Origin of the sequence: Amycolatopsis sp. NPDC049868 (assembly GCF_044461365.1) — a bacterium.
Taxonomy (GTDB): Bacteria; Actinomycetota; Actinomycetes; order Mycobacteriales; family Pseudonocardiaceae; genus Amycolatopsis.
The window spans coordinates 502,779-560,449 of the sequence record NZ_JBITKV010000003.1 but is presented as its reverse complement, the minus strand read 5'-3'; the positions used below and the strand labels follow the sequence as shown (position 1 = coordinate 560,449).

The 57,671-nt window shown below is 66.2% G+C and carries 46 protein-coding genes (2 of these 46 cut by a window edge); 16 read left to right on the top strand and 30 right to left on the bottom strand.

The genetic code is table 11. The annotated features are described in order from the left end of the window. Positions 1-1,175, top strand: the 3' portion of a protein-coding gene (locus ACIBTM_RS16200; RefSeq protein ID WP_395877343.1) for a hypothetical protein. Its footprint begins 232 nt before the window's first position; the window shows 1,175 of its 1,407 coding nt (coding positions 233-1,407); its start codon lies off the left edge, out of view; its stop codon occupies positions 1,173-1,175. Between the two features lie 79 nt (positions 1,176-1,254). Here the strand turns inward: ACIBTM_RS16200 and ACIBTM_RS16195 are convergent, their stop codons facing one another. The 3 genes from ACIBTM_RS16195 to ddaH all read right to left on the bottom strand — a co-directional run bounded on the left by ACIBTM_RS16195 (position 1,255) and on the right by ddaH (position 3,634). Continuing rightward, complete coding sequence (locus ACIBTM_RS16195) at positions 1,255-1,923, bottom strand: glycoside hydrolase family 75 protein (RefSeq protein WP_395877341.1); 669 nt, start codon at positions 1,921-1,923, stop codon at positions 1,255-1,257. Positions 1,924-2,040: 117 nt separating this feature from the next. Next, a complete protein-coding gene (locus tag ACIBTM_RS16190; RefSeq protein WP_395877339.1) occupies positions 2,041-2,697 on the bottom strand; it encodes a polysaccharide deacetylase family protein in 657 nt (218 codons plus the stop codon). A gap of 91 nt (positions 2,698-2,788) precedes the next feature. Further along, positions 2,789-3,634 carry a dimethylargininase gene (gene ddaH / locus ACIBTM_RS16185; RefSeq protein ID WP_199754870.1) on the bottom strand — a complete coding sequence of 282 codons (846 nt, stop codon included), beginning with the start codon at positions 3,632-3,634 and terminating at the stop codon, positions 2,789-2,791. Between the two features lie 74 nt (positions 3,635-3,708). On the opposite strand from ddaH, the gene ACIBTM_RS16180 reads away from it, so the two are divergent. From ACIBTM_RS16180 to ACIBTM_RS16165, 4 genes are all read left to right on the top strand, one after another. After that, on the top strand, positions 3,709-4,155 hold the full coding sequence (locus ACIBTM_RS16180; RefSeq protein ID WP_005151923.1) for an Lrp/AsnC family transcriptional regulator: 447 nt from the start codon (positions 3,709-3,711) through the stop codon (positions 4,153-4,155). A 12-nt stretch (positions 4,156-4,167) separates the two neighbouring features. Continuing rightward, complete coding sequence (locus ACIBTM_RS16175) at positions 4,168-4,920, top strand: enoyl-CoA hydratase (RefSeq protein ID WP_395877337.1); 753 nt, start codon at positions 4,168-4,170, stop codon at positions 4,918-4,920. Between the two features lie 290 nt (positions 4,921-5,210). After that, positions 5,211-7,118, top strand: coding sequence for a 2-oxoacid:acceptor oxidoreductase subunit alpha (locus ACIBTM_RS16170; protein ID WP_395877335.1), 1,908 nt, complete (start codon positions 5,211-5,213; stop codon positions 7,116-7,118). Next, on the top strand, positions 7,115-8,179 hold the full coding sequence (locus ACIBTM_RS16165) for a 2-oxoacid:ferredoxin oxidoreductase subunit beta (RefSeq protein WP_395877333.1): 1,065 nt from the start codon (positions 7,115-7,117) through the stop codon (positions 8,177-8,179). Before ACIBTM_RS16170 ends, ACIBTM_RS16165 begins: the two co-directional genes overlap by 4 nt. 68 nt (positions 8,180-8,247) lie before the next feature. Here the strand turns inward: ACIBTM_RS16165 and ACIBTM_RS16160 are convergent, their stop codons facing one another. After that, complete coding sequence (locus tag ACIBTM_RS16160) at positions 8,248-9,567, bottom strand: hypothetical protein (protein WP_395877331.1); 1,320 nt, start codon at positions 9,565-9,567, stop codon at positions 8,248-8,250. A gap of 15 nt (positions 9,568-9,582) precedes the next feature. Next, positions 9,583-10,608: a polyprenyl synthetase family protein gene (locus tag ACIBTM_RS16155; protein WP_038520027.1), complete on the bottom strand. Its 1,026-nt coding sequence runs from the start codon at positions 10,606-10,608 to the stop codon at positions 9,583-9,585. Between the two features lie 886 nt (positions 10,609-11,494). Here ACIBTM_RS16155 and ACIBTM_RS16150 point away from each other — a divergent pair. Continuing rightward, positions 11,495-12,019: a DUF4365 domain-containing protein gene (locus ACIBTM_RS16150; RefSeq protein ID WP_395877329.1), complete on the top strand. Its 525-nt coding sequence runs from the start codon at positions 11,495-11,497 to the stop codon at positions 12,017-12,019. Beyond that, a complete protein-coding gene (locus ACIBTM_RS16145) occupies positions 12,019-13,137 on the top strand; it encodes a hypothetical protein (protein ID WP_395877327.1) in 1,119 nt (372 codons plus the stop codon). The genes ACIBTM_RS16150 and ACIBTM_RS16145 overlap by 1 nt, the downstream gene beginning before the upstream one ends. On the opposite strand, the gene drmB is transcribed toward ACIBTM_RS16145, so the two are convergent. Together drmB and drmA are read right to left on the bottom strand one after the other, a co-directional pair. After that, on the bottom strand, positions 13,134-14,987 hold the full coding sequence (gene drmB, locus ACIBTM_RS16140; RefSeq protein WP_395877325.1) for a DrmB family protein: 1,854 nt from the start codon (positions 14,985-14,987) through the stop codon (positions 13,134-13,136). The two genes, ACIBTM_RS16145 and drmB, sit on opposite strands and share 4 nt — an antisense overlap. Next, positions 14,984-18,541, bottom strand: coding sequence for a DISARM system helicase DrmA (drmA, locus tag ACIBTM_RS16135; RefSeq protein ID WP_395877323.1), 3,558 nt, complete (start codon positions 18,539-18,541; stop codon positions 14,984-14,986). The genes drmB and drmA overlap by 4 nt, the downstream gene beginning before the upstream one ends. 143 nt (positions 18,542-18,684) lie before the next feature. Here drmA and ACIBTM_RS16130 point away from each other — a divergent pair, with 143 nt between their 5' ends. Together ACIBTM_RS16130 and ACIBTM_RS16125 are read left to right on the top strand one after the other, a co-directional pair. Beyond that, positions 18,685-19,320: a type IV toxin-antitoxin system AbiEi family antitoxin domain-containing protein gene (locus ACIBTM_RS16130; protein WP_395877321.1), complete on the top strand. Its 636-nt coding sequence runs from the start codon at positions 18,685-18,687 to the stop codon at positions 19,318-19,320. Beyond that, positions 19,313-20,089, top strand: a complete 777-nt coding sequence (locus tag ACIBTM_RS16125) for a nucleotidyl transferase AbiEii/AbiGii toxin family protein (protein ID WP_395877319.1) — start codon at positions 19,313-19,315, stop codon at positions 20,087-20,089. Before ACIBTM_RS16130 ends, ACIBTM_RS16125 begins: the two co-directional genes overlap by 8 nt. 6 nt (positions 20,090-20,095) lie before the next feature. Here the strand turns inward: ACIBTM_RS16125 and ACIBTM_RS16120 are convergent, their stop codons facing one another. From ACIBTM_RS16120 to drmD, 3 genes are read right to left on the bottom strand one after another with little or no spacing between them, the layout of a single operon-like run. Beyond that, entirely contained in the window at positions 20,096-22,423 is a 2,328-nt protein-coding gene (locus ACIBTM_RS16120; protein ID WP_395877317.1) for a DUF262 domain-containing protein, read from the bottom strand. A 17-nt stretch (positions 22,424-22,440) separates the two neighbouring features. Continuing rightward, positions 22,441-26,415 (bottom strand): Eco57I restriction-modification methylase domain-containing protein, encoded by a 3,975-nt coding sequence (locus ACIBTM_RS16115; protein ID WP_395877315.1) that lies wholly within the window; start codon positions 26,413-26,415, stop codon positions 22,441-22,443. Beyond that, the gene (gene drmD / locus ACIBTM_RS16110; RefSeq protein WP_395877313.1) at positions 26,415-29,600 is read right to left on the bottom strand and encodes a DISARM system SNF2-like helicase DrmD; all 3,186 of its coding nucleotides are present in this window, start codon (positions 29,598-29,600) and stop codon (positions 26,415-26,417) included. The genes ACIBTM_RS16115 and drmD overlap by 1 nt, the downstream gene beginning before the upstream one ends. Positions 29,601-29,711: 111 nt before the next feature. On the opposite strand from drmD, the gene ACIBTM_RS16105 reads away from it, so the two are divergent. Further along, positions 29,712-31,799, top strand: coding sequence for a UvrD-helicase domain-containing protein (locus tag ACIBTM_RS16105; protein ID WP_395877311.1), 2,088 nt, complete (start codon positions 29,712-29,714; stop codon positions 31,797-31,799). Here ACIBTM_RS16105 and ACIBTM_RS16100 read toward each other — a convergent pair. Continuing rightward, positions 31,780-32,085 (bottom strand): DUF6204 family protein, encoded by a 306-nt coding sequence (locus tag ACIBTM_RS16100; protein WP_395877309.1) that lies wholly within the window; start codon positions 32,083-32,085, stop codon positions 31,780-31,782. The genes ACIBTM_RS16105 and ACIBTM_RS16100 overlap by 20 nt on opposite strands. A gap of 180 nt (positions 32,086-32,265) precedes the next feature. On the opposite strand from ACIBTM_RS16100, the gene ACIBTM_RS16095 reads away from it, so the two are divergent. Both ACIBTM_RS16095 and ACIBTM_RS16090 read left to right on the top strand, forming a co-directional pair. Next, complete coding sequence (locus ACIBTM_RS16095) at positions 32,266-32,925, top strand: hypothetical protein (RefSeq protein WP_395877307.1); 660 nt, start codon at positions 32,266-32,268, stop codon at positions 32,923-32,925. Positions 32,926-33,037: 112 nt separating this feature from the next. Next, on the top strand, positions 33,038-33,673 hold the full coding sequence (locus ACIBTM_RS16090; RefSeq protein WP_395877305.1) for an SRPBCC family protein: 636 nt from the start codon (positions 33,038-33,040) through the stop codon (positions 33,671-33,673). On the opposite strand, the gene ACIBTM_RS16085 is transcribed toward ACIBTM_RS16090, so the two are convergent. From ACIBTM_RS16085 to ACIBTM_RS16075, 3 genes are all read right to left on the bottom strand, one after another. Next, complete coding sequence (locus ACIBTM_RS16085; protein WP_395877303.1) at positions 33,649-34,389, bottom strand: HNH endonuclease; 741 nt, start codon at positions 34,387-34,389, stop codon at positions 33,649-33,651. The two genes, ACIBTM_RS16090 and ACIBTM_RS16085, sit on opposite strands and share 25 nt — an antisense overlap. Beyond that, positions 34,386-35,573 carry an AAA family ATPase gene (locus ACIBTM_RS16080; RefSeq protein WP_395877301.1) on the bottom strand — a complete coding sequence of 396 codons (1,188 nt, stop codon included), beginning with the start codon at positions 35,571-35,573 and terminating at the stop codon, positions 34,386-34,388. Before ACIBTM_RS16080 ends, ACIBTM_RS16085 begins: the two co-directional genes overlap by 4 nt. Before the next feature lie 200 nt (positions 35,574-35,773). Beyond that, entirely contained in the window at positions 35,774-36,922 is a 1,149-nt protein-coding gene (locus ACIBTM_RS16075; RefSeq protein WP_395877299.1) for a hypothetical protein, read from the bottom strand. A 299-nt stretch (positions 36,923-37,221) separates the two neighbouring features. Between ACIBTM_RS16075 and ACIBTM_RS16070 the strand changes: the two genes are divergently transcribed. Genes ACIBTM_RS16070 through ACIBTM_RS16055 form a run of 4 tightly spaced genes read left to right on the top strand, consistent with a single transcriptional unit; the run spans position 37,222 to position 40,321 of the window. Then, a complete protein-coding gene (locus ACIBTM_RS16070; RefSeq protein WP_395877297.1) occupies positions 37,222-37,644 on the top strand; it encodes a hypothetical protein in 423 nt (140 codons plus the stop codon). After that, a complete protein-coding gene (locus ACIBTM_RS16065; protein ID WP_395877295.1) occupies positions 37,644-38,258 on the top strand; it encodes a DUF3558 domain-containing protein in 615 nt (204 codons plus the stop codon). The genes ACIBTM_RS16070 and ACIBTM_RS16065 overlap by 1 nt, the downstream gene beginning before the upstream one ends. Next, positions 38,258-39,541 carry a PPE domain-containing protein gene (locus ACIBTM_RS16060; RefSeq protein ID WP_395877293.1) on the top strand — a complete coding sequence of 428 codons (1,284 nt, stop codon included), beginning with the start codon at positions 38,258-38,260 and terminating at the stop codon, positions 39,539-39,541. Before ACIBTM_RS16065 ends, ACIBTM_RS16060 begins: the two co-directional genes overlap by 1 nt. Before the next feature lie 27 nt (positions 39,542-39,568). Beyond that, entirely contained in the window at positions 39,569-40,321 is a 753-nt protein-coding gene (locus ACIBTM_RS16055) for an ESX secretion-associated protein EspG (protein ID WP_395877291.1), read from the top strand. Here the strand turns inward: ACIBTM_RS16055 and ACIBTM_RS16050 are convergent. The 16 genes from ACIBTM_RS16050 to ACIBTM_RS15975 form a co-directional block, all read right to left on the bottom strand. Further along, complete coding sequence (locus ACIBTM_RS16050; protein ID WP_395877289.1) at positions 40,274-41,050, bottom strand: helix-turn-helix domain-containing protein; 777 nt, start codon at positions 41,048-41,050, stop codon at positions 40,274-40,276. The two genes, ACIBTM_RS16055 and ACIBTM_RS16050, sit on opposite strands and share 48 nt — an antisense overlap. Positions 41,051-41,082: 32 nt before the next feature. After that, complete coding sequence (locus ACIBTM_RS16045; RefSeq protein WP_395877287.1) at positions 41,083-41,868, bottom strand: alpha/beta fold hydrolase; 786 nt, start codon at positions 41,866-41,868, stop codon at positions 41,083-41,085. Positions 41,869-41,965: 97 nt separating this feature from the next. Continuing rightward, positions 41,966-43,531 (bottom strand): NADH-quinone oxidoreductase subunit NuoN, encoded by a 1,566-nt coding sequence (nuoN, locus tag ACIBTM_RS16040; RefSeq protein WP_037332903.1) that lies wholly within the window; start codon positions 43,529-43,531, stop codon positions 41,966-41,968. Between the two features lie 3 nt (positions 43,532-43,534). Next, a complete protein-coding gene (locus ACIBTM_RS16035) occupies positions 43,535-45,085 on the bottom strand; it encodes an NADH-quinone oxidoreductase subunit M (protein WP_395877285.1) in 1,551 nt (516 codons plus the stop codon). A gap of 175 nt (positions 45,086-45,260) precedes the next feature. Further along, the gene (gene nuoL, locus ACIBTM_RS16030) at positions 45,261-47,159 is read right to left on the bottom strand and encodes an NADH-quinone oxidoreductase subunit L (RefSeq protein WP_395877283.1); all 1,899 of its coding nucleotides are present in this window, start codon (positions 47,157-47,159) and stop codon (positions 45,261-45,263) included. A gap of 12 nt (positions 47,160-47,171) precedes the next feature. Continuing rightward, entirely contained in the window at positions 47,172-47,471 is a 300-nt protein-coding gene (nuoK, locus tag ACIBTM_RS16025) for an NADH-quinone oxidoreductase subunit NuoK (protein ID WP_005151882.1), read from the bottom strand. Further along, on the bottom strand, positions 47,468-48,313 hold the full coding sequence (locus tag ACIBTM_RS16020) for an NADH-quinone oxidoreductase subunit J (protein ID WP_350576156.1): 846 nt from the start codon (positions 48,311-48,313) through the stop codon (positions 47,468-47,470). Before ACIBTM_RS16020 ends, nuoK begins: the two co-directional genes overlap by 4 nt. Next, entirely contained in the window at positions 48,310-48,855 is a 546-nt protein-coding gene (gene nuoI, locus ACIBTM_RS16015; protein WP_038520061.1) for an NADH-quinone oxidoreductase subunit NuoI, read from the bottom strand. The genes ACIBTM_RS16020 and nuoI overlap by 4 nt, the downstream gene beginning before the upstream one ends. Continuing rightward, positions 48,842-50,179 (bottom strand): NADH-quinone oxidoreductase subunit NuoH, encoded by a 1,338-nt coding sequence (gene nuoH / locus ACIBTM_RS16010; RefSeq protein ID WP_395877281.1) that lies wholly within the window; start codon positions 50,177-50,179, stop codon positions 48,842-48,844. Before nuoH ends, nuoI begins: the two co-directional genes overlap by 14 nt. After that, positions 50,176-52,656: an NADH-quinone oxidoreductase subunit G gene (locus ACIBTM_RS16005; RefSeq protein ID WP_395877279.1), complete on the bottom strand. Its 2,481-nt coding sequence runs from the start codon at positions 52,654-52,656 to the stop codon at positions 50,176-50,178. Before ACIBTM_RS16005 ends, nuoH begins: the two co-directional genes overlap by 4 nt. After that, positions 52,653-53,933, bottom strand: a complete 1,281-nt coding sequence (nuoF, locus tag ACIBTM_RS16000; RefSeq protein ID WP_016330964.1) for an NADH-quinone oxidoreductase subunit NuoF — start codon at positions 53,931-53,933, stop codon at positions 52,653-52,655. Before nuoF ends, ACIBTM_RS16005 begins: the two co-directional genes overlap by 4 nt. After that, entirely contained in the window at positions 53,933-54,805 is an 873-nt protein-coding gene (nuoE, locus tag ACIBTM_RS15995; RefSeq protein ID WP_395877277.1) for an NADH-quinone oxidoreductase subunit NuoE, read from the bottom strand. Before nuoE ends, nuoF begins: the two co-directional genes overlap by 1 nt. Beyond that, positions 54,802-56,133: an NADH-quinone oxidoreductase subunit D gene (locus ACIBTM_RS15990; RefSeq protein WP_395877275.1), complete on the bottom strand. Its 1,332-nt coding sequence runs from the start codon at positions 56,131-56,133 to the stop codon at positions 54,802-54,804. The genes nuoE and ACIBTM_RS15990 overlap by 4 nt, the downstream gene beginning before the upstream one ends. Next, entirely contained in the window at positions 56,130-56,894 is a 765-nt protein-coding gene (locus ACIBTM_RS15985) for an NADH-quinone oxidoreductase subunit C (RefSeq protein WP_395877273.1), read from the bottom strand. Before ACIBTM_RS15985 ends, ACIBTM_RS15990 begins: the two co-directional genes overlap by 4 nt. 5 nt (positions 56,895-56,899) lie before the next feature. Continuing rightward, on the bottom strand, positions 56,900-57,448 hold the full coding sequence (locus ACIBTM_RS15980; protein WP_005151847.1) for an NADH-quinone oxidoreductase subunit B family protein: 549 nt from the start codon (positions 57,446-57,448) through the stop codon (positions 56,900-56,902). 6 nt (positions 57,449-57,454) lie between these two features. Further along, positions 57,455-57,671: the 3' portion of an NADH-quinone oxidoreductase subunit A gene (locus ACIBTM_RS15975; protein WP_039922573.1), read on the bottom strand. It continues 191 nt past the right edge of the window; the window shows 217 of its 408 coding nt (coding positions 192-408); its start codon lies beyond the right edge, outside the window — the gene reads right to left on this strand; the stop codon is at positions 57,455-57,457.

Below are 57,671 nucleotides of genomic sequence, written 5' to 3'. Positions count from 1 at the left end.
GCACCTACTCCGGCCCGTATTACGGCTTCGACCTGGACACCTGGGGAGAACTGAGCCACAACGGTCCGGGCGTGTCCTTCCAGCCGGGTGAAAGCCGGGCCTATCGCGTGACCGGCCGGATCTGGGGCGCCGAAGCGGGCAATCCCGTGGTGAGACTCGACGTGAGGACCCCGGTCGACACCGACCGCACGGACAACACCGTCGATGTCCCGGTGAACGTGATCCCGCCGGAGACCACCGAACGGGTCGCCGGCCAGGTTTACGGAGACAAGAACCGCGACGGTGTCTTCTCCGCGGGAGAGGAGCTGGCGGGGATCAAGACCCTGGTGGGCGGCCCTGGACTGCCGAACGAACTGTCGGTGCTCACGGACTCCGCCGGCCGGTTCTCCTTCGACGCCGTCCCGGTCGGCGCCACCCGGATCGTGTACTTCCACAACGTCCCCGACGGCTGGCTGCTCCCGGAAAGCACCATGATGCGCCTGGACGGCAGTGGTAAGTACGAAGCGCTGAGCATCCGGGGCCGGCAGCCGCTCAGCCAGGCGCTTCAAGCGACGATCACGCTCGACAAGCCGAGTTACGCACCCGGCGAGACGGCCAAAGCGACTGTCACGCTCACGAACAGCGGCGCGCACCCGCTCTCCGGCCTCTTCGTGACCTGCAGTGACGATGGCACCGGAACGGACCTGAAGATCCCGCTGGAACAGTGGGGTGCGTTCGGCTCCCCGCAGGCGGGCTCGCTGGCCCCGGGCCAGCGACTGGTGCTCCCCCTGACCGCCCAGGTACCCGAGAAGGCCGCCTACTTCGGCAAGACCTTCCTGTACTGCGGCTTCGACGGCAAGGCCTACGTGCGGGGTCCGCGGGTCTCCGTCGAAGCCAAGGTGCCCGGCAAGCGCGCCGACAGCCGCGGCCTGGCCTGGGTCGACAAGAACAACAACTACCGGCCGGACGACGGTGAAGGCCTCGCCGGCCTCACCGCCACTTTGTCCACAAAGGACAACAAACTGGTTTCGTTCGCCAGGACCGACGCCAAGGGCTACGTGACCTTCCCCGGGGTCGCCGTCGGTGAATACGTCTTCCGCGTGGCAGGTCCCTGGAAGGCGGTCCACGACTCGACCGTCCAGCACATCGCTCCGCCCTACGGCGGGGACTGGTGGGTACAGATGGAACCGCGCTGACCCCGTCCGGTCATGAGAAGTACATGAAGGCCCCCTTCCTTGCGCCAGGCGCAAGGAAGGGGGCCTTCATGTACTTGAGCTATCCCTGAACGAACTTCGCCGCCAGGCCCTCCCCCACGGACGTCGCCTTACCGTGGTTCTCGATGGGCGAAACCTTCGAGTTCTTGAAGCAGATGTACGTGACGCCCGAGTCGACGCCGCCGTTCTTCGGGTCCGGGTTGATGCCCAGCGCCTTCGCGGTCGCGTAGGACGCCTCGCCGATGATGTTCTTCGGGCCGGTGTCACCGATGACGGTGTAGAGCACCTTGTTGTTGTAGATCACCGCGCACGAACCGGCGCCCTTGAGGCCGGCCTTCTCGAAGTTCCACGTGCTGCTGATGCTCGGCACGACGATGTAGGGCGTCTCGTCGGCGACCAGCGCCTTGCCGTCGGAGCGCGGGTACGCGGTGCCGTCCTGGAACCACGGGTCGGTGTTCTTGTTGCACCGCGCGGTCGGCTGCCCGTCGCAGTCGACGTCCATGTCGGCCTTCCAGAACACGGCGCTTCCCGCGTCGCAGACCGCGATGGTCCTGCCGGTTTCCTCGTCGGTCTTGTACTTGCCGTTCGAGACCTGCTTGCAGCTGGTGGTCTTCGCCAGCAGCTGCTGCGCGGTCGGGCCCGCCTGTATCGAAGGGGCGGCCGCGGCCGTCGCCGCGGGCGCCAGCCCTGCGGCCACCACCATCACCGAGAACAGGAGCAGTTTCCGCATACCGAGCACCCCTTAGTTAATAAAGCTTCTTTATCTAGGGTGCTCAGGATGCCTTCGCCGATGGTTCGGCTCAAGGGCCGACAGGTGGTTGTTTTCCCACTGCACAAAGAAAACCGGTCAAAAGCGGGCAAGCCTGGCGACCCGCGCCATCACCCGTCCCGCTCGGCGGTACAGGCCCTCCCGCTCACCGAGCACACCGTCGATCCATTCCTGGTCGACGTCGTGCCGGACCTCCGTACGCGGCCGCAGCCAGCCGTCACGCGAAGCCTGGCCGCCTTCTGTCGTGTAGACCCTGGTCGCCCCGGAACGCCGGAGCCTGCTGAGCACTCGCCGGTCGTAGGCGCCGAACGGCGGGGCATACGCGCGCACCGGCTTCCCGCTCAAATCCGCGAGCAGTCTGGGTGCGATTTCGAGTTCACGCCGGGCATGCCTGCCGTCGAGCCGCCGCCAGTCGCGATGCTCCCAGCCGTGCGAACCGATCGACATACCCGCCTCGACCAGCTCGCGAAGGCCGTCGGCGTCGACGAAACCCCGCTGCCCGATCCGGCCCGCGAGAGGGAAGAACTCGGCCGTGAGATCGCGCTCCACCAGTCTGGGGAGCGCGATCTCGACGTCCGAGACGTTGCCGTCGTCGAAGGTGAGCCCGACGTCCTCGCGTCCGGCCACCGAGTCCAGCACCCGCTCGAACTGCTCGACGGTCACCCATGTCTCGTTTTCACCTGGATCCAGCGCGCGCACGGGTTTGCCCACGCCGCCAATCGCCAGGATCACCATCCGCGCCTCATTCGGGACCGAGTATGTTTCCCGATTAATCGGTTTGGCGAATGGAGTAGTTACATGATCTCGCAAGATGTCCACTAATGGATTACTTGCGGATCTCCAGGGTGCAGCACTTCGGGCCGCCGCCTGCCTTCCGCAGTTCGGAGATGTCCAGGAAAACGACCTCATAGCCGCGTTCGGTCAGCCGCGCCGCCAAACCGGTCGCCTCGACCGGCAGGACGACGTTGCGGCCGTCGGACACCCCGTTCAGGCCGAAACACTCCGCGTCGGCCCGGTCCGCGATTACCGCGTCGGGGAACATCCGCTCCAGTACCTTCCGGGACCCGGCCGAGAAGGCCTCCGGGTAGTAGGCGATCTGGGCGGACGTCGTGTCGGTCGCCTCGGCGAGCACGAACAGCGCGGTGTCGAGGTGGTAGTAGCTCGGGTCGATCAGCCGCAGCGAGACGACCGGGACGCCGAGGACCTCCTGCGCTTCGGCGTGCGCGGCCGGGTCGGTACGGAAGCCGGTACCGGCGAGGAGGATCTTGCCGGTCCAGGCGAAGTCGCCTTCGGCCTCGTTGATCTTCTCGGGCATGGTGATGTCGCGGTAGCCGTGCTCGACGAACCAGCGGCGGAAGTGCTCGGCCTCGGCGGTGCGCTGCGGGGCGCGGAACCGCGAGCCGAGGACCCGCCCGTCGACGACGGTGCCGGAGTTCGCGGCGAACACCATGTCGGGCAGGCCGGGCTGGGCGTCGATCTCCTCGACGGTGTGGCCGAGGCGTCGGTAGGTGTCGCGGAGTTCGGTCCATTGCGCCATCGCGGCGTCGACACTGACCGGGACCGACGGGTCCATCCACGGGTTGATGACGTAATCCACCGCGAAGTACCGCGGCGGGCACATGAGGTAGCGGCGCGTCGTGGGTACACGGGGCTGCTGCTCCAGTTCCGGCATACCCGAAGGGTAAGGCTCACCTAATTCCGCAATCAATCGCTGTTCGCTGCGCATATACCTGCTAAACATTGCGTGTGAACACCATCGACCAGCGAATCGTTTCATGCCTGATGGCCAACGCGAGGTCCAGCTACGCCGACATCGGCAAGGTCGTCGGCCTGTCCGCGCCCGCGGTGAAACGGCGGGTCGACCGGCTGCTCGAAACCGGGGTCCTGCGCGGGTTCACCGCGGTCGTGGACCCCGAGGCGCTGGGCTGGGGCACCGAGGCGTTCGTCGAGATGACCTGCAACGGCAACATCACCCCGGCCCGGATCCGAGCCCGGCTGGAACCGTTGCCCGAGGTCGTCGCGGCCTACACGGTGTCCGGCGCCGCCGACGCGATCGTCCATCTGCGCGCTTCGGACATCCACCACCTGGAGACGGCGCTGGAACGGCTGCGCGGGCTGGAGATCGTCGACCGCACTGTCTCCACCGTCGTCTTGTCCCGGTTACTGGAACGCCCGCCGACGCCCGAAGCGTGACACCCTCGACGCGTGACCGATCAGATCCGCTCCAGCCATGACGGCGGCGTCGCCGTGCTCACCATCGACGCGCCCGCGACCCGCAACGCACTGACCCTCGACCTGTCCGCGCAGCTGGCCGAGGCCGTCTCGCGCGCCGAAGCCGACGAGAGCGTCCACGCCTTGGTCGTCACGGGCGCGCCGCCGGCGTTCTGCGCGGGCGCCGATCTGGACACGCTCGCCGGCGCCCGGGAGGACGGGCTCCGCGCGATCTATGACGGCTTCCTCTCGGTGGCGCGGTGTTCCCTGCCCACGATCGCCGCCGTCGGCGGGGCCGCCGTGGGCGCCGGATTGAACCTCGCGCTCGCCGCGGACGTCCGCATCGTGGGACCGAGGGCGAAGTTCGTGGCCAGATTTCTCGATCTCGGCATCCATCCCGGCGGCGGGATGACGTGGATGATCCAGCGGCTCGTCGGACCGCAGAAGGCCGCGGCGATGACACTCTTCGGTGAGGTCGTCGGCGCCGAAGCCGCTGTCGAAAGCGGGCTCGCGCTCCGGCTCGTCGAGGGCGATCTGGTCGAGGCCGCCCGTGAACTGGCGAAACCCGCCGTCGACGCTCCGCGAGACGTCCTTTTGGCGACGAAGCGCACGCTTCGGCACACCGCGGCACTGACCGACCATTCGGCCGCCGTCGACGCCGAAATCGAGCCTCAGGTGGCGTCACTCACCGCACCCGCGTTCACCGAACGGCTCGCCAGGCTGCGAGCGTCGATGACCGGCCGCTGACCGTTCCTCAACCGGACTTCACTACGCTGGAAGGAGATACGGCTCACAATCGAGCCGCATCGCCGACCGTTACCATCGGTAACAGATAAACCGGATAATCCCCGCTCAGCGACGAGCTCAGGACACTCGAGAAGTAGGTCCGGCCCGTTTTTACGGCAACCTGGGAAGTGTGCCGAGGACTAACCTCGGGACATGGCACCTGTGACCTGGCCGACATCGCCGGGCGAGGCACGCCGATCTCCGGCACGGCCGGGGACGACGCACGTCGGGAGAGAGGGAATCCCTGACCTATGAGCACGAGTGCGAACGGCAACGGCTCCTTGTCGGCCGTCAGGCCCACCGAGGTCGCCAAGCTGGACCGGGTGGTCATCCGGTTCGCCGGCGACTCCGGTGACGGCATGCAGCTGACGGGCGACAGGTTCACCTCGGAGGCGGCCGCCTTCGGCAACGACTTGTCGACCATGCCGAACTTCCCCGCCGAGATCCGCGCGCCACAGGGCACCATCCCGGGCGTCTCGAGCTTCCAGGTGCACTTCGCCGATTACGACATCCTGACGCCGGGCGACCGGCCGGACGTCCTGGTCGCCATGAACCCCGCCGCACTGAAGGCGAACCTCGCCGATGTCCCGTCAGGCGGGACGATCATCCTCAACACCGACGAGTTCTCGAAGCGGAACCTGGTCAAGGTCGGCTTCGAGAACGACCCGCTCGACGACGACACCCTTTCGGCCTATCAAGTCCACCGGGTGGCCATGTCGACGCTGACCAGGGGCGCACTCGAAGAGACCGGACTGTCCAAAAAGGACGCCGAACGCGCGAAGAACATGTTCGCTCTCGGCCTGCTCTCGTGGATGTACCACCGGCCGACCGAAGGTACGGAACGCTTCCTGCGCGAGAAGTTCGCGAAGAAGGCCGACATCGCCGAGGCCAACATCCTGGCCTTCCGCGCCGGCTGGAACTACGGCGAGACGACGGAGTCGTTCGCGACGACGTACGAGGTCGCGCCCGCGAAGCTGAACCAGGGCACGTACCGCCAGATCACCGGGAACACCGCGCTGGCGTACGGGCTGGTCGCCGCCGGGCAGCAGTCGGGCCTGCGGATCCTGCTCGGCACGTACCCGATCACCCCGGCGTCGGACATCCTCCACGAGCTGTCCAAGCACAAGAACTACGGCATCCTCACCTTCCAGGCCGAGGACGAGATCGCCGGCATCGGCGCGGCGCTCGGCGCCTCCTACGGCGGTGCCCTGGGCGTCACCTCGACGTCCGGGCCCGGTGTCGCGCTGAAATCCGAGGCCATCGGCCTCGCGGTGATGACCGAACTGCCGCTGGTCGTCGTCGACGTCCAGCGCGGCGGGCCGTCGACCGGCCTACCGACCAAAACCGAGCAGGCCGACCTGCTGCAGGCGATGTTCGGCCGCAACGGCGAATCCCCGGTGCCGATCGTCGCGCCGCTGTCCCCCGCGGACTGCTTCGACGCGGCGCTGGAGGCCACCCGGATCGCGCTCAAGTACCGCACGCCGGTGTTCCTGCTGTCGGACGGCGCGATCGCGAACGGCTCCGAGCCCTGGCTGATCCCGAACGTCGAGGATCTGCCGGATCTGCGCGTGGAATTCGCCACCGAGCCGAATGCCGAGGACGATTCCGGGGAATTCTGGCCGTATGTACGCGACCCGGAGACCCTCGCCCGCGAGTGGGCGCTGCCGGGCACCGCCGGTCTGCAGCATCGCATCGGCGGGCTGGAGAAGGCCGACAAGACCGGCCACATCTCCTACGACCCGGACAACCACGACAAGATGGTGCGGCTGCGCCAGGCCAAGATCGACGGCGTCGATGTCCCGGACCTCGTCGTCGACGATCCGAGCGGCGGCAAGGCGCGGGTGCTGGCGCTCGGCTGGGGCTCGTCCTACGGGCCGATCGGCGCCGCGTGCCGCCGCGTGCGCAAGGACGGCATGCCGATCGCGCAGGCGCATCTGCGCCATCTCAACCCGTTCCCCGGCAACCTCGGTGACGTACTCCGTTCGTACGACACCGTCGTCGTCCCGGAAATGAACCTCGGCCAGCTTTCGATGCTCTTGAGGGCCAAGTATCTCGTCGACGTGAAGTCGTACACGAAGGTCGCCGGGCTGCCCTTCAAGGCCGAAGAGCTGCAAGGCGTCTTCACGGAGATCATCACCAGTACGGAGGGGGCGAAGTGACCGCGATCGACCTGGGGATCCCCACCCTCGGCGGCTTGGACCTTGTGCCGACCGAGACCGAACCGCAGAAGGCGAAGGACTACAAGTCGGACCAGGAGGTCCGCTGGTGTCCCGGCTGCGGTGACTACGTCGTGCTCAACGCCGTGCAGTCGTTCCTGCCGACGCTCGGCCTCAAGCGCGAGAACATCGTGTTCATCTCGGGTATCGGATGCTCGTCCCGGTTCCCGTACTACCTGAACACCTACGGCATGCACTCGATCCACGGCCGGGCGCCGTCGATCGCGACCGGGCTCGCCACCGCGCGGCCGGATCTGTCGGTGTGGGTCGTCACCGGTGACGGCGACGCGCTGTCCATCGGCGGCAACCACCTGATCCACGCGCTGCGGCGCAACGTGAACATCAAGATCCTGCTGTTCAACAACCGGATCTACGGTCTCACCAAGGGCCAGTACTCGCCGACGTCCGGGCCGGGCATGGTCACGAAGTCCACCCCGATGGGCTCGGTCGACACCCCGTTCAACCCGCTCTCGCTGGCGATCGGCGCCGAAGCGTCGTTCGTGGGCCGCGCGCTCGACTCGGACCGCAAGGGCCTGACCGAGGTGCTGGAAGCCGCCGCGAAGCACCGCGGGTCGGCGCTGGTGGAGATCTACCAGAACTGCCCGATCTTCAACGACGGCGCCTTCGACGTCCTCAAGGACAAGGACGAGGCCGCCACCCGGCTCATCCCGCTGAAGGCAGGCGAGCCGATCAAGTTCGGGCCGCAGGGCGAATACGGTGTCACGCGCGGCGGCTGGGCCGGGCTGGAGGTCGGGAAGGTCGCGAACATCGGCGACGAGAACCTCGTCGTGCACGACCCGACGATCGAGGACACGTCGTACGCGTTCGCCCTTTCGCGGATCGGTGACCAGAACCTGAACCACGTGCCGACCGGCATCCTGCGGCAGGTCGAGCGGCCTACCTACGACGACCAGGCGCGTGCCCAGGTCGAAGAGGCCCAGGCCGCCCGCAAGCCCGATCTGCAGGGGCTGCTGCGCGGCAAGGACACCTGGACCGTGGTGTAGCTCGCCCCCGAACGCTATGAACGGGCCGTTCCTTGCAAATTTCGCAAGGAACGGCCCGTTCATTGCACTCAGGTGAGGGGACGGAAGCCCACGCGCTCCGCGTCGGCGGCGGTCCGGAACCAGACCTCCGCGACCATCTTCGGGAACTGCTGCGAGTCCTCCGTGCAGTACCGCAGAGCGGTCACGCTGGCCTTGACCGCGAAATCGTCGGCGGGACGGCCGCCACCCGGCCGCGGCATCGCCGAACCGGGACCGAACGGGCCGGGCGGAACGGATTCGGGCACCGGAGCGGCGACCTGCCGCGCGGGCGGGGGCTCCGGCGCCGGCATCGCGTCGCCCGGCTGGACGGCGGGCTCGAACAGCGAACCGCTCTGCCCACCGGACAGTTCCGGCTCACGGCGTTCGATCGCCCGCATCGACGGCTGGATCGGCTGAGGCGGCTCGAAACCGCCACGGACCGCGCCCCGCGGCGTGCGCTTGGGCAGCACCTGGGTGGCTTCGGCGGGCGTCTCGGGCTCCGAGTCGAGGAGACCGGCCTGCGCTTCTTCGTCCGACCCGAAGGCGTAGGCGGGCGGATCGTGCAGCTCCTCTTCCCGCTCGAACCAGTTGGTCTCGACGGGCGCCTGTTCCGTCTCCACGCGCGACGCGGGGCTGAACAGGGACACCGGCTCCGGCTGCGTCTCGGCACCCTCGGGGTCCAGCTGCATCTCCAGACGGGACCGGTACGGCCCTTCGCCCGGCAACGGCGGCTGGGGCTCGGGCTCCGGCTCGGGTTCCGGCTCCAGGTCCAGCTTCGACGCGGGCTGGAGATAGTCGGTCGCCGCGGCGACGTACGGGTTCTCGGGCTCGGGCTCCGGCTCGGGTTCCGGCAAGGCCGCCGGGATGAACTGTGTCCGCTCGGCGGCGGGCTCCGGGTCGGGCTCAGGCTCCGGGTCCGGCTGGGACGCGGTGCGGTACTCGGCCTCGTACTCTTCCTCGGGCTCGAAGATCTGCGTCGCGGACGCGGCGTGCTTCGGCTCCTCGTGGACGTTCTCGTGGACGTCCTTGACGGGCTCCTCGGCAGGCTCGGTCCACTGCTGAGCGGGCTCCTGCTCGGTGAGCGTCTCGGGATACGCGGGCTTCGGCTCCTCGGCCGCCGCGAACTCCTCGTCCAGATCGTCGTGCGACGGCGTCGTGAGATACGCGGTCCCGCCGGCGACGGCCGCGGCACCCGCGCCGAGGCTCACCCCGGCTGGCAGCCGGGACGTCTCGGCGTGCGCGGTGGCCAGCGAGCTTTCGAGCTCACGGATGCGCTTGCGCGCCGGTAGCACCAGCACCAGCCAGGTGAGCAGCGCGCCGACGACGAACGCCAGCAGACTCCACAGCCAAACCTGTCCGAAAATGGACATCTAACCTGCCCTTTGTCAATGCGTTCGCGCGACCAGGTAGTCGGCGACCGATTCGCAGGCGTCCCGGGCGGGCGACGCGGGCAGCGCCGCGAGCTCGGCACGCGCCCGACGAGCGTAGTCGGAAAGAGTTTCGCGTGCGCGTTCGAGTCCGGACGAGGCCCGCAGCAGGCCAAGGGCCTCGGCGACGAGCTTGTCGTCGGAGATGGGGCCGGACAGCAGCTCGACCAGGCGCGGGTCGGTGGCCGGGTCGGCCAGCGCGTACAGCATCGGAAGCGTGCGGACACCTTCGCGCAGGTCTGTGCCCTGCGCCTTGCCGAGCTCGTCGGAAGCGGACGCGATGTCGATGACGTCGTCGGAGATCTGGAACGCCGTCCCGATGATGTCGCCGAAGCGGCGAAGCGCGTCGATGTAGTCGTCGGGCGCGCCGGACATCATCCCGCCGAACCGGCCGGAGGTGGCGATCAGCGAGCCGGTCTTCTGCGCGATGACCGTGAGGTAGTGCTCGACCGCGTCGTCGCCGTCGGCCGGGCCGACCGTCTCGCGCATCTGACCGGTGACCAGCTCGCCGAAGGTCTCGGCGATGATCCGGGCCGCGTCGGTGCCGAGGTCGGCGACCAGCCGCGAGGCGTGCGCGAACAGGAAGTCGCCGGTGAGGATGGCGATGGTGTTGTCCCAGCGGGCGTTGACGCTTTCCGCGCCGCGGCGCATCGTCGCCTCGTCCATCACGTCGTCGTGGTACAGCGTCGCGAGGTGCACGAGCTCGACGGCCGCGGCGGCGGTGACCACCTGGTCGCCCTGCTTCGGCCCGAACTGCGAAGCCAGCAGCGTGAACAGCGGACGGAAACGTTTGCCACCCGCCTCGACCAGGTGCGAAGCGGCGTCCTCGACGGCCTTGACATCACTGCGGACGACCTCGCGGAGCAGGGTCTCGACGTCGGCGAGGCCGGTCGCGAGGGTGCGCAGGAGCTGCTCGTCGGCGATCTGGAGCCCCACGGACGCGCGCAGGTCCTCGATGGCACCACCTGGGGCAGGTGAAGACACAGACACGTCGGCTCCGCTCTCTTTGACACCGTTCGGGGTTGGTCCCAGCGTAGTGGCTACCCGCTGAGGCCTGTTGACCTGCTGTCCAGGGGAAACGGTGACGAAGATGACAGTGCCTGGTCCGACGAGGCAGCGAAGCGCCCTGCGCATCGTCACCATGCGACCAACGATCGCCTCGAGGCGGTCTGGAAGGTGCGACAGCAGGGCACTGCCACCCAAACCACAGGGCATCGACTCAGCCGGAACTGCTCGGGCTCGTCCGCGGTGTGGCGGCGCTCGCGAAGGCCCCAACCGGCCCTTGTCGGCTGATGATGATCGGCCCGACGGCGAGCGCGGGCCATTTCATCCAGAGGCATCTCGATTGGCCTCATGACAAAGATCCGACTTCCGACTTCGGCGGACTTGCCCAACTGCTGGTCGCACGAAGGCGCAGATGCGGCGAGGTCTCCGACTGCGGCTATCTCATCGGTCTCTGTTGATCGGCCCGAAGGAACGTCTACAGCACGGACGTCAAGGACGTGGAGCTACGCGTCCTTCGGACGTATTCCGCCTCCACGGAGCGCGGCTAGAGGCGGCTCCGGAGGTCGCGTCCGGATCGATCGAGTACTCGTGCGGCTTAGAGGTTCGAACCGCATCAAGGTCTCGCCAGAGAGAGCCATCTCGGCACATAGATCGAACTGGGTGGATCAACTCCAGCAAGGAAGGCCAACCGTTCTACGTCAGCGGTCCCTAGACGCCTCCGCGCCGGACCCCACCTTGGAGCGATCGGTCGCGCGTGGGCACATCGACATGCGAATCGGCGGCCAACTCTGACGTACCTTGTTGTCGTCCACAACGGCGAAAGATCGACTACTCTGGGCTTCAATTCGAAATCTAGACGGTGGGCATGGAACTGGTGCTGAGCAAACCAGAACATCAAGGGGCCTTCGGCCAGTCGTTCGTTCATGTCCTCGCGTCGGCGGCCGGGCTGACCGTCGCGCGAGAAGACATCGACAGCCGAGGTTTCGATCTGACGATCGGCCACAAGGGCAAACTCGGTCAGCTCCGTCACCCGAACATCGAGGTGCAGGTCAAGAGCTGGTCGAAACGCATCGCTGTCGAGCAACAGGGTTACTGGAAGTACGAACTTCGGACCCGTCACTACAACGAGCTCGCCGGCACCGACTTCATGGTCCCCAGGTTCCTGATACTCGTGATAGTCCCCGATGACTGGCACGACTACGTGGATCACGCCCCCTCCGGCACCGAACTCAGACATGCCGCTTATTGGATGTCGCTGCGCGACCAACCGACATCGAATCTCAAACCGGACAGCAAGGTGCGAGTGGACGTCCCTGTTCGGAATCTCCTAACGGTCAACTCACTCCACGCGGTGATGAAGTCGGCCGCGACACTGCCGGTGGGGGCCTGATGTCCTACGAGAGCCCCAACGATGAACGCCGTACTGTTGACCTCACCGCCATCGCCACTTACCTGCGCTCAACAGGCTGGCGTGAATCAGGCACGTACAGCCGCGCGATCGTTTGGACGACCATCGTCGACGAATCCGAAGTCGAGCTCCTCGTGCCCGCCACCTCGGAGTTACGGGACTACGCCGAGCGCGTCGCCGACATCGTCAGGACGCTGTCTTTTGTTGAAGGACGACCGGAACCTGAAGTTATTCGAGATCTCCGCTCAACTCAGGTTGACGTGTACCAGGTCAGGACCGTCCCTGACACACCCAGCGGCACGATTCCGCTGAGCGAGGGCTTGCGTGCGGTCAGAGGAGTTCATGACCTCCTCTTGGCAGCCGCGACGGCCGCCGCATCTCCAGAACGCCCCAGCGTTCTGCCCAGCCAGAAGCCTTTAGCAGCGAAGGCAGTCATCGACCAGCTCCGACTGGGACAAACCAGTGTCGGCAGCTACGTGCTACGAGTAGAAAGCCCGCTTCCCGACGTGAGCCTGAAACCTACGGTGTCCACGCGTGACGTGCTCCTTCTGCTCCACCAGGCAGCGTCAGCAGCCCGTGACGCTGTGGCGGAAACGTACGGAGACAACTTCATCGAGTTCGAAGAGCGGATCGGAGACGGGGTCTCGGCCAACCTCTGTGACGCGCTGGTGTACATCGGCGGGCAGCGGCAGAGTATGTTCGAGCTTTCCTTTTCCTGGGCCGTGGCCTCGCCGACCGAAGCGGACACCCCGCTCATCCGCTTCGACTCTCGCGCAATCTCGACCCTCAAGCGCGCGGCGAAGCACCTGCGGATGTTGCCGGTTGCCGAAGCAGTCGTGGTGATCGGACGCGTCACTCATCTGGAACGCCCTCGTCCAACAGACAAACTCGGCAAGGTTCAATTGGCCGGCACAATCCAGGCCAAAGACCAGCACCGGGAAGAAGACCGGATCGTCATGCGACTGAATCCACAGCAGTACGCCTTGGCGGTAGCTACCCATGGTGACGGACGCAATGTCCGGGTCACCGGTGCGCTCCGACACACCGGACGTCAGTACGAAATCAGTCGAATCGACCAGTTCGAGGTCCTTGACGACTAATCGGAGAAGAAGCCACACCCTGTGGTACCAAGAGTATCGACCAGCAACGCTCGGTCCAGGTACTGGTTTCCTCGTTCACATGACGTTTCCGCGGCGAACAAACAGGCATGGCAGGCGGCGCCATAGAGCCTTCCGTGCACCCGCGGGTCGTGCTCCGAACAGAGCGGATCGGAACTGCAGAGTTCCGCCGCCTCGAGCGCCTGATCGACTAGCTGTCCAAGCCTTTCGGTCTTACCCAATGACACGAGTCCACCCAGCGTTCCTTCGCTGTCCGGCGCCGCCGTGTACAACAAGATCCCAGCCATAGGCGTCTGCCCACCCTCCGTGGCTGAACGCGCGTAGATCCGCTCGCCGATTCCTGCCGCGCTGTACCCCGAATCCAGGGCGAGCTCACGGATGAGCGTGTGCGCGAAGGTGTGCAGGAGGACATACCGCATCCCTGGCCAGCCCCCGGCGTCGACGTCTCGCTGACGACACCATGACCGATGCGCGGGCAACAGCACGTCCCGCTCACGCTGACACACCTCCGGCCGGGCTTCCCAGCGGGCGACACGATCCTCATCGAACCGCAAAAAGAACCCTTCGCCCCGGGTTTCCGCACAGGGAACCCATGTTGGCTCCGACAGCGACAGTGGCGCGCGTCGCTGGTCCGGGGTGTCTTGCGCCTCCCATTCCGGCGCGTCGATCCGGGTGAATCCGTAGAGCGCAGCCACCTCCCGCAACCGTGGCACCAAGACCAACCTGTTCAACCACGAGCCGGCGTTCTCTGGAACCGACTCTCGCACTGTGGTGAAGTTGGGCTGATTCGCCGCCCGGTCGCTGGTAAGGGCATCCCACTCCGGCTGGTAAAGGTCGACGCTGTCTCCACGTCGCTCATCGCACGGCCTGTGCCGGGCACGCTCGACGACTGCGCGCCACACCTTGTCAATGCCGTAGCGTTCGAGGTCAGGCCAGCAGTTTTGATTCGGAATGATCTGCTTGGCCACCTCCTCGGGCAATTTGGCGAGAATCTCCAGTTCCTTCCAGAACTCCGCGACCACGTGCATGAGTGGGTCACGATCCCTGGGTACGGTGAAGGCTCTCAGCTGAGTCGGGAACCAGCTGTTGGTAGCACCGAGGACGAGAGTGCGGACAGGCCGCCCACACTCGTCGAACTTGCCCGGAAGATGAGGATGACGGCCCCGGCAACCCGGCAGACTGAATTCAGCCGCCTCACCAAAAGCCTCGGACATCGACCTGCGAGCGTTGCACTCGCAGGTGACGAACACGTTGGCGGCCTCACCGGTACTGCCGGATTCAGTCATCCTGAGGGAGTGCCCGGACTCGGGCTGGACACCCCGATGTGAATAGAAGTGCCACGGAAAGTCGTCGAGGTGACCGTTCTCGCACGCCAGTACGAAGCGAGCAGGCAGAGCGGCAGGGCGTTTCTTCCCGCTTCCCCAGCACTTATGCGCATATCGAACATGATCGGGCCGCACCGGGTCAGGTTCCAGATCGAACAGGCCGCTGGTGGCTTCACCCAGCCGATTGCAGCGAGAGCATCGAAGCCAGCCTGGGAACAAGCCTACCGGAACCCCGACCTTGGTCCACTGCCCGAAGGGGTCAGGCGTCTCCGGCAAATACGGCGGCAACCGCAAGGCTGTGACCTGACGGCCTAGCTTCGCCCGTACCGCGCTCAGCAAGCGCTCTTCTTGCACAACGTGAGATCGCTCGAGGTTCCAGAAATCGAGACCCAGCATAACCACGGACAGATTGGGAAGGTCCGCCATCGCGCCGGCGCCGTAGGTGTGCAGTAGCTGATTCGGCCGCATCGCCCCGACTCGGTGCGCCTGAGGTTCCGCGGTGGTCACGAATCTCCGCCTTCCGGTTCGGTCTCGGCCGCTGGTATTCGTGCGGCGAACGGCGGTGGGGTATCCGCGACCACACCGCCAGGAGGTTGTAACAACAGTTGAACACCTGGCTCGACATCGCGCAGTGACCTGGGGCATGTGGCGAGCCTCCAGCTCCCGCCTGTCGGGGGGTGCAAGAGGCCGACGATGTCGTCGGAACGGCCAGGCTGTTCGTACGCCAGCCGGCGCCCAGGGGTAAGACGCTCCCGGTTCCAGTAGGCCAGTCTTTCGTCCAACGCCTTTTCCACCCGGCGTTCGGCATCGTCATCAGTCGTGCTCCGAGACCGCTGACGGAGATACCGGGCGACGTACGCGGCGAGTTTGGATGTGCTGTCGAAGTCTTCCGCACGCCGATTGCCGTTGTAGGCGAGTTCGGACTCCCTGATCAGCGAAACCAGTACACCGGTCAAGCCGCGGTCCACCGCACGGTCTGCGAACGGCGTCACCGATAGTGCTTCGACATGACGATAGACCGTCGCATGGAAGTGCTCGAAGCTTTCGTAGTGCGAAAGATCGCGAGGCCGGGCCCAGTTGTAGACGGTGAAAATGAGCCCTGGTGAACTTCGGCCGACCCGGCTGGTGGCCTGGATGTATTCGGCCGCCGATTTCGGTTGTCCGCAGACCACCATCATGCCAAGCCTGGAGACGTCGACACCCACCGCGATCATGTTCGTGGCGAGCAGGACGTCGATCGGCGTGGGGGCGCCCTTGTCCTTGCTTCGAGGGAATTCGACCTCCAGTCGGTCGAGCAGTGGGCGGATTTCGTCCGAGGACAGCCGGGAGGTGAGCTCCCGGATCCCGTCGTCGGATACGTATCTGGTGGCCAACCCACGCTCAGCCGCACGCTTCAGCCTGCTGCGCACGTCGTCTTCGGCGATCCTCCGCATGCCACCGAGGTCACGAAGACTGTTGAAGTAGCCGACCAAGGTCATGTACGGGTCGGTGATCTCGTTGCGGCCGTATCGCTCATGCAGCTTCTGCGCCGCTCCGAGCACCGAGACATAGACCCGGATCAATGTCGACTTGATCCGGGTTCCTTGAGCACAAATTCCGACGTAGCGACGGCCAGGTTGGCCGGACACATCACGCTGCCTGGCGAAGAAGTTGTCATCGACGGAGAGTCCCGGTGGCGGGAAGATCTCCGTTTTGCGATCGAACAGCGAACCTATTTGCCGGTCCGCACGTCGTACAGTCGCGGTCGAGGCGATCACCTTTGGTCTGACCTTGCGTCGAGTGTCCGGGTTTTCCCAAGTCGCGAGCTCATCGACGGCACATTCGTAGAGTCCGACCAGTGAGCCGAGCGGCCCGGAGATCAGGTGTAGCTCGTCCTGGATGATCAGGTCGGGTGGGCGCAACGCCGCAATACCCACGATCTGCGAAGCCGGCGCCTCCGGCAGCGGCCCGTGCCGATCCTTTTCCTCCCAGCCATCATTGTTTCGAAGGTCCTCGGTCACGAGGCCATGGCGTTCACACCTTTGACTGACCCGCCCGAACAGGGTCGTCGTCTCGCCCCGCCACGGCAGCTGAGCGAACTTGTCCACTGTTCCGATCAGCAACGCCGGCGGATGCCGATAGATCTCCTCGTCCACCACCAGGACCGGCAACCCCCGACGTTCCTCTCGGCCAGGCCCGTCGTTGGCAGCAGCGAGTGCGCCAAAAGGACAGCTGAGACCAGGGCAGGTCACGAGGGTGCGTCGATAGACGTTGTTGACCTCGATGTCGCGGCCGGGTTCAATCCGGCTGCCGCACCAAGGGCAGCTGGACAGCTGGTGTGGAGAGCCTTGGGCCCGGGTCACCGTACCGCGGATGTTCCGACGTTGCTTCAGCCAGTCCTCGGCCTTCTTCGTGCTGTTCGGCGTGACTCTCGCGCCGACCCACATGCCGATCCGGAACGGAGTATGGCCCCATGTTCGTTCGTCTTCCCGACGGAGGATTTCGGCCGCGCAGATCAGTGTCGTCGCGCGCTCGAACTGCTGAATGGTGAGTAGCCGAAGCGTGTATCTCATCAGCACGGCAACTCCGGCCATCGCGTTGAGCGTGCCGTACTGCGGCTGTAGGCGACGTATGGCAATGGTGAACGCGGTCAGCCCCAGGTAGGCCTCGGTCTTGCCACCGCCTGTCGGGAACCACAGCAGATCCGCGACCGCGGTATCTTCGGTCGACCGCTCAGGATGCGCGGGATCCGCCAGCGATGCCAGATTGAGCAGAATGAACGCCAGCTGGAAAGGCCGCCATTCCTGTGTCGTATTTTGGTCCACGAGGGACACTGTCCGGTCGAAATCGGCGGCCTGATCCTTACGTCGCCTGGCAGCGACCTGGGTGTGCAACCGCTGGAGGTACATCGCACGGTTCGCGAACCCGAATGCGCGGCGTGCACGATCATCGGAGGCAAGGACATCGATGCCGGCTTCGATGCGATCGGCCGCACGGCTCGCAGCGACCAAGCTTTCGCGAGCCTCTTCGAAGTATTCGCCCAAGTACTGGTCCGAGTCTCCGATCGCCGTCGCTTTGCGGTCTATCCAGGCGCGATAGCCAACGACCAACGGACGCAAGACGGCGACCAGCGATTCGGCTGACTGGCCGGCGAGCTCACTCAGCCGTTTCATCCCGAGTTCGACATCTCCGAGCTCGGGGAGATCGGGATCATCGTCAACGGTCGGCACACCAGTGTGCGGAACCTCGTACTCGGGCACGGTGCTGGTGCTGATCTTTGTCGCACGCATGGGATCGCCGGGATCGACGACGGCATGGACCGCTGTTCCGCTGCCGAAGGCGAACTCGGGATGGAATCGGTATGCCATGGCCAGGCGCCGACGCTCGGCCTGATCCGCGGAGTCGATGTTTCTCGGCCGTTCATGCCGTGGCAGGAACACCGGTCGCGCGTCCTCGCCGACCGCGGACAACTCAACCTGGAACAGCCACGAAGGAACATGTCGTCGTCGCTCGGGCTGGCTCTGTTCGTTGTCCAGGAACAGCGAAACCAGCCAGTTTCCATCTTGCTTCCGAACTCGGCCACGAACGACCACATCCGGTTGATCCGAACTCGGCGACGAGCGGGGCAGCAGACCTGGGGTCAGCGGGACGACGACCGAACCCCCCATTTGCTCTCGCCGCCAGACCTGCTTGCCCGCTGTGTCCTCGCGCTCGGACGTGCCGCGCTCATACCGCCCCCATTTCGCGGTGACCAGCAGCTTCGTCGCTTTTCCGTCGACATGAGCGGTGAAGCCCAGCGCAGCGGGGGTGAGGCTGACGACGTTCGGCGCCGTCGGCTGAGGGTCCGGCTCCGCGGCGTCGCCGGCGTCAGCCCGGGAAAAGTCGTCCTGTTGCTCGGGCTCGATCGCCACATCCTTCGGCGCCAGCCTGCCAAGGAGGTATCGGTCGATCGGGTTCTCGCCGCCGCCTAGCTCTTCCTCCGGCCCGTCAAGCGGGCCTAACAGGTCATTCAGCACCAGCTGTTGCAGCTCGTCACGGATCTCCCTCGCCGAGGGGACACCGAGTACCGGCTGTTCAGTCATGCGACCTACCGTAGCGACGATCAGTGACAATCCAAGCGCGACTCTCCTAATACACTGCGTGAGCGAGCCAGATACGCAGCGCATCGACTACGATGAACGTAGGCTTGAACCCTACGGAGGTCGTACTGATGGCTAGGACACGGGTGAGTCTTCCCACCGAGCTGGCGCAGCGATCCCAGCGGGTCTTCCGGCCACGAGACCTCTCCGATCTCTACGCACACCCACGCGCCGAGATCGCACGCTTGACCCGTTCCGGAGTCCTTCGTCGCGTCGCCAACGGCTACTACGCGCTCCCGCCGTTGAACCGGCTTGGCGATTCACGCTGGGTCCCTGATCTCAACGCAGTGGCTTTGGGCGTCGGGCAGGTCGACTACGGGGTCTCGTCGGCCGCCCTGATGGGGATCAGCGCCGCCTACATCCACGGCGCTGCCTCGCGACGGCTCGCGGTCGCGGTTCTCGCCATCCCCAAGCAACGTCCGCCGTTGCCGACAGCGGACGCACGGATAGTCTTCGTGAAACGCGACGTAAGCAAGCTCGACGTCGAGCGAACAGAGACCGAGCTTGGCACCGGCTGGGCGACCACCATCGAGCAGACAGCTCTGGACCTGGCCACGCGCCCCACTCTCGGCGGCATCGGCGAGCCGAACGCACATGAAGCGATCCAAGCCTTGATGCTGCGTGCCGACTGGCCACTTCTCGAGGAACTGGCCACGACGCAGCACCGCCCAAGATCGCTCGCCACGATCGTCGCGTTGACAGGGAGAAAGTCAGATGCTTGATCCTGCTGAACTCATCGCCACAGCGGACGCTTTCGGCGTCGCCGAGAGCCAGGTCAGAAGAGATCACCTGATCAGTCACGTACTGGTGGCCCTCGCCCAGCTCGATCAGCCGATCGTGTTCTTCGGAGGCACCGCACTTGCCCGCACATGGCTCCCCGACCCGTCGACCGGTGGCAGATTGTCGGAAGACATCGATCTGTATACCGCCGAGCGCAAGAATGTCGCCGACGCGCTACGGGAGCTCCCACGGCTGCTGCGCCGGGAGTTCCCAGGCGCACGCTGGGACCCATCGCCCGGCGACGTACGGGCGATCGACCCTGCTCGCCTGGTTACCCGCGACGGCCTCCAGGTGCGGATCCAGCTGCTGAACACCGCTGAACATCGAGAACTCGCGCAATGGCCGGCCGAGGTCAAAGCGCTGCAGATGCGCTACACCGACGTCGCCCCATCGTCGCTACGCGTGCCGACGCTGACATCGTTCGCCGCGATGAAGACCGTGGCCTGGCTTGATCGCACGGCTGCTCGAGACCTCTACGATCTCGCGGCATTGGCCCGTATCGAAGCCCTCACCTCAGCGGCGGCGGACCTTGTTCACAAAGTGACCGGCTGGAGAGTCGCGCGGCACGGGTTCGCCCGCCTTCCCACGTTCGATTGGACAGTCCAGCTTGGCCACCAGACCGGAACGCTGCCACCGGCCCAGAGCTGCCTTGACCTGGTGCGAGCCAGCTACGGGGCTGCTCTGGGCTGGGCTGACGGCGAACCGGAATAAGAACAGTCAGTCGGTCCAGCGAGACCGTTGGTAATTCACCAGGTCATCTCCGAAGAGCTCCTGTGTCGAGTTGTTGATCCGGACGAGAAAGACGGGCTTCTTGTCCCCTTTTGCCTGTGTGGCGAACTGCGGCTTGGCACCTGGCGGGACGTCGATCCGAGCGACCGTACGACCGTCGAGTTTGCCCATCCGGAGATCAAGACCGGCGGCCGCCACCTTGCCCATCCGTGCACCGATGAGTTCGGTGAGCCAGAGCTCCCACCCGTCAGGGTTCTTCTTTCCAAGCACTGTGAAGTCCTCTTCGATACCGACGATCGCACCATCGTCGGCCACTCCGATGAGCAGCGTTCCGCCATAGGCGTTCATGAAGCCGGCGATCGACTTGACAACGCCCCACTCCATGGCGTCGTCCTTTGCACCGGTCCGCATGTTCTTCCGCCCGGTGGACTTGAACTCGACGACCTTACTCTCCCCAGCGGCGATCACCGTCCGAATGTCCTCACGAATCCGCCCCGGGTCAGTGCGCGCGTCCACAAACGGACTTTCCGCACGGTCCGCCGATCGGTTCACCGGCTTACCCATCGCTTCCTCGATCTGCTTGAGCAGGCGCTCGAATCGAGCGTTGAAGAACGCCGGAAAGTCGTCACCACGCAACGCAAGAGTGTCGATGTCGTGCGAACGGAGAATCGCGTCGAGGTCCGTGGCACTGACCTTGTCGCCGCTCTGGATCCGGGCCAGATACTTACTGGGAGGGTTGCTTCCGATCCGGTGGTTGGTCCGGGCGTCGATCGCGGTCTTGTTCACGATGCTGTTCGCGATGGCGTCCGCGATACCGTTCGCAGAGCACCAGCGTTGGGGGAAGATATGGTGCACGTCAATCGCATCATCAAGGTAAGCCTGAACGTCGATGGTCTCCCCTGTGCGGAAGTCCCGGCCACCTCGTTTCATCAGCATCGCATAAATGCCCTTGTAAGCAGCACTGTTGCGAGTGCGCAAGGTCAGGAGCCGTTCGGCTTGGAACTGGGCCTCACGAACGGTTCTCGGCTCAGGCCCACCGTCCGTAACCCAGCTGACAACGTCCGGCAGGTCGTTGGCGAACCTGGTCTCGGTCGACCCGCCATACATCTCGCCGAATACACCGCACCAGTACCACTGCTGCAGTTTCTGCCGGACACCAAGCCCTTCGGCAGCGTCGCCGAGCACAACCAGAATCGCCGTCAGCGGTACGAGCTGGGTCGCATAGGGCAGATCATTCGCCCGGTAGACGTGCTCGCCATGCAGAAACCGGACAACGCGTTGAAGCGCCTTTGTGGCGTCGTCAGCCCACTTCCGGTAGTCGGCCAGTTCAAGGCGAAGCATGTCCCGGCGCTTGCACGACACCGCGGGCGCCTTGTCATCCGCAAGACCGTCGGCGAGGTGCTTCTTCCGCCGATCGAACGTCGAGAGTAGTGTCAGGATCTGCAAGAAGTCAGTCGCCTCGAAGCCGCTGAGCAACCGATGAGCGGACAGCTCCTTCTTGCGTGCGTCCCAATCGGCACGCACGTTGAAGTCGTCGGCCGCGTAAGTCGCAGTCAGTAGCTCGAACACGGTCAGCGACACACCGCCGGTGTTGACCTTCTCAAAGACCTGACAGACCGCTTCCTTCGGCGTGGAACGGATCAACGCGATGGTCGGCACCTGGTAATGCACGAACGCATTGATCACGGCCCCGTTGAAAGCAGTCCAGATCTTCAGACGTTCTTCCGGCAGGCCAGGCCCTTGGCCGAGGTAGGCGAGCTGCCACTCCATGGTCGCGGCGTAGTCCATGATGCTGCCGAGCGGGAACATTTCGGCGGCGATTTGCGCCTCCGGCGTCGACACGTCCAAGATCGTCTCGCCTCGGAATGTTCGGATAACACCGTCTTCCGGAACGCTGACAATAGCCTCGTCCCGGTCCTTCGCCGGGTCGATGCAGGCCTTGATATCCGCGAAGTAGCTACGTGACACATTGTTACGCGCGTCCTTGGTCTGCACTGGAGCGCCTGAGCGGAGCGCGAGGTACAGCGACGTCATGCGCTGCTGGCCGTCCAGGAGCAAGAACTCCGGCTCGACTGGCGAGGCCAGCTCGACACCCTCTAGGGGCCGCGGCCGGAACCGAACGTCAGGGTTGCCGGTCTGCAAGGTCATCACGGCGCCGATCGGATAGGACAGCGACACCGACGCCAGCAAGCTGGAAATGTGGTTGTCGTCCCACACCCAACCTCGCTGGAAGTCAGGGAGCTGGAGAGCTCCTGCCTTGGCCTGGTCGAGCAGCTGCGCCAGCGGAACCTCGTCGCTGGTGAACTTCTTTTCCATGGAGTTCCTCCTGCTGCTCAGAAGAGCGTGCCGTCGGGCTGGAACAGACCATCCAGCGACGGCTGTTGCTCGACAGCCTTATTAGCGCGCTTCGGTTTGGCCTTCTTCTTGTCGTGCAAGCCCTGTCGTACTTCTTCGGCGTAGCGCTCGTGGTTGAGTTCGAGGAGCCGATCGAGGACTTCGACCTGAGCATCGGGCGCGATCGTGAACCGCGTTCCCTGCCGGGTCTGGTGGAAGCCGTGGCCTAGGTCGAGGTCGTCCCAGCCGTAGGCTTCGGCGGTGGCCAGGTCGATCTCGGTGTGGATGTCTCGCAGGCGTTGGATGTCCTCGTCGGTGACAGACTCGTTGTGCACCAGGTTGTACAGCTTGGTGAGCCCAAGCTGACGGCCCAGCATCACCGACCGCCGGAACTCGTCCAGCTCCTTGCCGACCCGATCCATCCGCTCCGTCAACTCGGGCTGCGGAAACGTCTCGAACCCATCGGAAGGCGTGTACCGCGCGTCGGTCCGCATAGTCGACTCACCCTTGGTGGTCCACCACACAAAATGCAAATTACTCGACAGCAACGTAAGACTTGCATCGCGACTTGTAATAAAAATAGCTAACTGATGAGAAAAAACCTGATCCGCCCTCACCCAGACCGGCAGCCCAGTCTTGCTTACCAATGCAATCACTAGGACCCGGTCAAGGTTGGCGATCGACTCATACAGTACCGCGGACCTCTCGGCGAACTGCCACCACCTCTCACGTCGCGACTTCCTATTATTCTTATCTCGCTCGGGCTTCACCTTTCTCTCCACAATAGAGAAGCATTCCCCATACTGTCGGGCCGCCTCAATCGGCCAGCCCTTAAAGTTGATAACCCATCTAGCCGCGGAGAAATCTGGCCTTGAATTCAGATTCTCGCCATTCAGAAACGGAAAGATGACTTCAGCGTTTCGATGGTCTCTGCCCAGCAAGATGCGGGCTTCTTCCGGAGACATTGTGAAGCCCATTCCAAGAATATTGGATCCCTGATACGAACACTCAGAGTTAACAGCAAGCCGGTAGGGGTTTCCCGAGACTCGCGATCGCGCGTTCAACGACGGAGTGATGGCATGCACCTGACGACCGTCGAGCTCAATCGACTCCCCTAACACAGTTTCCCCCAACCACACCAGGGAAACTTCGAGCGAAGCCGTACCCGGCCACCGCTGCGACTTAACTGCACGGTAAACATTTCGACCGCGCGCAACCACCTGGTCGAGTCCGACCGCGCGAGTAGCACCTTGAGCAATGGTGTTCGTCGCGATAATTCCGACCCGTCCTCCGACAGCGATATCTATATTGCGCAGCAAGAAGTACGAACAGATATCGGAGCTACCCCGCTTCCCCTGCCCTATGTGGTCGACCAGATACTCCCGCACATCGTCACCCACGGCACCGGACACAAACTGTCCACCAATAAAAGGTGGGTTGCCGACGACGGCGTCGAAGCCGCCTCTGCTCATCACTTCAGGGAACTCCAATGGCCAGTGCAGCGGCCTGATCGGCACGGCCCGGTTGCCCTTCAGCCACGAATCGACCTGCTCGCGAAGCTGCAGCTCGACAGGAGAATGCGGGTCCTCATCTTGCAGCAGCAGATCGACATCGGTGGCAACCACGTCCAACCGGCTATCGTAGGAGGCCGTCTGCCCCAGGGGCTCCGCAACCGCCGTTGACAAAGCCGCGCCGACTACCGCATCGGCGGCGACCCGAAGCTTGCGAGTCATCCACTCGGCGTTGGCGAGCTGCTCCGCCTTCTCCGCGGCGTCGCGAGCATCCTGAACAACACTCGACTCGATCTGCCTTCGCAAATCAGCCGCGTCACTGAGCACCAGATCGAGGTGCTCGTTGAGGTAGCGAAACAGGTTCGTGCTGTGCTCTGTCCCAGCCGAAGGATCCAGATGGAACGCGGCCACCTGACGATCCGACACCAGGCCGACCAGCGAGTCTCCACACCGCAACGAGTGGTTGAGGAAACCGAACGGCTTGTCCTTGGCCAGGGTCACCAACCACAGCGACAGTTTCGCCAACTCAACAGCCATGTCGTCGCGATCGACGCCGTAGAGGCAGCGAGAAGCCACCACTCGCCGTGCGGCCAGCAGCAGCCCATCGCGCTCGTCACCGGAACCGAGCAGCGAGGAGATCTCAGCAGGCACGCCGTCTCGTTCCCATGCCTGGACCACGCGTTCCGCCAGATAGCGACAGGCCGAGACAAGGAACGCGCCAGAGCCCATCGCCGGGTCGACGACGTTCAGCCGAAGCAGCTCTTCGGCAGGCTTGACTCGCCAGTCAGTCGGAGCAACGCCCTGCGCCGGACCGGGGTCATGACACAGCGGCGCTAGGGTGTGTTCGACGACTTCTTCTGCCAACTTGCGCGGCGTGTAGTGCGTGCCCGTCGAACGCCGGTCACCGACCTGCGTGAACAGCACCGAGCCGGCGGGGAAGACCGTTGGCTTGCCACGCAGGTCCGGGCGCAGCAGTCCCCAGAACGGCCGCGCCCGCTCGGCGAGTTCGTCGTTGTTGTCAAACGCAGCTCGCAGGTCGGCGAGCTGTTCGAGTGTCGGCTCCGCAGCCTGCCACTTACCGAACTGGTTCGGCGTCGCATCGCACAACGCACGGAGCGCCTCGTCATCCATTTCTCCGACTTCACGCAAGGGCAGCTCAGGCTCCGCCTTGCCGCGAAGCCCGACGTAAGGTTCCGTCACCTTCAGACAGGAGAACTCCAGGAGACCTTCGTAAACGTGACCGATCTGCTCGACACCCAACCGCGCGTAGCTGAGCGGCTCGGGAGCCTTGCCCTTGTGCTTCAACACCAGCAAGGCATCCAGGATCTCGTGGATCACCTGATCGCTGATCTCGGCCACGGACAGCCACGGATACGCGCGCGGGTTGAACAGAGATCCGCCGTATGCCGGGATTCGAAGATCCGGATGCTCACAGCCGTCGTGGATCGCAGAGAACAATGCCAGCAGCCTTGGCCAAGCCGCTCGTCGGCGATCCGCGACCTCATCGCCGTACATACTGCGTTCGATCGTCAACTGCTCATGCAACGTCGAGACGGCGTAACCCTGTGCGTAGATCGGATCGGTCACGGGAAGCAACCGTTGTTCCTCTGCCGAAAGCACGAAGACCAGCCGCATCAACACGGTCAGCGCGCCGCGATAGATATCCCGCTCAGGCACATCGGTGAGGACGGCACCGCCACTTTCCCGGTCCCGTAACGCCAGCTCAGCGACGAACAGCTCAACAGCCTGCCGAACCTGGAGCCCCAACGTGGTGGTGACATGCGTGTGCTCGTCCGTGCTGCGCGCGAAGATCCCGGCCAAGCTGGTGGAAGGCGTCCCGTCCGCCAGAGTCGGCGCCGGCAGCACACGGGTAGCCGCGCAAAGAGACGCGAACGCCCGCAGCAGCGCGGGTTCTTCCGACCACAGGTCGGCATCGAACACCGCAGTACTGGTGGTCTCGCCCGGCAGGGCATGCACCAGTACCCAGAACTGCCCGTTGGTCAGGAGCGCCAAGGGGATTCGCGTATCGCGACAGACCTGCGCGGCACGTTCGGACAACGCGGGTACTCCGCGAACTGACGCGGTCAGCGGCTCGCCGAAGGGCCTGCGATAGACGTGCATCCGGGTCGCTCCGCCGACACCCAGAGCGGCGTCCGGGCGCGTCGACCCGAACTCCGTCGCGCCGAAGCTCTCACTGAGCATCGCTGCAGGAAAACCGAGCACCTCGGTCAAGACCAGGTCCTGCCAGGCCGGTCCACGAAGATCAGGAAGCTCGGACACTTCGGTCCACGCCTGGCGGACACGGCGCAGAGTTTCCTTGGGAATGACGTCGAGCCCCTGTGGAAACACCGTCGTGAGCACCGGCAACGCCAAGAATGGCCCTTCAGGACGGACCAGCGAAAGCCACTCCGAATGCTGCTCGGCGATGGTGGGCGGGCGGGGCATCTTGGGCTTGGCCGTCATCACATGCCTCCCTTGATGAGCGACGCCGGCACAAGGAACTCGACGGCGGCCGGGAACCAACGGGCAACCGGATCGGCGTAGCGCCGGCGTAGCGCAGCACTCTCGTCCTCGCGCTGGTCCGGGATCATCTCCAACCTGTTGATCAACGAATCATGATCAGTATGCAGCTGATCACGTTCGGCCTGGTCGAGGAGACTGAACAGGCTGCCCTGCTGCCACTGATCGGTCGCGTCGAGGGCATCCCGGATCGACTGTGCCAGCTCATCGAGCACAGCGCCGATCCCAGCGACCTCCTCGTCACAACGTTTACGTAGCAACGCTTCCATACTCCGCGTCCGGTCCGCGGCCCGTCGGGAAAGCAGTTTGGCGAGTGGATCGGACAGCCCCGGCCAGAGCTCGGCCAACCGGGAACGGAATTGCTCGGGCACCGGCGTACTCGACGCGGCCGCAAGCCACGACGCTATATCCTCGGCGTTGGCCCGGCGAAGTTTGCCCTCGTCGATCAGCCCTCCGGCGGCCATGACTTCTTCATGCAACCGTGTCCCTTCCGCACCGGTCACGACCACCCGACCGTGGGCGACCACAGCAGGCATGAGCAACACGTCGCCGGGCACGACCCTCGCGGTGACCCTGCTGAGCTTGCTCGCGCCACTGCCCCTCGCCTGCGCCCACAGTTCCGCACGAAGGAGCCGCAGACACATCTGTACCAGTTGATGCCCGAGATGGAGCAGAACAACGTCGTCGTGTCCGGTGACGGCGTCCTGGTCGAAGGTCACCGGCCTTTCTTTGCCGGTAAGCGGGTGGTACAGCCCGGTATTGCGCGCGGCCGCCCACGCGCCGGGCAACTCCGGCAGCCGGAACACTGGTGCCGCGAACCCCTTTGGAGCCGTACCCGGTTGTAGGTCACGCCGGTGTGCCAGCCGGAGACCGGTCCGGACAACCTGCTCGACAGTGTCCGGCGTGAGGTCCAACTCGGTGCGGCTACCGGCAAGTGTCTCGGTCAGCCGCTGGAGGTCACGGGCCAGGTCGCGTTCCACTTTCAATCGCGCACGTGAAGCTCGTTTCGCGATCTCGTCGTCAACCGCCACCCATGCCGGCTCTCCCCCGAGCATTTTGCGCTCCACCTGCGCGGAGATCACGTCACCCGCACTGCCAAGGTCCTCCCGGATGCGATCGACCTTTTCCACCGCGATCCGCAAGAAGTCCAGCTCGTCCTCAAGTGATCCCTCGCTGAACGTGGTGTCCTGCCAGCCCGCGGGCACGAAATGCCGGATCTCGACCTCCGCGGCCCGCTGCCCGTGCCTATCGACGCGGCCGTTTCGCTGCTCTAGGCGATTGGGGTTCCATGGGATCTCCCAGTGCAGGACACGATGGCAGTGTCGCTGGAGGTTGATACCTTCGCTCGCCGCGTCCGTCGCGATCAAGACCCGGACCGGATCCAAATCCGGCTCGGCGGTGAACCGGTTCTTGATCTCTTCACGCTTCTGCTCGTCCTGTCCGCCGTAAAGGAGCTCCAGCTGCTCAGCCGGATAGCCAGCTGAGATCAGCCTGTCCTCCAGCCATCGCTGGGTATCGCGGTACTCGGTGAACACGATGACCCGTTCACCGTCACGTCGGACGATCGGGTCCAGCCAACCGAGTAGCTCTCGGAACTTGGTGTCGGGCCGGTCTTGCGCACCGAATGCCCAGCTCTTGAGCTCGACCAGCATGGCACGCTCGTCCGACGTCAGCGGAGGCGCACAGTTCCGCGCGGCCGTAAGTGCCGCAGCCTCGGCCTCGGTGTATGCCGCATCGTCCTCCGCGGTCTCGTCGAGTCGTTCGATCGTGGTCTGGAGAATCTGCTGGCCGCCTGCCTTCTGCTGGTCTCGCTCGCGGCCAGCCATGGTCTCCAAATGCGTCTCGACGGTCTCCGCCAGCGCCTTGGGCGACGAGAACATGCGCCGCTTCAAGAGTGTGGTGACAAAGTCAGCTGCCGACTTGGAAGCATTGTGGCCCGCCACCGTGTCCCGTCGGCTTTCCGAGTAACGCCTAAGCAAGGCATGTGCGTGGCGTTCATCCGCGGAATAGTCAAGCTCGAGGTAGTGGATCTTCCGGCCACTGAAACGGTCACTGCCGTCCCATTTCTTCGGCAGGGACCGCTTGAGCCGGCGTACCATGATCTTCGCCAGTTGTTCTTCAGCCGGTTTGACGCCTCTGGCGAATCGTTGGTCGTCGAGCATCTCCAGCAACGCGGTGAAAGACTCGAGGTATCCGTTGTGCGGAGTGGCCGACAGGAAGAGCCGATGCTCGCAATGCGGTGCGAGCGCGCGAATAGCCTTGGTCCGCAGGGAGTCGACGGCGTACTTGCCCCTCCCTGACGGCGCGCAGCTGTGCACCTCGTCGACCACGAGCAGGTCGAAAGCCCGAGGATAACGCGGCGTCACGGGTAGCACCTCGCGCAGCAAACGCATAGGACGGTCCCGCTTCAGCCAATCGACACTGACGATCAGCCGCGGATAATGCGTCCACGGGTTCACGTAGAGCCCCCGCTGCCGCCGGAGCTTCTTCAACAGATCCGCGTCGACGATCCGGAAGTCGAGGCCGAACTTCTCCCGCATCTCGTCGCGCCACTGGAACGTCAGACCGGCCGGGCAGACGATCATCATGGTGCGAGCGCGATGCCGCAGGAAGAGTTCCTGCATGACCAGCCCGGCTTCGATCGTCTTTCCCAAGCCGACATCGTCGGCGATCAGCAGATTGGTTCTCGGCATGGAAAGCGCTCGAACAACCGGGTCGAGCTGGTAGTCCTCGATCTGGATCCCGGACCTGAAGGGCGCCTGCAACGCGGTCTTGTCCGCCGAAGCGATCGCTCCCCAACGCACAGCGTGCAGAAAAGCCGCCAGCTCGGCCGGCTCGTCGAAGCCTTGGTCAGGGCTGGGCAGCACCGCCGGGTCGTGCACCGCGGCGCTGGGTTCCAGCTCCCAGACGATCCGCAGCTCCTCGTCCCGCGTGTCGTCCTCGATGCTGGCCAGCGTGACCAGGTGCGTCGCATGATCGGCGAATACGTGTGGATCGCCGCTGGTGACCTCGCTACGGACGATCTCCGCCGCGATCCACTGCCGGTTTCTCACCGTGACCAGCTGCCCGGGCGCTGGAACAGCGGTGACGGTTTCTCTACCCTGCGCCGCTTGAGCAGCCGACCCCACGTTGCCTCCCCTGAATTCGCTACAAGATCTCACACCTGGATACCATGCGTGACCGAACAGTCGTAGCCTGCGCTGGGAGCGTTACCGAGCCGAGGGGGCCAGGTGCCAAGTTTGTCGATCGCCACGGACTTTCTGAAGAACTACGCCACCTTGGAGAGGTCCGTCCAAACCGGTGTACGGAAGGCCCTGTCGACCTTCGGCGAGCACACTCACGCCGGAATCCATCTCGAGAAGCTCGAAGGTGCGCGGGATCCGCGGATCCGCACGATCAGGATCAATAGTTTCTGGCGCGGCGTGGTCCTCGCGCCCGACTCCGGCGACACCTATGTCCTCCTCGCCGTATTGCGACACGACGAGGCGATTCGATATGCGGTCGGCAAAGTGTTCACGGTGAACGAAGCGTTCGGCGTACTCGAAACCAGGGATCAGACCGCGCTCGAGCATTTCGAGCCAGTCCTTCGCGCTGACGCCTCCGCAGCCGACGAGCGCTTGTTCGGACATGTCAAGGACAAGGAGCTGATCAAGCTTGGTATCGACGCCCAGATCCTGCCTCTGGTCAGGGTAATGGTGTCGGACGCACACCTCGCTCCACTGGCCAACCTGTTGCCCGAGGCGCAGTACGAAGCGCTTGAAACGTTGGCAATGGGGTACACCGCAGACGAGGCTTGGCAACTGTTGTGTGACCGTCGATTCAACGACAAGCCCGCCGCCGAGATCGATCCAACGGATCTCAGCGCGGCTATCGAACGAATGCCTGACAAGTTCACGACCGTCTCCGGGCCGGAAGAACTCGCGGACATGCTGGCCAATCCCTTCGCACTGTGGCGCACCTACCTGCATTTTCGCCAGGAGAACGTGGCCTACCGCGCGATGTTTACTGGTCCGGCCCTGGTAACAGGTGGCGCCGGTACCGGCAAGACTGTGACCCTCGTGCACCGGGCCGCGTTTCTGGCCCGACGGCTGCATGCCGGCAAATCGACCGACATTTTGGTCACCACCTACACGAACAACCTCGCAGACGCGCTGCGGGAGCAGCTCGGGCTCCTGGTCAAGGACCAGAAGCTCCTGTCTCGAATCCGCGTGTCAACCGTCAACAGCGAGGCATATCAGATCGTTCGTCAACACGAACGCGCACATCCCAATATCATAGACGGCCGGGAGAAGAATCGACTCTGGCAAGCCGCATCCCGGCACATAGCTGGCGCGGTGTCGGCTAAGTTCCTCGAGAGCGAGTGGGAACAAGTTGTTCTCGCCCAGGGCCTGCCCGATCATGAAGCGTACCTCGCCTGCGAGCGTCGCGGACGTGGCAGACTACGTGTTCCGCGCGAGACGGTATGGACGGGCATCTCCTACTTCCTGGACCACCTAAAGGAGCAGAACCAGCGGACACATACCCAGATCGTCGCCGACGCGACTCGAATCCTGGTGTCCCAGCGGCGCACTCACTATCGGCATGTCCTGGTTGACGAGGGGCAGGATCTCCACCCGAGCCAGTGGCGGCTCCTGCGCCAACTGGTCCCAAGCCAGCCCGACGACCTGTTCATCGTCAGTGATCCCAACCAGCGGATCTATGACAACCGCGTCTCACTGAACAGCCTCGGTATCAAGGTCCGTGGACGCAGCAAACGGCTCGTCGTCAGCTACCGGACAACTCAGGAAATCCTGGACTGGGCACGGCAGCTTCTCGACAAGACCCCGGCGACCGGCCTGGACGATGAGCCTGACGGCTTGACCGGCTACCGCTCACAGCTGCATGGGCGCCGACCAGTCCCCCGCCGATTCCCCGACCGGAGGTCGGAGCTCACCGGACTCGTGGAACAAGTCCAGCAATGGCTGCAAGACGGCATCGAGCCGAATTCCATCGGAGTAGCCACCAGAACCCACGCCGGGGTACAAGAGGTACGTGAGACCCTCAAGGACGCTGGCATCGATCAAGTACGCGTCGAAACCATGCACGGGATGAAGGGGCTCGAGTTCAGGTGCGGTGCCGTTGTCGGTGTCGATTACGACACTGTGCCGCTACCAGCGGCCGTTACTTCGGCAGACGACGACCCAGTGACACACGAGCAGGATACCCAGCGTGAGCGCTGCCTACTTTTTGTAGCGACAACTAGGCAACGGGACACTCTCTATGTCTCACACGTCGGTGAGCCAAGCCCCTTCATTCCGGACACTTGGTCTAGCGGCGGCGGATCTTGATGTCGTCCATGCAGGTCGCCTTGCCCGCGACGTCGCGGTACGGATACCCCTTGGCGTCCAGCAGCTCCATGACCTTCAGTTCGGCCTCGTCGAGCACGTCGCGTTCCTCTTCGCCCCGCAGCGTGATGCGGAATGTGAACGCGCCGAGGTGTGCGCTGTAGGTGAGCAGGCCGTCCTCGGTGAACCCGATCGCCTGGTGGTCGTTCAACTCCGCAAGGAGCCGGGAGCGGGTATCGGCGTCGGGATGGTCGAACTTGCCGTTGACGAGGACGCGGTAGGTCGGCATACGCCCGAATATACAGACCTGTATCCGGATACGAATCCGAATATCCAACGGGTGCCCATGATCCACGGTCGAGTGAAACGACCGTCACGCGCGCAACGGGCGAATCCGACACGCAGATAGTGATGACAAAGGAAGAACGGCCAACCGGCTCGCTCTCCGTCACGTGAGGAGGACGTGGAAATGCGCATCACCATCGCAGGCCGGGCAGGCCTGGTCGGCGCGCTCCTGCTGGCGGGCCTCGGCGCCGGAGTGGCTCCTGCCGCCGCGTCGAACCCGGCCGGAGTGGCTTCACTCGGCTCCGCCGCCTTCACCAAGGGGACCTCGGCACCGATCTCGATCGCCTCACTCGCCGACTGCGCGGTCGAGGGACCGACGAGCAACTCTTCCGGGGTCGTGAGCAGGACCGGGATCACGTTCGGTGGCGGCACGACGACGTGCACGACCACGGTCGTCGACCCCGAGAACGACGTGACCACGACGAAGTCGGAGGCCAAGGGGCAGAACTTCGAGCTGTCGGCGCTGGTCTCGTCGAGCGGGCCGCGGATCAAGATCAGGTCCTACTCGGTCAGCTGCACGGCGACCCAGACCAGCACGAACGCGAGCTGGACCTACGGCGGCGCGACCGGGCTCGGCACCCTGCCGTCGCCGGTGCCGGTCGGCTACGTCAAGCCGATCACCAAGTCCAACGGCACGCTGCTCGCCGAAGCGATCTTCAACGAACAGACCTTGCCGGGCAACGGCAGCATCGGGCTGACCATGCTGCGGATCAAGTTCGCCCCGGCCTCGAACATCACCGGCGAAGTGGTCATCGGGCGCACCGCCTGCTCCCCCACTCCGTAAGCCATCCCGCCGGGAAAGGGGCGTCCGGAACCTGCCGGGCGTCCCTTTTCCATTCTGGCTTATATAAGCCTCTGCTGATATCTTGGCGGCAGCCGAGCAGGGGAGGGCACCGATGGTCGACGTGACCAGCCAGATCGACTCCGTCCAGCGCAAACTGGGCAAACGCGTGATCGAAGCGGGCGAGGCGGTGACGGCGACCGTCAGCCAGGTCTACGACACCGGCCTCGACGACCTCTGGGACGCCTGCACCAATCCCGACCGCATCCCGCGCTGGTTCCTGCCGGTCAGCGGCGACCTGCGCGTCGGCGGCAAGTACCAGCTCGAAGGCAACGCGGGCGGGACGGTCGAACGCTGCGACCCGCCGAAGAGCTTCGCCGCGACCTGGGAGTACGGCGGAGACGTCAGCTGGATCGAACTCCGGCTGACGCCCGAAGCCGACGGGCGTACCCGGTTCGAACTCGACCACACCGCCGTCCCCAACGAGCACTGGACCCAGTTCGGGCCGGGCGCCGTGGGCATCGGCTGGGACATGATGCTGAACGGGCTCGCGCTCCACCTCGAATCCGGCGAAGCCGCCGATCCCGAGGCGGCCATGGCCTGGATGACCAGCGAAGAAGGCGTGCGGTTCATGACGCTGAGCAACGAGGCCTGGTACGAGGCCGACGTCGCCAATGGGACGGACGCGCCCACCGCCCGCACCCGCGCCGACGCCACCTTGGCCGCCTACACCGCGCCGCCGGAGAGCTGAAGATCTTCGGCGAGTTCCGGGGCGCGAAGCAGGTCGATGAGTTCGTCGTCCGCCCGGAACACGGCGCGGGCTCCCGGCATCCCCGCCTGGCGGAGCATCGCGTGAAGGACGTCGGCGTGCGGCTGGTCGAGCAGGGTCCAGACCATCGCGCGCCGCTTCGCCTCGTCCCCCAGTTCGCGCGCGGTCCACCAGCCCAGGACGAGCGCGCTCACCTGGTTGACCGCGGTTTCCCGCCCTCGCGCCAATTGCGCGCGGTTCAGCCCGCACACCTTGATGGTCTGTTCGCCTTTTTCGGTCAGTGCGCGGTAGGTCCCGATCGACAGCACCAGGAACAGGTGCTCCAGCGGATCTTCGGCGGTCGGATCGACGAGCAGGCTGTTGCCGTCTTCGTCCACCGGGAACAGGTCGCGTTTGTGGTGGCTGTTGCAGTACTCGCAGGCGAGCACGTGATTGAGCCAGTCGAAAGCGCGTCCCGGGTTCCTCGCGATCGGCTCGAAATGGTCCACAGTGGACCCGAGGCCGTCTCCGCAGTACATGCAGTAGCCGCGGCCGGCGGCCATGACGTCCAGCCCGGCCCGCAAAGAACGCCGTACGGCACGGGAAATCCGCCAGAGTCGCCGGGCTTCTTTCGTGTCACCAGGAGGGATCCGCGCGGTCAGCTCTTCGAGATCGGCCACCACCTGGCCCGGCAGCGCGATCCGGCGGATCCCGATCACCGATCGTCGGCCTCGAACCGCCTGGCCACCTCGTCGACCCGGCTCGGTGGTGAACTGCTCAGCATGCCGCGCAGGCGTTCCCATTCCCGGACGCCGTTCGCGTCCGCCCGGCCGGAGGCCACCTGGAATTCGAGCTCGGCGAGATGCTCCCGCAGTTCGACCGCTTGCGGCGAGTAAGGCGTGTCCAAGCCGAAAAGATCGGACAGCACCGCGTCGTCCCCGGAGCCGAACACGACCCGCTCGTACAGTTCCGCGGAAACCACGCGCGGCGGGACCTCCTCGTCGGGCCCGGAAAGCCGGATGAGCCCGCCGGGGTCGGCCGCCTGGCAGACGTAGGGGCTGTGCGTGGTGACGATGAACTGGATCCGCGGGAAATGCGCCTTGAACCACGGCCCCATGCGTTTCTGCCACGACACGTGGAGATGCGCGTCGACCTCGTCGATGATCACGACGCCGGGGCTCTCGTGGTCGAGACCCGCGCTGTCGAGCTGCTTGAGCAGGTCGACCACGAGCGCCGTCACCGTTCGGTAGCCGTCGCTCATCTCGCGCAGCGGGAACCGGTCGCCCCGGTACTCGACCCAGAGCCCGTCCGAATCGACGTCCCGGATCCGGTAACCGCCCGGCAGGAGACCGTCCCCGAGGATCTCCAACGCCTTGTCCTTCAGTTCACGCGCACCCGCTTTTCCTTCCAGGGCACGGAGATGCTGGTTGATCAGCCAGGTGACGCCCTCGGCGAGCGAGGCGTCTTCGTGGAACAGGCTGGCCATCCGCGCCAGCGAACCCGCGCCGCGCATCCACGACTCGGCCTCGCCGCTGCCGCCCGCGAGCCGCCGGAACGGCCCGTACGCCGCGCAGAACGGCTGGCCCGGGGGAAGTCCGGAGATCGGCAGCAGCCCGGAGTCGAGCCAGCGGACCTCGACCGGCGCCGGGCCCTCCTCGCGCATGACCGAAAGCTCGATCGACCCGGACGTCTGGTCCGTCGAGATCCAGCTGCCGGCGTCCGACAGCAGGCCCCACGCGACGTCCGGCGCCGCCGCGACCGCGATGGCGCGCAGCAACGAGGTCTTGCCGGAGCCGTTGCGCCCGGCGAGGACCACCCAGCCGGGGCCGGGCAGCCGAAGGTCGACGGCGCGGGCGCCGCTGAAGCCGCGGATGTTCTCCAGCCGGACCCGCTCGATGTACATGAAGAGAGCTTAGTGCCTATTGGCGGAGCTGAGATGTGTCCGGAAGGGGACCATACGCGTGAACCCGCACGGCCGAAGGCCCCGCTATCGCGGTGGCAGGGCGCCCTGGCCGCGTCGGTGAGGTGGACGACCAGGCAGCGTCCTGCCGACGTCGATCGCGGTCGCGGGTTCACCAGCAGACACCTACGACGGTGTGGACGTCACCTGGGCCCCCGAAAGTGGGTCGCCATCACGAAATCCATCACAGCGTGCGCCTTGCCGACGTCCACGTCCGAAACGGCCTTCGAGCGGTCCCAGTCTTCGATCCCCCTCTCTTGCTCGGGCGATATCCGCAGCCGGACATGCCCGCGGACGTCGAGGTTCCCGATCGGCGAGGCGTAAATGGCGAACTCGCGGTCGTCCCGCGAACGGAACGTGACCCCAGGGCTCTCGCCGAACGTGATCAGCTGATGGTCTTTGTAGGTCTTGTTCGGGTCCGCGTGCCACTCCCCCGGCGCGCCGCCGTTCGCGGTGGCACCGGCCTCGATCTGCAGACGGTGTTTCGGCTCGACGAAGTAGCATGACCCCGGCGTGGCGATCGGCGCGAAGTCCGGGCCGAACGCCATCCGGACCGCGTCGCGGAAGACCGCGCATTCGACGTTCGGATCGGCGGCGCCGGCGGCGATGATCCGCTCGGCGCCGGTCGGCACTTCTACCTCGACCGCCGGATCGCAGGTCTCCCCCTTGGCGGTGGCAACCCAGTCCGCGCAGGCCCCGACCCGGGCGCTGTCCTGACCATCCGGTGGGTAGACGAGGTCGCGACGCAGTTTCGCGGCGCCCGCGGTGGCGAAGTCGCGGAGGAGATCGCAGTTCTTGCTGCGGGTCATCCCGAGTTCGAATCTGACCGCGCGCTGGAAACTCACCGGCACCGTGATCGCACAGCTGTCGATCCTGCCCTCGCGCCGGGTCTCTTCCTGATAGCCCTTCACCCCGCCCAAGTCGACGACGGCTCCGTCGACCCGGTGGAGAACCAGGTGATCCGGGTCCACGTCCTCGGCGTAGATGAGGGGTTCGTAACCATCACGGACGAGGGTGCACATCTTCCTGCCGTACTTCACCTTGGGCTCGCGTGTGACGGGGCGGGTGTCACCTCCTTTCCTGCGGTCGTAGGCGGCCAGGTCGATCAACTCGCAGAAATCCAGCGCCGCGAGCGCCGCACCGACGGCCCCTTCGTCGCGATCCGCAGGACGCGGTTGCTTCGGCTGCCATTTCGGAAACTGCGGTGGCGGAGGGGGCGTATCCACGGTTTCCGCACAAGCCGTCAGCAGGCCGAGGAGTACTGCGCCGAGAATCACTCTTCGAAACTTCATTACGCAGAGTATGCGAATTCGGCACGTGTTCTACCAGGTCGAACCCCATTTCCTGGAGCACGTTCACACGATCGGTTTTCACGGATAGTCACCGGGTTCGCCTCGGCTATTCAGCCGGGAACGTGGCTTTATGCAGTCGGGTTCACCGGCCCGGGAACCCTGGTAATCTTCCCGGCGTCGGATTACGCAGGGTGCATCGGGGAGACGCGCCTTGTAGCCACGGGAGGGGCACATGACGACGGTGACTTCGGGGCGGCTTCGGCCATTCAGCGAGGAACGGTTCGGCGCTGCGGGGGTGCATGGCCGTGCCTGAGGGGTCTCCGGTCTACCAACCTGGCTTCGACCCGGGCTCGGTCTGCAAGGCTCCGCCCACTGGGGGCTCCTACGGGACGCCTGTCGCGGAAGGCGCGGGGTTCAAGTACGACGAGGCGACGCTGCATGAGCTGGTGAAGGAGTGGCGCGACCTGGCAGTGGAGTACAAGAACGATCTGATCGATGCGAACAGGATCGCCCTTGCCCAGCCTCCTGGCCTGGAGTACGCAAGCGGGGACAACGCCTCGATAACCCGCCAGTCAGGCGCAGCGCTCGTTGCAGCGCTCAACCAGCGCATCGCCTACTGCGAGAACATGGCGAACAAGTACGTGACCGCGCTCGGCAAGTACGCCACAGCGGAAGAGCACGCCACCACAGTCCTCAACCAACAGCCGAAAGGCATCGCCTGATGCGTCGAACAGCTCTCGTAATCGGCGCCGTCGCGCTTACAGTCTGCGCTTGCTCGTCCCCTCGTACAGGTGGCACGCCTACACCCACCGGCAATGGAACGAGCCCTAGCCACTCGAACTCGGCTAGCGCGCCCCCAGACGTGCCCAAGGTCGAAAGCCCGATCGACCTGGCGAGGTTCAAGCAGGCCCCCTGCAGCGCCCTCACCAAACCTCAGGTCGGGGAACTGCTAGGCGCGACGCCGGATGGCGAGGCACGGGAGGGCACAGCAGGGCCTGCCTGCACATGGGTCGTCCCTTCGACGACCCGGCCGTTGATCAGCGTGGTTTTCAGCAACACACAGGACAGCGGAACAGCGAAGATCTACGCGGCCAAGGGCAAGTCCTATCAACTCGTGGAGCCGCTCAAACCCGTTGACGGCTATCCGTTGACCGCATACGGCATCACAGACGAGCGATCCGTGGGCCGATGCTCGGCGGCTTTGGGAACTAGCGAGACGGAAACGATCGGTATCGCTGCCGAGCAGTCTGAAGCCAACGTCGGCAAGAAAGACCCCTGCGACGTCGCACGTGAAGCCGCGATCAGGGTGCTGGCCACCATCCGAGGGGGCAACTGATGCCAGCAGGACCGCTCACGGCCACCCAGATCTACGAACAGATCACGGGTGGCGAAGGTCCCGGATCGCTGTCCGATGCGCAGCGAAGTGGCCACAACCTGACCCAGCGGCACCACGACCGGGCGCAGCGGCTCGCCGCGCTTGCCCAGAAGACCCTGGCGGGTTGGCAGGGCGGGGCCAGCATGGCGGCGGCCGACGCGACGGTGCCGGTCGTCGAGGCGGCGGCGGACGACGTGACGCACCTGACGCGGGCTCAGACCGCCATCAGCTCCCAGATGGACGCGTTCGGCACGGCCAAGAACTCGGTCAAGCCGGTTCCGCCCGAACAGCCCGCCCCGACCGCCGAGGACGTCAAGGCTGTCATGGGTGGTGGACTGGTCGGTTACTGGAGCAGGGTCCAGGGGTACCAGGCCGACAGCCAGCACAACATCGACACCTTCGCGTCTTACCATTCCGCCAGCACCGCCAACGGTGACGAGCTGCCCGCTCAGTACGCGCAGCTCACCGATCCCGGCGGCAGCGTCACCTTGGACGAGGGCGGCGCCGGGAAGCCCGCGGCGAAGGGATTCGGCGACGGCTCCGACGGACGCGAGCACGGTACTGGCGAGCCCTACCGAGGACCGAGCGGACCCAGTGGGCCCAGTGGGCCCAGCGGCCCCAGCACGCCGAGTGGACCCGGCGGGCCGAACACCCCAGCGCCCGACAGCGGCCCCCAACCGGGACAAGGCCTCCAGCCGGGTCAGTACCCGGGCCCGCACCAGCCAGGCGCGCAGCAGCCGGACGACGGGACCCGCGCGAATTCGTACACGCCGCCCCAGACCACGCCGGTCGTACCGCCGGCGGCGAACCTCGACTTCGGGCCGACCGGCAAGCCGAACCCCGTGTACAACACGCCTGGCGCCTTCCCGCCCGGGTACGGACCCGGGACGAGCGGCCCCGGCGTCTACGGCCCCGGAGGCAGGCCGCCGGGGGCGACAGGCGGGCCCGGCGGGGCAGGCAGGCCCGGCGGGGCAGGGCAGCAGCCCGGTATGGGTGGCCGAAGCGGCGCCGGGATGCCGGGCGAGGCCGTGGGTGGCCGCGGTACGGCGGGAGCGGCAGGCGCCGCCGGTCGTGGCGGAGCGAACGGCATGCCGATGGGAGCGGGCACGGGTCGCGGCGGGAAGGGCGAGGAGGACAAGGAGAAGAAGGCTCCGGCGTACCTCCAGAACCCGGATCCCGACGAGACCTTCGGCGGCTACATCGAAAAGCCGACGCCGCCGGTGATCGGCGAGAAGAAGAAGTAGCACCACAGTCCCAGGGGAGGGAGACACGTGGTGCTCGGGCGCCCGGTCGAGATCACGCTCGACACACTGTTGACCGCGTTCCGTCACGCCGGTTGCGGAGATCCGCATCTGATCTTCGCGGGCGGGCTGCGGTACATCCCGCCGTCGTCGCGGAACGGCGAAGACCGGGCGGCGTTCGAGGAGCTCGGTGGGCTCGGGTTCACCGAGGGCAAGCGGCTGACCAGCGACTTCGAGGACGTCCTGCACATACTCGACCGGCCGAACACCGAGTACTACGCGACGGTTCGCACGGAGGCGGAGCAGTACAGCGTGCTCGTCGCCGTGCGCGGGCGCGCCGCGGTGACGGCGATCTGCGAAGGAAACCGGGTGTGGCTGAAAGGCGTGCGGACCGCCGACCGCGCGGCCGCGCTCGTGATGAACCTGCCCGAGTATCCGCCGGCGCGGTTCGCCCCGTTCTCCTTGCCCCAGGACGATTTCAACGGTGACGGCGGGGGCGGCCTCTACGACGAGCCCGCGTCTCGAAGCCGGGAAGCCCGGCAACTGGACGAGGTGTTCGAGCAGCCCTATTTCGGCGTCGGGTTCTTCGCCGCGGCCATACGTCCCGACGGGGGAAGACGCACGGAGGCCACGGACGACCTGACGTACCTTGACCTCGACGCCGGACGGGTGGCCATGCACGTAAGCGGTTCTCCCCGGAACCGGTACATCACCGTCCTCCCCGGAGAACCCGCGTTACTGGCGCAAAAGGTCGCCGCGCTGCGGGCGAGCCTGGACCACTGACTCGATCAGGCGCACCGACCGCACCGGATCGAGCGCGACAGCGTCCACAGTGGACTGGACATAGGGTGCGACATCGCCGGGCCGGTGCAAGAACAACCCGGTTCCCCGATGTTTCAAGTAGACCAACGGCCGCGCAGGACCGAATTCCAGCAGAACGTAGTCGCCGCCGGGATACGCTCCGGCGGCGAAGGGGATGACCCGGAGTTCGACGGTGGGCCGTTCGGCCATCGCGACGAGATGCTGGAGCTGATTCGTCATCACTCGTGGCCCACCCACCTGGCGACGCAGCACCGCTTCGTCGATGTAGGCGACAAGCCTCTTCTGGCCCAGCACCGCGACGGAGGAGTTCGTAGCCCTCGCGTAGGCAGGTGTCCGGAGCAGATCAGGGACCAGCGTGGTCCCGAACGCGACGATCTTGCTGGCCTCCTTTTGGTACTGCGCAAGCGTTTCCCGTTGAAGGGCCACGTCAGCGAACCATCGGGTCCCGCTGTCGCGAGCCAACGAGAGCAGCGCCTCTCGACGCTCCCCCGTAACCTGATAGACGGCGAGCAGCGCCGACACGTCTTCGACCGACGCCGTGCGCAGGCCGGTTTCGATCCGGCTGATCGTCGACTGGGACCACGCCAGTTTGCCTGCCACTTCGGTCGCGGCCAGTCTGGCGGCCTTCCGGGCGACTCGAAGTGCCTCGGCGAGCGCTCTCGTCTGGGGTGTGGGCTTCGGCTTCGGCATCGCGAGCAACCTGCCCGGTGCGGCCCGGCAAGTCATTCCCCGAGGCGGGCGACCTCGCGAACGGCCTCGGAGATAGCGGGGAAGTCCTTCTTCAGCAGCGCCCCGTGGTTGCTCTCGACCTTCGCGCTCACCTTGATGTCCGGGTTGCGGGTGGTCACCGCGTCGAGCCCCGCTCGGATCTTCTCCTGCTCATCCCCCTTGCTGCCGAAGGACGTTCCCGAGGCGACCACGTACCGCGTCGGCACGGTGATGCCGTCGAGCACCGGGCCCAGCTCGGCCGCCCGCGAGAGCTTGCCGAGTTCGATGTTGCTTTCCGCCTGCTGTGCGGCGGTCATCCGCGGTGCCAGGCCGGTCGGGCGCAGCAGCGGCATGACCAGGTTCAGCCGCTTGAACAGCTTCCGGATCCGCTGTTCCATGGCGTCGTCCAGCCAGTCGTACGGGAACGCGCCGTCGACGAGCACCGCGCCGATGGTCCGCTCCGGGTTCCGGGCGGCCCAGTGCGCCGCGACGACCGCGCCGTAGGACCAGCCCACGACGATGGCCCGATCCACGCCGCGGGCCGCGAGGACGGCGTCGACGTCGCGGACGGCGGCCTCGAAGGAGTAGTCCGCGGAACGGCGGGACTTGCCGCGGGCCCGCTCGTCGTAGGTGATGTGGCGGAAGTCCGAGCCCAGGTCGGCGAGGATCCGCCGCCAGTAGCCCTGTGTCGCGAACTGGCCGTTGAGGTAGATGACCGGGATGCCGGGGCCACCGGTGTCGGTGACGGCCAGCGCGGTGTCTTCGACGGGGAGCATTCCGGTCCAGGAAGAGGAAGTCATGAGGGAACTATCGAGGTCCGGCCTGACACCACCCTGACTTCGCCCTGACACGGAAAGGCCCCCTCACGACAGCGAGGGGGCCTTTCGCGAACCGGGACTACTTGAGGGCGAAACCGCCGGAGCCCGCCCAGTCGAGCGCGAACGCCGGGAGCAGGCCGAGCACCAGCGTGACGATGACGCCGAGCGTGATCGCCGTGGTGGTGAACGCGCCGGGCACGGTGACGGTCGGGCCGTCGGGCGCCGGCTCGGAGAAGTACATCAGCACGATCACCCGCAGGTAGAAGAACGCGGCGACGGCGCTGAAGATCAGGGCGACGACGACCAGCGGCGCCATCCCGTCGGACAGGGCCGCCGAGAACACCACGAACTTGCCGACGAAGCCACTGGTCAGCGGGATACCGGCCAGCGCGAGCAGCAGGAAGGTGAACACGCCCGCCAATACCGGAGACCGCTTCGCCAGGCCCGCCCAGGCGGAAAGGTGCGTCGCCTCACCGTTCGAGTCCCGCACCAGCGAGACGACACCGAACGCGGCGAGCGTGGTGAAGCCGTAGGCCAGCAGGTAGAACAGCGTGCTCGACAGGCCTTCCTCGGTCATCGCGATCGCACCGACGAGCAGGAACCCGGCGTGCGCGATGGACGAGTAGGCGATCATGCGCTTCACGTCGGTCTGCGTCAGGCCCAGCACCGCGCCGATCAGCATCGAGATGATCGCGACCGCCCAGAGCACGCCGCGCCATTCCCAGCTGGTCGACTCGAACGCCACCTGGAACACCCGCAGGATCCCGCCGAACGCGGCGACCTTGGTGCAGGCGCCCATGAACGCGGTGACCGGCGTCGGCGCGCCCTGGTAGACGTCCGGGGTCCAGGTGTGGAACGGGCCGACGGAACCCTTGAACAGCAGGCCGACCGCGAGCAGCCCGAGCCCGGCGAACAGCAGCGTGTCCGACCGGTCCGAGCCGGCGGCGGCGTTGGCGATGTCCGACAGCTTCACGGAGTTCGCGTAGCCGTAGAGCAACGCGAGACCGTAGAGGAAGAACGCCGACGAGAACGCGCCCAGCAGGAAGTACTTGACCGCGGACTCCTGCGAGAGCAGGCGACGGCGACGGGCCAGACCGCACATGAGGTACAGCGGCAGGCTCAGCACTTCGAGCGCGATGAACATGGTGAGCAGGTCGTTGGCCGCGACGAACGCCATCATGCCGCCGAGCGCGAACAGCGTCAGCGGGAAGACCTCGGTCTGCATTCCGGTGGTGCCGACCTGCGCGCGGTCCTGGACCGTGCCGGGGCGGATACCGGCCTGCGCGACGAACGCGCCGCCCGGCTCGACCGAGCGGTCCGCGATCAGCAGCAGCGCGCCCAGCGCGAGCGCCAGCAGCGTGCCCCACAGGAACAGCGACGGCCGGTCGACGGCGATGGCACCGCTGAAGGTCGTGACGCCGCCCTTCGGTGCCGAAGTGCTGGCGTACCAGGCCAGGAAGACGCCCGCCGCCCCGATCCCGACCAGGGACAGGAAGACCTGCGAAGGCCACCGCATGTGCTTGGGCAGGAAGGCTTCGAGCAACACGCTGACACACGCGGCCCCGAGGATGATCAGGATCGGCGTGACGGCGAAGTAGTCGATCGACGGCACCTGCACCGGTGGCGCCTGAGTCAAGAAGAGCACGGTTTACTTGCCTCCCTGCACGGACGACATGGTCGCCTGCACCGACGGGGTGATCGTGTCGAGCACCGGCTTGGGATAGAACCCGAGCGCGATGATCAGCACGACCATCGGCGCCAGGATCGCGATCTCCTTGCCGCCGAGGTCCTTGATGGTCTTCTTCGCGCCGAGCTCCGGAGCGATGGCCGTACCAGGGCCGCCGCCGGCGCCGATCAGGGCGTCGCCGCGGACGGGGCCCTGCATGACGCGCTGGTAGAGCCAGAGCACGTAAGCCGCGGCCAGCACCATGCCGACCGTCGCGATGATCGTGTACACCGGGTAGTCCACAAAGGACCCCAGCAGCACCAGGAACTCACTGATGAACGAGTTCGTGCCGGGCAGGGACAAAGTGGACAGACCGGCGATGAGCAGCATCCCGCCGAGCAGCGGGGTCACCTTCGCCATGCCGCCGTAGTCGGAGATCCTGGTGGATCCGCCCCGCATCACGATCAGGCCGACGACCACGATCAGCATGCCGGTGGCGAGGCTGTGGTTCAGCATGTACGACACCGAGCCGACCATCGCCTGCTCGTTGAAGGTGAAGATGCCCAGCGCGATGAACCCGAAGTGGGCGATCGACACGTAGGCGATGAACCGCTTCATGTCGCGCTGCCCGGCCGCGAGGATCGATCCGTAAAGGACACCCGCGACGGCGAGCACCAGCACCCACGGCGCGAGTTCCTTGCTGGCGTCGGGGAACATCGGGAGGCAGTAGCGCAGGAACCCGAAGGTGCCGACCTTGTCCAGCACGCCGACCAGCAGGACCGCGACGCCGATGGGCGCCTGCCCCGCGGCGTCCGGCAGCCAGGTGTGGAACGGCACCAAAGGGGCCTTGATCGCGAACGCGAGGAAGAACCCGAGGAACAGCCAGATCTGCGTGCCCAGCGGGGCGTCGCGGACGACCGTGACGAGGGTTTCCCAGTCGAAGCTGCCCTTGCCGAGCTTGTCCGACGCCAGCGAGTAGGCCCCGATCGCCGAGGCCAGCATGATCAGGCCGCCGAGGAACGAGTACAGGAAGAACTTGACCGCCGCGTACTGCCGGTTCGCGCCGCCGTAGCCGCCGATCAGGAAGTACATCGGGATCAGCATGATCTCGAACAGCACGTAGAACAGGAAGACGTCGGTCGCGGCGAACACCGCGATGGTCAGCGCCTCCTGCACCAGGATCAGCGACAGGAACCCGCCCGCCGAGCGCCCGGCCGGGAGCTTGTCGGTCAGGCCCAGCGCGCCGACCACGATCGGCACCAGCAGGCCGATGACCGCGATCATCACCAGCGCGATGCCGTCGATGCCGAACGAGATGTGGATGCCGAAGTTCGGGATCCAGTCCATCGAGGACTTCTGCTGGATGCGGTCCCCCGAAGGCGTGTAGCTCGCCCACATCGGGATCACCAGCAGGAACGTCAGGAGCGACACCACGAGCGCGGTGAGCGTCGCGAGCCTGTCGTTCTTCTTCATCCCCGCGACGACCGCGGCGCCGACCAGCGGCAGCAGGATGGTTGCGAGTACCAGTGTCATGGGTGGGTCCTCACGGGAGTCGCGGCAGCCGAATCAACCACAGAGCGCGCCCCGGCCGAAGGCCCCGCGATTGCGGGGGCAGGGCGCCCTGACTCGAGACCTGGGCTGGTCAGCGGAAGTCGCGCCCTGTCGACGCAATCGCGGAGGCGCGCAGGCCGCGTGGTGGCTTTTGCGGTCATGCGAACCTCACCAGCAGAAGTGCCGCCAGAAGCAGGAATGTGCCGCCCAGCATGGACAGTGCGTACGAGCGGACGAAGCCGGTCTGCAGGCGGCGCAGGCGCCCGGATCCGCCGCCGAGCGCGGCGGCGAGGCCGTTGACGGCGCCGTCGACGCCGCGGTTGTCCACGTAGACCAGCGCCCTGGCGAGCCAGGTGCCCGGGCGGGCGACCAGCGTCTCGTTCAGGGTGTTGCCGTAGAGGTCGTTGCGCGCGGCCTTGACCACGGCCGAGACCCGCTCGGGGCGTTCCACCGGAACGTCCTTACGGCCGACGAAGAGCCATGCCGCCGCCGCGCCGAGCACCGAAAGCGCCACGGTGAGGATCGGGACCAGCGCGTGCGGGATGACACTGTGGCCACCCTCCTCAAGCGGACCGACCACCGGCGAAAGCCATTCGGCGAACCGGTCGCCGAGGGCGAAGAACGCACCGGCGCCGACCGAGCCGATGGCCAGGATGATCATCGGCCACTTCATCACCGCGGGCGATTCGTGCGGGTGGAAGTCACGGCCGTCGCTGCTCTTGATCTCCTTCCAGCGTTCCTTGCCGAAGAAGGTCATCACCATCAGGCGCGTCATGTAGAACGCGGTGAGCCCGGCGCCGAGCAGTGCCGCGCCGCCCATCACCCAGCCGCGCCAGCCGCCCTGCGACAGCGCCGCTTCGATGATCGCGTCCTTGGTGAAGAAGCCCGACAGCGGCGGGATGCCGATCAGCGCCAGGTAGCCGAGGGCGAAGGTCCAGAAGGTGACCGGCAGGTGCTTGCGCAGCCCGCCGTACTTCCGCATGTCGACCTCGTCGTTCATGGCGTGCATGACCGAACCGGCCCCGAGGAACAGCCCTGCCTTGAAGAAACCGTGCGCCACCAGGTGCATGATGCCGAGCGCGTAGGCGATCGGCCCGAGGCCGACGGCGAGCATCATGTAACCGATCTGGCTGACCGTGGAGTACGCCAGGACCTTCTTGATGTCGTCGTAGGCGCAGCCGATGATGCACCCGATCAGCAGCGTGACCGTGCCGACGAGGGTGACGATCAGGCGGCCGTCCGCGGTGGCGTTGAAGATCTCGTGCGCCCGGGCGACCAGGTAGACGCCGGCGGTGACCATCGTCGCCGCGTGGATGAGGGCCGAGACCGGGGTCGGGCCCTCCATCGCGTCGGGGAGCCAGGCCTGCAGCGGGAACTGACCGGACTTACCGCAGGCGCCCAGCAGCAGCAGGATCGCGATCGCGGTGACCGCGCCGGTCGGGATCTGGCCGACGGCGCCGAAGACCTCGGCGTAACCGGTGCTCCCGACGTACTTGAACATCAGGAAGATCGCCAGCGCCAGCCCGACGTCACCGACGCGGTTCATCAGGAACGCCTTCTTCGCCGCGGTGGCCGCGGACGGGCGGTCCTGGTACCAGCCGATGAGCAGGTACGACGCGAGACCCACGCCCTCCCAGCCGAGGTACAGCGTCACGAAGCTGTTGCCCAGCACCAGGATCAGCATCGAGGCGACGAACAGGTTGAGGTACGCGAAGAACCTCGACCGGTCGCGGTCCTCGGCCATGTAGCCGATCGAGTAGAAGTGGATCAGCATGCCGACGCCGGTGATCAGCAGCACGAACGTCAGCGAAAGCGCGTCGATCCGGAGCCCGAAGTCGACCTGCAGCGCCGAAACCGGGATCCACGAGAACAGCTTGACGTCCGCGGTGGCCTTCGTGTCGGCCGTGAAGAACAGGATCAGGCCGTACACGAAGGACAGTGAGACGGTCGCACTGCCGAGGAGATGTCCCCAGCCCCTGGCCCGCTTGCCCGCCAGCAAAAGAATAAGGGCGCCGAGAGCCGGGAAGGCCACCAGCAGCCACGATGATGCGGTCACTCTCGGTGCTCCCTAGTACTTCAGCAGGTTGGTGTCGTCGACCGAGGCCGAGCGCCGGGTGCGGAAGATCGCCATGATGATCGCGAGCCCCACCACGACCTCGGCGGCGGCGACGACCATCACGAAGAACGCCATCACCTGGCCGTCGAGCGACCCGTTGATCCGGGCGAACGTGACCAGGGACAGGTTCGCCGCGTTCAGCATCAGCTCGATGCACATGAACACGACGATCGCGTTGCGGCGCACCAGCACCCCGACCGCGCCGATGGCGAACAGCAGCGCGGACAGGAGCAGGTAGTACGTCGGGGTCATTCCTTCTCCCCTTCAGACTTGCCGACCAGAGCGTGGGCGTCGGGACCCTCTTCCGTCCCGGCGACCTGCTTCCGCTCGGTTTCCAGCTGTGCGGCCGAAGTCGACTCGATGATCTCCGAGAGCGACTCCCTGGCGATCGAGCCGTCGGGCAGCAGCGCCGGGGTGGCGACCGAGTTGGCCGTGGCGAAGACACCCGGGCCGGGCAGCGGCGAAGGCCGGTCGTGTTTGCCGGTGAACCGGTCGACGACGAGTTCCTTCTGGTTCTTCTTGCCGCCCTTGGCGTGCCGGTCGGTGAACGCCAGCACCATCGCGCCGAGCGCGGCGGTGATCAGCAGCGCCGAGGTCAGCTCGAACGGGAACAGATACTTGGTGAAGATCAGCCGCCCCAGCCCGCCGGGGCCACCGCCGTCGAGGTTCGCCGGGTCGCGCGGCAGCGCCGGGGTGACGTTGGCCAGCGCGCGGGCGAGCCCCGCGGCGAGCAGCCCGCCGACGCCGATACCGAGCAGGGTCGCCATGACCCGCTGCCCGCGCAGCACTTCGACGACCGAGTCGGAACTCTCCCGGCCGACCAGCATCAGCACGAACAGGAACAGCATCATGATCGCGCCGGTGTAGACGATGATCTGCGTGAAGCCGAGGAACGGCGCCTGCTGGATCATGTACAGCGCGCCGAGGCACAGCATCGTGAGGACCAGCCACAGCGCCGAGTGCACGGCGTTGCGGGAGAAGATCATGCCGAGTCCGCCGAGCAGCGCGAGCGGGCCGAGCACCCAGAACGCGATGGTCTCGCCGGTGGTGATCCCGGCCGAAACGTCCGTCTGCGCAAGGAAAGCCGTGATCACTTGACGGCCTCCGCTTCGGTGGCCCCGGTGGGCTTGCGCGCGAGTTCGGGACCGTTGACGTAGTAGTCCTGCTCGTTGTCGCCCAGTCGCATCGGGTGCGGCGGCTGCTCCATACCGGGCAGCAGCGGCGCGAGGAGGTCTTCCTTGGTGTAGATCAACCGCTGCCGGTCGTCGTCGGCCAGCTCGTAGAAGTTGATCATCGTCAGGGACCGGGTGGGGCAGGCCTCGACGCACAACCCGCAGCCGATGCAGCGCAGGTAGTTGATCTGGTAGTCGGCGCCGTACCGCTCACCGGGCGAGTACCGCGCCTCTTCGGTGTTGTCGCCGCCTTCGACGAAGATCGCGTCCGCCGGACAGGCCCACGCGCACAGCTCGCAGCCGACGCATTTCTCCAGCCCGTCCGGATGCCGGTTGAGCTGGTGCCTGCCGTGGTAACGCGGAGCCGCGGGGGCGCCCGCCTCCGGGTACTCCTCGGTGGCGACCTTCTTGAACATCATGCCGAAGGTGACACCGAAACCCTTGATGGGATCAAACATCCCCATCGCCGGCCTCCCTTCCACTGGAAACCGCCGCGGGCTTGCGTTTGGCAGCCCGGGCTTCGGCCTTCGCGAGGGCCTTCTGACGCGGGGTCTTCTCCGGGACCTGCAGGTCGAGCGGCGGTACGGGGAACCCGCCGCCGGTCACCGGGACGTAGTCGTCTTCCGGGACCTTCTTGTCCGGCAGCAGCAGGCTCAGGATGACGACGACGAGGATGAGCGCGCCGCCGCCGATGAGGATCTGCGGGGTGGACAGGCCACCCGAGTTCTTGATCGCGCGGACCGTGACGATCACGACGATCCAGACCAGGTTGACCGGCACCAGGACCTTCCAGCCCAGCCGCATGAACTGGTCGTACCGCAGCCGCGGCAGCGTGCCGCGCAGCCAGATGAAGCCGAACAGCAGGATGAACAGCTTGGCGGAGAACCAGATCAGCGGGAGCCAGCCCTGGTTGAGCGCGTGATCCGCGCTCACGAACGGGAACTTCCAGCCACCGAGGAACAACGTGGTCGCGAACGCCGAAACGATCACCATGTTGACGTACTCGGCGAGGAAGAACATCGCGAACTTCATCGAGCTGTACTCGGTGTGGAAACCGCCGACCAGCTCGGATTCGGCCTCGGGGAGGTCGAACGGCGCGCGGTTGGTCTCACCGACCATGGAGATCAGGTAGATCACGAAACTCGGCAGCAGCAGGTAGAAGTACCAGCCGGTCTGCTGCGATTCGACGATCGCCGAGGTGGACATCGAGCCCGAGTAGAGGATCACGCCCACGATCGACAGGCCCATCGCGATCTCGTAGGAGATCACCTGAGCCGCGCTTCGCAGACCGCCGAGCAGCGGATACGGCGAGCCGGACGACCAGCCGGCCAGCACCAGGCCGTACACACCGATCGAGGAGCAGGCCAGGATCACCAGCACGCCGACCGGCAGGTCGACCAGCTGGAGCACGGTCCGCTCACCGAAGATCGAGACGACCGGGCCGAACGGGATCGCCGCCAGCGCGATCAGCGCGGGCACCGCGGAGATCACCGGCGCGAGGAAGTACACCTTGCGGTCGGCGGTGTCCGGGATGATCTGTTCCTTGAACGGCAGCTTGATCGCGTCCGCGAGGGACTGCAGGTAGCCGCCGGGCCCGACCCGGTTGGGGCCGGGACGGTTCTGCATCCGGCCGACCGCCTTGCGCTCCCAGACGATCAGGAAGATCGTCAGGATCGGGCCGATCAGCAGGATGACGACCGTCTTGAGCAGGACCAGCCACAACGGGTCGTCCGCCAGCAGCGCCGCCCGCTCGGCGGCGTCCGGCATCTGGCTGAGCAACGGAGTCACTTCTCACCTCCGGTGAGGGTGACGGCCGAGCCGTGACCGGCCGCGAGCGCGGCGCGGACGGCCGAGCCGTCGGAGTTGCCCGGGAGCCACACGACGCCGTCCGGCAGATCGGCGACCTCGATCGGCAACGTGATGGAACCGCGTTCGGTGGAGACCTTGACGCTGCCGCCCAGGCCTTCGGCGGTCTTCGCCGAGAGCTTGGCGACGACCTCGCGCTGCGTGCCCTTGAGATGCGGCTCGCCGTCCTGCAGCGAACCGTTGTCGATCAGCTGCCGCCAGGTGGCGAGGAGGACCTGGCCGTCCTTGGGCTCGGCGCGTGCAATGAACGGTCCGTTACTTGCGAATTCCGCAAGGAACGGCCCGTTCCTGGCAGGCAGCTTGGCCAGATCGGCGGCCGAAGCGGCCGGGGTCTGGGTGAACAGGTCCGCGTCCATCTCGACGGCGAGGGTGTCGAGCACCCGGCAGTCCGGCAGGGCGCCGGTGCCTTCGAGGGTGACGGCGAACTCGCGGCGGCGACCTTCCCAGTTCAGGTAGCTGCCCGCCTTCTCGACCGCCGGGGCGATCGGGAGGACGACGTCCGCGTGCTCGGTGACCCCGCTGTGCCGCAGTTCCAGGCTCACCACGAACTTCGCGTTTTCGAGCGCGCGGCGGGCCAGATCCGGGTCCGGCAGGTCGTCCGGGTCGACGCCGCCGACGAGCAGGCCGTCGATGTCCTGGCCGGAAGCAGCCTTGAGGATCGCGGTGGTGTCGCGGCCTTCCGTGGCGGGAAGCGTGACGCCCCAAGCCTTTTCGACCTCGGCGCGAGCCTCGGCGTCGGTGACCGGGCGGCCGCCGGGCAGCAGCGTCGGCGCCGCGCCCGCCGCCAGTGCACCGCGTTCACCCGCGCGACGCGGGATCCACGCGAGCCGGGCGCCGGTGCGCTCCACCAGGCGGTGCAGGGCCGAGAAGAGACCCGGGACCTCGGCGGCCCGCTCGCCGACGAGGATCACCGCCCCTTCGGCGGCCAGTGCCTGGTCGACGTCCTGCGCGTGCTGCGCGATGCCGTCGATCGCGGCGGCCTCGGAGCCCGGAGCGCAGGCCAGCAGTTCGCCGAAGGTCTTGCGGACCGACGAGGTGGTCCACTGTCCCAAGTGGACGACGCGGGTGCGGTTCTTGCGGGCCGCCTTGCGCAGCCGCAGGAACACGATCGGCGCCTCGTCCTCCGGCTCGAACGCGACGCACAGCACCGTGCGCGCCCGCTCGATCTCGCGGAAGGTGACGCCGCTTTCCGGCGTCGTCCCGACCACGTGCGACGCGAGGAAGCCCAGCTCCTCGGCCGAATGCGGGCGAGCCCGGAAGTCGATGTCGTTGGTGCCCAAGGCGATCCGTGCGAACTTCGAGTACGCGTAGGCGTCCTCGACGGTCAGACGGCCACCGGTCAGCACCGCGGCGCCCTTGCCGTCACGTGCCTTGGCCAGCCCTTCGGCGGCCGCGCGCAGCGCGTCGGTCCAGGAAGCCTCTTCGAGCACGCCGTCGGCGTTGCGGACCAGCGGACGGCGGATGCGGTCGTCCGCGGTCGAGTAACGGAACGCGAAGCGGCCCTTGTCGCAGAGCCACTCTTCGTTGACCTCGGGGTCGTCGCCCGCGAGCTTCCGCATGACCTTGCCGCGGCGGAAGTCGGTCCGCTCGGCGCAGCCGGACGAGCAGTGCTCGCACACGCTCGGCGAGGACACCAGGTCGAACGGCCGCGAACGGAACCGGTACGCGGCCGAGGTCAGCGCGCCGACCGGGCAGATCTGGATGACGTTGCCGGAGAAGTACGACTGGAACGGCTGCCCCGACGTGGTCCGGGAAGCCAGGTCCAGCACGTCCGCGGTCTCGGCGGTGCCGATCTGCTGGTGGGCGCCGCGTTCGAGCAGCTCGATGAACGGGTCGCCGGCGATCTCGCGGGAGAACCGGGTGCAGCGCTGGCAGAGCACGCAGCGCTCCCGGTCCAGCAGCACCTGCGAGGAGATCGGCAGCGGCTTCGCGAAGGTCCGCTTCTGGTCGACGAACCGGGAGTCCGCGCGGCCGTGCGCGAGCGCCTGGTTCTGCAGCGGGCATTCGCCGCCCTTGTCGCAGATCGGGCAGTCCAGCGGGTGGTTGATGAGCAGCAGCTCCATCACACCCTGCTGGGCCTTGTCCGCGACGGCCGAGGTCAGCTGGGTCTTCACGACCATGCCGTCGGCGACCGTCATGGTGCACGAGGCCTGCGGCTTCGGCATCGGACGGCCGCCCATTTCGACCTCGACCAGGCACTGGCGGCAGGCGCCCGCCGGGTCGAGCAGCGGGTGGTCGCAGAAGCGCGGGATGACCGTGCCGAGCCGTTCGGCGGTGCGGATCAGCAGCTCGCCCTTGGGCGCGATGACCTCTTCACCGTCGATGACCAGCTTGACGTGGCCCTCGGGGACCGGAGTGTCCTCTGTGGACGTCCCGGGCTTGTCGGGTGCGATCGTCATGCCTGCGCCCCCACCAATTCGCGCTTGTTTGCTTGACACAAAGCCAGGAATTCATCCCGGAAGTACTTGATCCCGCTCTGGATCGGCGAGACCGCGCCGTCGCCGAGGGCGCAGAACGAGCGGCCGAGGATGTTGTCGCAGACGTCGAGCAGGGTGTCGATGTCCTCCTCGGTGCCCTTGCCCTCGACCATGCGCTCCAGGATCTGCGCCAGCCAGTACGTGCCCTCGCGGCAGGGCGTGCACTTGCCGCAGGACTCGTGCTCGTAGAACTGCGTCCACTTCATCACGGCCCACGGCACGGAAACGGTCTCGTTGAAGACCTGCACGGCCGTCGTGCCCAGCATCGACCCGGCCTCCGCCGCGCCTTCGAAGTCCAGCGGAACATCGAGGTGCTCCGCGGTGAACATCGGCGTGGACGAACCACCCGGCGTCCAGAACTTCAGCGGGATGCCGTCCTTCATGCCGCCCGCCATGTCCAGCAGCTCGCGCAGCGTGGTGCCGAGCGGGCATTCGTACTGGCCGGGCTTCTCGACGTGGCCGGAGATCGAGTAGATCTTCGGGCCGGGCGACTTCTCGCGGCCCATCTCGCGGAACCAGCTCGAACCGCCGTTGACGATGTACGGCGCGCTGGCGATGGTCTCGACGTTGTTCACCGTGGTCGGCGCGGCGTACAGGCCCGCGGCGGCCGGGAACGGCGGCTTGAGCCGCGGCTGGCCGCGACGGCCTTCCAGGGAGTCCAGCAGCGCCGTCTCCTCGCCGCAGATGTACGCCCCGGCGCCCGCGTGCACGGTGATGTCGAGGTCGAATCCGGAGTCGAGGATGTTCTTGCCGAGGTAGCCCGCTTCGTACGCCTCGCGCACGGCCGCGTTGAGGCGGCGGATGCAGTGCAGCGCCTCGCCGCGGACGTAGATGAAGCAGTGGTGCGAACGCATCGCGTACGAGGCGATGATGCAGCCCTCGATCAGCGAGTGCGGGTCCGCCATCATCAGCGGGATGTCCTTGCAGGTACCCGGCTCGCCCTCGTCGGCGTTGATGACGAGGTAGTGCGGCTTGTCCTCGTTCGGGGGCATGAAGGACCACTTGATGCCGGCCGGGAAGCCCGCGCCGCCACGGCCGCGGAGGCCGGAGTCCTTGACCAGCTGGACGATCTGCTCGGGAGTGGCCTTGAGCGCCTTGCGGATCGCGGTGTAGCCCTCTAGAGCTTCGTAGGACTGGATCGTCCAGGAGTTGGGCGAAAGCCAGCGCTTCGTGAGGACCGGAGTGATGGGATCGGCCATTACTTCTTCTCCACTTCCGGAAGCGGAACGTCCTTCATCGCGGGCGCGGTCCAGCCGCGGTCCTGCGCGACCTGCGCTCCCCGCAGGGTCTCGACGGCCTGCGAAGGACCGTCGACGTCCGTGCGGTACTGCTGCGCGTCCTCCGGGAAGAACCCGGCGAGCTGCAGCTCGGCGCCCTTGAAGTTCGTCAGCGGCGCGCCGCGCGTCGGAGCGGGCTTCTTGCCCGCCTGCAACGCGTCGACCAGCGCGACGGCCTTGTCCTCGGTCTGGTTGTCGAAGTACTCGTAGTTGACCTGGATGACCGGGGCGAGGTCACAGGCCGCGAGACATTCGGCGTGTTCCAGCGTGATCGAGCCGGGCTCGTTCGGCGTGCCCGCGGTCTCGTTGTGCCCCAACGGCTTCTCGTCGGAGCCGAGGTGCGTCTGGAGCTTCTTGTAGATCGCGTCGCCACCCATGGCCGCGCACAAGGTGTTGGTGCAGACGCTCACCAGGTGCTCGCCGCACGGACGGCGCTTGTACATGGTGTAGAACGTCGCGACCGCGCTGACCTCGGCGTCGGAAAGGTCCAGGTTCCGCGCGCAGAAGGCGATGCCCTCCTGGCTCACGTAACCCTGCACCGACTGCACGAGGTGCAGCATCGGCAGCAGCGCCGACCGCGACTGCGGGTACCGCGCGATCAGCTCCTGCGCCTTGGCGTAGGTGTCGGCGTCGAAGATGTCTTCGAGCTTCGCGTTCTCCAGGATCCCCTCCGCCTCGGCGGGATCCGGCGCGATCGCGATCACGTCGACGTCACCACCGGCGGCGATGTGGGTCTGCTCGGCCAGGCTGGTGCCGGGCTCGGGCGTGGGTGTCGTTTCGGGCTGGGTGCTCAACGGTCCACTCCCCCCATGACGGGGTCGATCGAGGCGATGGCGGCGATCACGTCGGCCACCAGGCCGCCTTCCGCCATCGCGGGCATCGACTGCAGGTTCACGAAGCTCGGTTCGCGCACGTGGACCCGCAGCGGCCTGGTGCCGCCGTCGGAGACCAGGTGCACGCCGAGTTCGCCGCGCGGCGACTCCACCGAGGTGTAGGTCTGGCCCGGCGGGACCTTGAAGCCCTCGGTGACCAGCTTGAAGTGATGGATCAGCGATTCCATCGACTGGCCCATGATCTTGCGGACGTGCTCGAGCGAGTTGCCCATGCCGTCGCTGCCGATCGAGAGCTGCGCCGGCCAGGCGACCTTCTTGTCCTCGACCATGACCGGGCCCGGCTCGAGCTTCTTGAGGCACTGCTTGATGATCCGCAGGCTCTGGTGCATCTCCTCGACGCGCAGCAGGTAGCGCGCCCAGCAGTCCGCCTCGGTGGAGGTCGGGATGTCGAACTCGAACTCCTCGTAGCGGGAGTACGGCTCGGTCTTGCGCATGTCCCACGGGAGACCGGCGCTGCGCAGCACCGGGCCGGTGACGCCGAGCGCGAGGCAGGCGTCGACCGGCAGGTACCCGACGCCCTTGAGCCGGTTGCGCCAGATCGGCTGACCGGTGAAGAGCTTGTCGTACAAGGGAAGCCGCTCGTCCATCGTCTTGACGAACGCGCTGACCACCTCGTGGTAGTCGGCGGGCATGTCCTGCGCGAGCCCGCCGGGGCGGATGAACGCGTGGTTCATCCGGAGACCGGTGAGGTGCTCCAGCAGGTGCAGGACCTCTTCGCGCTCACGGAACCCGAGCGTCATCGCCGTGGTGGCACCGAGTTCCATCCCGCCGGTGGCGATGTAGACCAGGTGCGAACCGATGCGGTTGATCTCCAGCAGCATCACGCGCAGCAGCTCGGCGCGGCGCGGGGCCTGGATGCCGAGCAGCTTCTCGACGCCGAGGCAGTACGCCATCTCGGTCGAGAGCGGGGCGAGGTAGTCCATGCGCGTCACGAAGGTGACGCCCTGGGTCCACGTGCGGTACTCGCAGTTCTTCTCGATCCCGGTGTGCAGGTAGCCGATGACCGAGCGGAGCTGGGTGACGGTCTCGCCCTCCATCTCCAGCACGAGCCGGAGCACGCCGTGCGTCGACGGGTGCTGCGGGCCCATGTTGATGACCATGCGCTCGTCGTGGCGGGAGTCCTCGATGAGGTCTTCCCAGTCACCGCCGGAAACGGTGTAGACGCGGCCTTCGGTCGTGTCGCGGGAGTCGGCTTCGGGAACTTCGGTTGCTTCTTCGTGAACGCTCACGAGTACGACCTCCGCTGGTCCGGCGGCGGGATCTCCGCGCCCTTGTATTCGACCGGGATCCCGCCGAGCGGGTAGTCCTTGCGCTGGGGGTGGCCGTCCCAGTCGTCCGGCATGAGGATGCGGGTCAGCGCCGGGTGGCCGTCGTAGACGATGCCGAACATGTCCCACGCTTCCCGCTCCTGCCAGTCGGCCGTCGGGTAGACCCCGACCAGCGACGGGACATGCGGGTCTTCGATGTCGAGGGTGACCTCGAGCCGGATGCGGCGGCGGTAGGTCATCGACGTGAAGTGGTAGACCGAGTGCAGCCGCTGCGGGACGTCGACGCCGTAGTCGACGCCGGACACCGAGCTGAGCAGTTCGAAGCGGAGACCGGCGTCGTCGCGCAGAACCTTGGCGATCTCGACGAGGTGCTCGCGGGAGACGTAGAAGGTGATCTCGCCGCGATCGACCGTGGTCTGCTGGATCGCGCTCGCCGGGATCTTGTTGTCCGCCAAGGCCGCGTAGAACTCGTCGGCGAACTCGTCGAACCAGCCGCCGTACGGGCGCTCCGCCGGGGGCGGGCTGTACGCGGGAAGGCGGACGCCGCCGTAACCGGAGGTGTCACCGGTGCCGCGGACACCGAACATGCCCTGGCGCTCTTTACCGGTGACGACCGGCTCGGCCGGACGGACGCCCTGCGGCTCGAGGCCGGCTTCGGGACGCTCGGCGCTGGACTGCTCGCCGCCCGTCTCGGGGACTTCGGGGGTCTGATCTTCGGGCACGTCGCTCACTTCTTCGCGTACTTGATCGAGGAGGCGATCAGCTCGGTGCGCTCACCGCTGGCGGCGCGGATCGCGGCCCGGCGGGCGTTGATCGGCTCGTCCTGGATCTTGGCGTGCAGCTTCAAAATCGCGTCGAGCAGCATCTCGGGGCGTGGCGGGCAGCCGGGGAGGTACATGTCGACCGGGACGATGTGGTCGACGCCCTGCACCACGGCGTAGTTGTTGAACATGCCGCCGGACGAGGCGCAGACGCCCATCGCCAGCACCCACTTGGGCTCGGCCATCTGGTCGTAGATCTGGCGGAGCACCGGCGCCATCTTCTGCGTGACGCGGCCGGCGACGATCATCAGATCCGCCTGGCGCGGCGTCGCGCTGAAGCGCTCCATGCCGAAGCGGGCGATGTCGTAGCGGGAACCGCCGACGGTCATCATCTCGATCGCGCAGCAGGCGAGACCGAAGGTGGCGGGCCACATGGAGTTCTTACGGGCCCAGTTCACCAGGCCTTCGAGGCTGGCCAGGAGGATGCCGTTGGGGAGTTTTTCTTCGAGGCCCATGCTTCTCTAGTTCCAATCCAGGCCGCCGCGACGCCATACGTAGGCGTACGCGAAACCGACCGTCGCGATGAACAGCACGATCTCCACCAGGCCGAACATGCCCAGCGCGTCCGCGGAGACCGCGAACGGGTAGAGGAAGACCATCTCGATGTCGAACAGGATGAACAGCATCGCGGTGATGTAGTACGCGACCGGCATCCGGCCGCCGCCGACGACCGGCTGC

Bases quoted from the DNA above. Each gene is read 5' to 3' on its own strand.
- ACIBTM_RS16195 (WP_395877341.1), bottom strand. From the start codon at position 1,923: ATGCGGAAACTGCTCCTGTTCTCGGTGATGGTGGTGGCCGCAGGGCTG.
- ACIBTM_RS16190 (WP_395877339.1), bottom strand. From the start codon at position 2,697: ATGGTGATCCTGGCGATTGGCGGCGTGGGCAAACCCGTGCGCGCGCTG.
- ddaH (WP_199754870.1), bottom strand. From the start codon at position 3,634: ATGCCGGAACTGGAGCAGCAGCCCCGTGTACCCACGACGCGCCGCTAC.
- ACIBTM_RS16170 (WP_395877335.1), top strand. From the start codon at position 5,211: ATGAGCACGAGTGCGAACGGCAACGGCTCCTTGTCGGCCGTCAGGCCC.
- ACIBTM_RS16160 (WP_395877331.1), bottom strand. From the start codon at position 9,567: ATGTCCATTTTCGGACAGGTTTGGCTGTGGAGTCTGCTGGCGTTCGTC.
- ACIBTM_RS16150 (WP_395877329.1), top strand. From the start codon at position 11,495: ATGGAACTGGTGCTGAGCAAACCAGAACATCAAGGGGCCTTCGGCCAG.
- ACIBTM_RS16145 (WP_395877327.1), top strand. From the start codon at position 12,019: ATGTCCTACGAGAGCCCCAACGATGAACGCCGTACTGTTGACCTCACC.
- drmA (WP_395877323.1), bottom strand. From the start codon at position 18,541: ATGACTGAACAGCCGGTACTCGGTGTCCCCTCGGCGAGGGAGATCCGT.
- ACIBTM_RS16125 (WP_395877319.1), top strand. From the start codon at position 19,313: ATGCTTGATCCTGCTGAACTCATCGCCACAGCGGACGCTTTCGGCGTC.
- ACIBTM_RS16120 (WP_395877317.1), bottom strand. From the start codon at position 22,423: ATGGAAAAGAAGTTCACCAGCGACGAGGTTCCGCTGGCGCAGCTGCTC.
- ACIBTM_RS16115 (WP_395877315.1), bottom strand. From the start codon at position 26,415: ATGACGGCCAAGCCCAAGATGCCCCGCCCGCCCACCATCGCCGAGCAG.
- ACIBTM_RS16100 (WP_395877309.1), bottom strand. From the start codon at position 32,085: ATGCCGACCTACCGCGTCCTCGTCAACGGCAAGTTCGACCATCCCGAC.
- ACIBTM_RS16095 (WP_395877307.1), top strand. From the start codon at position 32,266: ATGCGCATCACCATCGCAGGCCGGGCAGGCCTGGTCGGCGCGCTCCTG.
- ACIBTM_RS16090 (WP_395877305.1), top strand. From the start codon at position 33,038: ATGGTCGACGTGACCAGCCAGATCGACTCCGTCCAGCGCAAACTGGGC.
- ACIBTM_RS16080 (WP_395877301.1), bottom strand. From the start codon at position 35,573: ATGTACATCGAGCGGGTCCGGCTGGAGAACATCCGCGGCTTCAGCGGC.
- ACIBTM_RS16075 (WP_395877299.1), bottom strand. From the start codon at position 36,922: ATGAAGTTTCGAAGAGTGATTCTCGGCGCAGTACTCCTCGGCCTGCTG.
- ACIBTM_RS16070 (WP_395877297.1), top strand. From the start codon at position 37,222: ATGGCCGTGCCTGAGGGGTCTCCGGTCTACCAACCTGGCTTCGACCCG.
- ACIBTM_RS16065 (WP_395877295.1), top strand. From the start codon at position 37,644: ATGCGTCGAACAGCTCTCGTAATCGGCGCCGTCGCGCTTACAGTCTGC.
- ACIBTM_RS16060 (WP_395877293.1), top strand. From the start codon at position 38,258: ATGCCAGCAGGACCGCTCACGGCCACCCAGATCTACGAACAGATCACG.
- ACIBTM_RS16050 (WP_395877289.1), bottom strand. From the start codon at position 41,050: ATGCCGAAGCCGAAGCCCACACCCCAGACGAGAGCGCTCGCCGAGGCA.
- ACIBTM_RS16045 (WP_395877287.1), bottom strand. From the start codon at position 41,868: ATGACTTCCTCTTCCTGGACCGGAATGCTCCCCGTCGAAGACACCGCG.
- ACIBTM_RS16035 (WP_395877285.1), bottom strand. From the start codon at position 45,085: ATGACACTGGTACTCGCAACCATCCTGCTGCCGCTGGTCGGCGCCGCG.
- nuoK (WP_005151882.1), bottom strand. From the start codon at position 47,471: ATGACCCCGACGTACTACCTGCTCCTGTCCGCGCTGCTGTTCGCCATC.
- nuoI (WP_038520061.1), bottom strand. From the start codon at position 48,855: ATGGGGATGTTTGATCCCATCAAGGGTTTCGGTGTCACCTTCGGCATG.
- ACIBTM_RS16005 (WP_395877279.1), bottom strand. From the start codon at position 52,656: ATGACGATCGCACCCGACAAGCCCGGGACGTCCACAGAGGACACTCCG.
- nuoF (WP_016330964.1), bottom strand. From the start codon at position 53,933: ATGGCCGATCCCATCACTCCGGTCCTCACGAAGCGCTGGCTTTCGCCC.
- ACIBTM_RS15980 (WP_005151847.1), bottom strand. From the start codon at position 57,448: ATGGGCCTCGAAGAAAAACTCCCCAACGGCATCCTCCTGGCCAGCCTC.